Below are 55,740 nucleotides of genomic sequence, written 5' to 3' on the forward strand. Positions count from 1 at the left end.
AAGATATGATTTAGCTCCTGTTGGTCGTTACAAGATTAATAAGAAGCTATCTTTGAAGAACCGTTTATTAAAGCAAACTTTAGCTGAAACTTTAGCAGATCCAGATACTGGTGAAATTATTGCTAAAAAGGGTACTGTTGTTACTCACGAAGTAATGGAAAAATTAAGTCCATACTTAGATCGCGATGATTTTAAGATGGTAACTTATGAACCATCAGATGAAGCTGTTGTTCCTGAACCAATTACTGTTCAAGAAATTAAGGTTTACTCTAAGAATGATCCTGAAAAAGAAGTTAAGTTAATGTCAAATGGTCATATTGCTGATGACGTTAAGCACTTAACTCCAGCTGATGTATTGAGCTCAATTAACTACTTCTTTAACTTACAAGAAGGAATTGGTACTACTGATGATATCGATCACTTAGGTAACCGTCGTATTCGTCGTGTGGGTGAATTGCTTCAAAACCAATTTAGAATTGGTTTAGCACGTATGGAACGTGTTGTTCGTGAAAGAATGTCAACTCAAGATATTGATACTGTTACTCCGCAACAATTAATCAATATCCGTCCAGTTGTTGCCTCAGTTAAAGAATTCTTTGGTTCATCACAATTATCACAATTCATGGACCAAAACAACCCATTGGGCGAGTTAACTCACAAACGTCGTATGTCAGCCTTAGGACCTGGTGGTTTATCACGTGACCGTGCTGGTTATGAAGTTCGTGATGTGCACTATACTCACTATGGACGTCTTTGTCCGATTGAAACACCTGAAGGTCCTAACATTGGTTTGATTAACTCTTTGGCAACTTATGCTGTAGTTAATAAGTATGGTTTCATTGAAACTCCATACCGTCGTGTTTCATGGACTGACCATAAAGTTACAGATAAGATTGATTACTTAACTGCTGACGAAGAAGATAACTACATTATTGCCAGTGCCAACTCTCCAATTAATGAAGATGGCTCATTTAAAGATGATATTGTGTTGGCACGTCATAAGGAAGATAATGTCGAAGTTTCACCTGATAAAGTTGACTACATGGATGTTATTCCTAAACAAGTAGTTTCCGTAACTTCAGCATGTATCCCATTCCTTGAAAACGATGACTCTAACCGTGCTTTGATGGGTGCTAACCACCAACGTCAAGCCGTTCCTTTGATTAATCCACATGCACCACTTGTTGGTACTGGTATGGAATACCGTGCTGCTCACGATTCAGGGGATGCTCTATTAGCTAAGGCACCTGGTGTAGTTGAATATGTTGATGCAAATGAAATTAGAGTTAGACGCGACGATAAAACTTTAGATAAATACGTCCTTGAAAAATACCGTCGTTCAAACGCAACTAAGAACTATAACCAAACTCCTAATGTAAATAAGGGCGAAAGAGTTGTAGCTGGTGAAGTTATTGCCGATGGTCCGGCAATGGATAAGGGTGAATTATCTGTTGGTCAAAACCCAATTATAGCCTTTACTACTTGGGACATGTATAACTTCGAAGATGCCGTTATGATTTCAGAAAAATTAGTTAAAGATGATGTATATACTTCAATTCACATCGAAGACTATGAATCTGAAGCGCGTGATACTAAATTAGGACCTGAAGAAATTACTCGCGAAATTCCTAATGTAGGTGAAGATGCTCTTAAGGATCTTGACGAAGAAGGTATTGTACGTATCGGTGCTGAAGTAAAAGATGGTGACATTTTGGTTGGTAAAGTTACTCCTAAGGGTGTAACAGAGTTATCAGCAGAAGAACGTTTGCTTCACGCTATTTTCGGTGAAAAGGCTCGTGAAGTTCGTGATACTTCACTTCGTGTACCACATGGTGGTGGCGGTATTGTTCAAAATGTTCAAGTCTTTACGCGTGAAGCTGGTGATGAATTAGCACCAGGTGTAAACAAGATGGTTCGTGTTTACATTGTTCAAAAACGTAAGATCCAAGTTGGTGATAAGGTTTCAGGTCGTCACGGAAACAAGGGTACTATTGCCTTAGTTTGTCCTGAAGAAGATATGCCATACTTACCAGATGGTCGTCCAGTTGATATTTGTTTGAACCCAATGGGTGTGCCTTCACGTATGAATATTGGACAGGTTCTTGAATTGCACTTAGGTATGGCTGCAAAACACTTAGGTATTCACGTTGCAACTCCAGTATTCGATGGTGCTACTGAAGATGATATGTGGGACTTAGTTCGTGAAGCTGGTCTTGGCAAAGATGGTAAGACAGTTCTTTACGATGGTCGTACCGGTGAACCATTCCATAACAGAGTTTCTGTTGGGGTTATGTACTACTTGAAGTTAACTCACATGGTAGACGACAAGATCCACGCACGTTCAATTGGGCCTTACTCATTGGTTACTCAACAACCACTTGGTGGTAAAGCACAATTTGGTGGACAGCGTTTTGGTGAAATGGAAGTTTGGGCTCTTGAAGCTTACGGTGCCGCTTATACTTTACAAGAAATTTTAACTTACAAATCTGACGATGTTGTAGGTCGTGTAAAGGCATATGAAGCAATTGTTAAGGGTGAAAAGATTCCAAAACCTGGTGTACCAGAATCATTTAGAGTTTTAGTAAAAGAACTCCAATCTCTTGGCTTAGATATTAATGTTTTAGATCTAAACCATCATGAAGTTGATCTTCGTGATATGGAAGATGCAAATGAACATCTTAATATCGATACCTTATCTAAGATGGCTGAACAACAAGAGAAAAAGAAGTTAGCCGAAGAAGCTGCTAAAAATGAAGATCAAGCTCATTCCGTAGTAGACTCTTCATCAGATGATAAGCTTTCTAAGTAGTAAAGAGGAGGTTAAACTTTGATTGACGTAAATAAGTTTGAAAGTATGCAAATTGGTTTAGCTTCTCCTAATAAGATCAGAAGTTGGTCTTATGGTGAAGTTAAAAAACCTGAAACAATTAACTATCGTACTTTGAAACCAGAAAAAGATGGTCTTTTTGACGAAAGAATTTTTGGACCAACAAAAGACTATGCTTGTGCCTGTGGTAAATACAAAGGCGTTCGTTATCGTGGCATTGTCTGTGATCGTTGTGGTGTCGAAGTTACTTCTTCTAAAGTTAGAAGAGAAAGAATGGGTCATATTGAATTGGCCGCACCCGTATCACACATTTGGTACTTTAAAGGTATTCCATCTCGTATGGGACTTGTTTTAGATATATCACCTCGTTCACTTGAAGAAGTAATTTATTTTGCTGCATACATTGTTATTGATGCTGGTGATACTGATTTAGAAAATAAGCAACTTTTAACTGAAGTTGAATACCGTGATTATAAGGCAAAATATGGTGATCGCTTCGAAGCCAAAATGGGTGCTGAAGCTATCAAAGAACTCTTAGAAAGAGTGGATATTGATAAAGAAGTTGCGACACTAAAAGAAGAACTAAAAAGTGCTACTGGTCAAAAGAGAACTAGAGCCATTAGACGTCTTGACATTTTAGATGCATTTAAGACTTCAGGTAACAAGCCAGAATGGATGATCATGGATTGTATTCCAGTTATTCCACCTGATCTTCGTCCAATGGTCCAACTTGATGGGGGACGCTTTGCTACTTCAGATTTGAATGATTTATATAGACGTGTAATTAATAGAAATAATCGATTAAAGAGATTATTAGACTTAAACGCACCTCGTATTATTGTTCAAAATGAAAAGAGAATGCTCCAAGAAGCAGTTGATGCTTTAATTGACAACGGTCGTCGTGGTCGTCCAGTTGTAGGACCAGGTAACCGTCCACTTAAATCACTTTCACATATGTTGAAAGGTAAGCAAGGTCGTTTCCGTCAAAACTTACTTGGTAAACGTGTTGACTACTCAGGTCGTTCAGTTATTGATGTTTCACCTAAATTGAAGTTCTATCAATGTGGTGTTCCACGTCCAATGGCTCTTGAATTATTCAAGCCATTTGTAATTAACGAATTAGTTAAACGTGGTTTAGCATCAAATATTAAGAACGCTACTCGTAAAATTGATCGTGAAGATGACGATGTCTGGGATGTCCTAGAAGATGTAATCAAGGAAAGACCAGTTCTTTTGAACCGTGCACCTACTCTTCACCGTTTAGGTATTCAAGCATTTGAACCAGTTCTTGTACCAGGTAAATCTATTAGACTTCACCCATTAGCATGTGAAGCTTACAATGCCGACTTTGATGGTGACCAGATGGCCATTCACGTACCATTGTCAGATGAAGCTGTAGCTGAATCTCGTCTTTTGATGCTTGCAGCTCACCACATTTTGGCACCTAGAGATGGTAAACCAGTTGTAACACCATCACAGGATATTGTTTTAGGTAATTATTGGTTAACTCAATCAGAACGAGGACGTGAAGGTGAAGGTATGATTTTTGATTCACCTGAAGAAGCAGCTATTGCTTATGCAAATGGTGATATTCATTACCACACTCGTATTGGTTTAGCAGCTGACTCAATGCCTGAAAAGCCATGGCCAAAAGGTCACGAACACGATATCTTTGTAACTACTTATGGTAAGTTGGTCTTTAATCAAATCTTGCCAAAAGATTTCTTCTACATTAATGACCCAACTCAAGAAAACTTAACTCACCCAATTGATGAACGTTACTTCTTACAACCTGGAGAAGATATTCATGAAAAATTGGATAATATGAAGTTAGGTGATGCCTTTAAGAAGGGCTTCTTATCTGACATCATTGCTCAAATTTATAAGATTTACAAAGTGCAAAGAACTTCAGATTTACTTGATGATATTAAGGAATTAGGTTTCACCGTATGTACTTACTCAGGTTTGACTATTGGTGTTGAAGATATTCCTACTATTACTGATAAAGATGATATCGTAGCTGAAGCACGTAAGAAGGTTGATGTTGTTTCTAAGCAATACCGTCGTGGTTTGATTACCGATGAAGAAAGACACGATCGTGTAATTAGTATTTGGAATAGCTGTAAAGATACTGTTCAAGCAGAAATTGCTGATATTCACGCTCCACGTAATCCAATTACAGTCATGGCTGATTCTGGAGCTCGTGGTAACATTTCAAACTTTACTCAGTTAGCTGGTATGCGTGGACTTATGGCCGCTCCTAACGGAGGAATGATGGAAATTCCTGTTACTTCAAACTTCCGTGAAGGTTTATCAGTGCTAGAAATGTTCATGTCAACTCACGGTGCTCGTAAAGGAATGACTGATACTGCTTTGAAGACTGCCAACTCAGGTTACTTAACTCGTCGTTTGGTTGATGTTGCTCAAGACGTAATTATTCGTGAAGAAGATTGTGGTACTGATCGTGGTATTACAGTTAAGGCAATTACTGAAGGCGATGAAATGATCGAACCACTCTTTGATCGTTTAGTTGGTCGTTACACTTTGAAGAGCGTTGTAAATCCACAAACAGGAGAAGTTATTTGCCCTGCTGACGTAATGATGGATGAAGACATGGCTCACAAGATTGTAGATGCCGGTGTAACTGAAGTTACTATCCGTTCTGTCTTCACTTGTAACACTCCACACGGTGTATGTAAGAAGTGTTATGGTATGAACCTTGCTACTGGTGAAGATGTTGAAGTTGGTGAAGCAGTAGGTACTGTTGCCGCTCAATCAATTGGTGAACCAGGTACCCAGCTTACTATGCGTAACTTCCACAACGGTGGGGTTGCCGGTGGTGCAGATATTACTCAAGGTCTTCCTCGTGTTCAAGAATTGTTCGAAGCACGTAACCCTAAAGGTCGCGCTACAATTTCTGAAGTTAGTGGTGAAGTTACTTCTATTGAAGAAGATCCAGCAGAACACTCACGTCAAATTACTGTTCAAGGTCAAACTGATACTCGTACTTATGATGTACCTTATACTGCATCTGTAGCAGTTAGTGAAGGTGATCATGTTGAACGTGGTGACCGTTTGACAATTGGTTCAGTTGATCCTAAGGAATTAATTCGTGTCTGTGATTCATTAACTACTGAAAAATACATTTTGAATGAAATTCAAAAAGCCTACAGAATGCAGGGTGTAGAAGTTGCTGATAAGCATGCCGAAGTAATTACTCGTCAAATGTTACAAAAAGTTCGTATCCTTGATCCTGGTGAAACTGATCTCTTACCAGGCGAATTAATGGATATTGGTGACTTTAAGGAACGTAATAAGGAAGTTATTATTTCTGGTGGTATTCCAGCAACTGCCCAAAGTGTAATTCTTGGTATTACTAAGGCTGCCCTTGAAACTAACAGTTTCTTATCAGCTGCTTCATTCCAAGAAACAACTCGTATCCTTACGGATGCCTCAATTAGAGGTAAGGAGGATCCACTTCTTGGACTTAAGGAAAATGTTATTATTGGTAAGATTATTCCTGCAGGTACTGGTATGGCAGTATATCGTGAAATGGAACCAAAAGTTGATGTTCCTGAAGAAAATTTAAAGGATGCTAAGAAAGATTCAGTATATTCAATTGCTGATATTGAAAAGAAATTAGCAGCTGAAAGCAACGACAGCAAAGATTAATTGATCTAGCTTAAATTACTTTATGTTAAAAAACCGTCTCGTATGAGACGGTTTTTTTGTTTGGCTTAGTAGAGGAGAACGTAACTTGTGAGCATAAAGGGCAAGAATGGAAGGGGATCTTTTTGTCGATTGAAAAAATAAAATATTAAAAAAAGAATTGATGATAACAATAAGGTATGCAGTCCAAAAATCTGTCCCTTATATAAAGAAATTAAAATAAAAAATAATGTATCACCAGTACCAAATTTTCCTTTTAGATTCATGTAAAACATTAATAAAACTAAGATTAATAAAAGTAACCAGTTGGCAGCAGAATAAAAATGAATACTGCTCTCTGAAGCAGTAAGAGAAATAGTAAAAGGAACAAGTAACAAAATAGTTTCAAATTCTAAAAAGTAATAATCAAAGAGTGCACATACTAAAAAGAAAAATAGAAACGTACCGGACGAAAAACCTGTTTGAGAAAATAAAAAGATTTTGGAAAAGTATAAACCACTGAGTAATTCAATGAAAAAAATAAAAGGAGAAATTGGTTCTTTACAATGTGAACATTTACCTCGCTTTAACAAGTAGGAAAAGATAGGAATTTGGTCTAATAAAGTTAAAGGATAGTGACATGTATCACAACGAGAAAAAGAATTTACGAAGGATTTGTTATAATTACGTTCTACAACGACAAGAGCATGAGATCCCAAAATTGTACCCATAAAAAAATTAAAAAATATCATCATATAATACCTCCAAAATTTATTACGAAAAAAATAATAATTTTGTTTACTTAATATTGACGCTTATGTTTATTCGCGGTAAACTAACATTCGTGCATATAAATATGATATCCGTGAGGTCAAAAAGAAACTCCCGGATGTGTGAACAAAATTAGGAGGAAAATTTAATGCCAACTATTAACCAATTGGTTAGAAAAGGCCGTCACTCAAAGACGACTAAATCAAAGTCACCAGCTTTGAACTATGCTTACAACAGCATGAAGAAAGAAATGAATTATAACCCAGCTCCTCAAATGCGTGGAGTAGCTACTCGTGTAGGTACTATGACACCTAAGAAGCCTAACTCGGCTTTACGTAAGTACGCTCGTGTACGTCTTTCAAATATGGTTGAAGTTACTGCTTATATTCCAGGTATTGGACACAATTTACAAGAACACTCTGTTGTATTAATTCGTGGTGGTCGTGTAAAGGACCTTCCTGGTGTTCGTTACCACATTGTTCGTGGTGCTTTGGATACTGCAGGTGTAGATGGCAGAAAGCAATCTCGTTCTAAATACGGTGCAAAGAAGGACTAAGAGGAGGAATAACGAATGCCTAGAAAAGGTAAAGTTGCTAAAAGAGAAGTTTTAGCAGATCCAGTATATAACTCTAAGTTGGTTACTAAGTTAATTAACCACTTAATGATTGATGGTAAGAAGGCAAAGGCTTCATCAATTCTTTACGATTCATTTGATATTATTAAGGACAAAACTGGCAAAGATCCAGTTGAAGTTTTTGAAGAAGCTATGAATAATGTAATGCCAGTTTTGGAAGTTAAAGCCCGCCGTATTGGTGGTTCTAACTACCAAATTCCAGTAGAAGTTCGTCCAGAAAGAAGAACTACTCTTGGTTTAAGATGGATCGTTTCATACGCTCGTTTACGTAATGAACACACTATGGACGAACGTCTTGCAAACGAAATTATGGACGCAGCAAATAACACCGGTTCTGCAGTTAAGAGACGTGAAGATGTCCACAAGATGGCAGAAGCCAACCGTGCATTTGCTCACTACCGCTTCTAATCGTTAGTTTACAAAAGGAGAAATAATCTTATGGCTAACAAACGTGAATTCTCTTTAGATAAGACACGTAACATTGGTATCATGGCCCACATCGATGCTGGTAAGACTACAACTACTGAACGTATTTTGTACTATACTGGTAAAATCCACAAGATTGGTGAAACTCACGAAGGTGATTCACAAATGGACTGGATGGACGAAGAAAAGGAACGTGGTATCACTATTACTTCAGCAGCTACTACTGCTCAATGGAAAGACTACCGTATCAACATTATTGATACCCCGGGACACGTTGACTTTACTATCGAAGTAGAACGTTCACTTCGTGTCTTAGATGGTGCCGTAGCTGTTCTTGATGCTCAAGCTGGTGTTGAACCACAAACTGAAAATGTTTGGCGTCAAGCTGAAACTTACGATGTTCCTCGTATCGTTTTCGTAAACAAGATGGATAAGATTGGTGCTGATTTTGATAAATCAGTTAAGTCTTTACATGAACGTTTAAATGCTAACGCTCATGCAGTTCAAATGCCTATTGGTTCTGCTGATACCTTTGAAGGTGTTATCGACTTAATCGAAATGGTTGCCGACGTTTATGATGAAGATAAGATGGGATCAGAATGGGAAACTATTCCAGTTCCTGATGAATACAAGGAAGAAGCAACTAAACGTCGTAATGAATTAATCGAAGCCGTTGCTGATGTCGATGACAGTATCATGGACAAGTACCTTGGTGGAGAAGAAATTTCTAATGAAGAATTAAAGGCAGCTATTCGTAAGGCTACTTTGAACTTAGAATTCTTCCCAGTATATGCTGGTTCAGCATTTAAGAACAAGGGTGTTCAAATGATGCTTGATGGTGTTGTAGATTACTTACCATCACCACTTGACGTTAAACCTTATGTTGCTCACGATCCTAAGACTGGTGACGAAGTTGAACTTATGGCTGATGACAACAAACCATTTGCTGCTTTAGCATTTAAGATTGCCAGTGACCCATTTGTTGGTCGTTTAACTTACATTCGTGTTTACACTGGTTCATTAATGTCTGGTTCATACGTATTAAACGCATCCAAGAATAACCGTGAACGTGTTGGTCGTTTGCTTCAAATGCACGCTAACTCAAGAAGTGAAATTCCTGAAGTCTTCTCAGGTGATATCGCTGGTGCGATCGGTTTGAAGAACACCACTACTGGTGATTCATTAACTGATCCAGATCACCCACTTATTTTGGAAAGTCTTCAAATTCCAGATCCAGTTATCCAAGTATCTATTGAACCTAAATCAAAGGCTGACCGTGATAAGATGGATGTTGCTTTACAAAAACTTACTGAAGAAGATCCAACTTTCCGTGCAGAAACTAACCCAGAAACTGGTCAAACTTTAGTTGCTGGTATGGGTGAATTACACTTAGATATCATGGTTGAACGTATGAAGCGTGAATTTAACGTTGAAGCAACTATTGGTGAACCACAAGTTGCTTACCGTGAAACCTTCACTAAGCCTGCAAAGGCACAAGGTAAATTTGTTCGTCAATCTGGTGGTAAAGGTCAATATGGTGATGTTTGGGTTGAATTTACTCCAAACGAAGAAGGTAAAGGTTACGAATTCGAAGATGCTATCGTTGGTGGTGTTGTTCCTCGTGAATTTATCCCTTCAGTTGACCAAGGTTTACAAGAAGCTATGAAGAATGGTGTTCTTGCAGGCTACCCATTAATCGATGTTAAGGCTAAGCTTTACGATGGTAGTTACCACGAAGTCGACTCATCAGAAGCTGCCTTCAAGGTTGCTGCTTCACTTGCATTAAAGAATGCTGCAGGTAAGGCTGGTGCCGTTGTTCTTGAACCTATTATGAAAGTTCAAGTAACTACTCCAGAAGAATACCTTGGTGATGTTATGGGTTCAATCACTGCTCGTCGTGGTACTATGGAAGGTATGGAAGACAGAGCTGGTGCTAAGATTATCAATGCCTTTGTTCCACTTTCAGAAATGTTTGGTTACGCAACTACTTTGCGTTCATCAACTCAAGGACGTGGTACATTTACTATGGTATTTGATCACTACAGCCCAACACCTAAATCAATTCAAGAAGAAATTATTAAAAAACGTGGCGGAAACGCTGAAGATTAATAATTAAAAAGAAAGTAGAATTTTTTCTACTTTCTTTTTTTCTTTAAAAATATTTTTTATTGCCGAAAGCCCTTGATAAATAAGGAAAGTAGAAGTACAATAATAAACGTGCATTTTGATGGGATTAGTCTGTCCAATGCACGAAATTGTTAAGCTTTGACGCAAAAGGTTGCGGCACACCAGGCTGCATTGCCACAGAGGTGAGTCGGTAATTTTTGCTGAGCTAGTCATCTTTTAAAGAAGACGAAGGAGGTTATTAGATGGCAAGTCAACAAATTCGTATAAGATTAAAATCTTACGAACATGGTATTCTCGATGAATCAGCTGCAAAAATCGTAGCTACTGCGCAAAGAACTGGTGCAGAAATTTCTGGTCCAGTTCCATTGCCTACAGAAAGAACTTTGTTCACTGTTTTACGTTCACCACACAAGAACAAGGATTCACGTGAACAATTTGAAATTCGTACGCACAAGCGTTTAATCGACATTTTGAATCCAACACCAAAAACTGTTGATTCATTAATGAAGCTTGATTTACCAAGCGGCGTTGATATCGAGATTAAATTATAATTTTATAAACATATTATGGAGGTGTAATCATGACCAAAGGAATCTTAGGAAGAAAGGTCGGCATGACTCAAATCTTCACTGAAAATGGTGTTTTGGTTCCTGTAACTGTTGTTGAAGCAACCCCTAACGTAGTTTTACAAGTTAAAACTAACGAATCAGATGGTTACGAAGCAATTCAAGTAGGTTACCAAGATATGCGTGAAGTATTGAGTAACAAGCCAGCCAAAGGTCATGCTGCAAAAGCAAAGACTTCACCTAAGCGCTTCATTCGAGAAATCCGCAATGTAGAGCTTAAGGACTATGAAGTCGGCTCAGAAATCACTGTGGACACATTTAGTGAAGGTGACGTTGTTGACGTAACTGGAACTACTAAGGGTCATGGTACTCAAGGTAACATTAAGCGTTGGGGCCAATCAAGAGGTCCTGAAACCCACGGTTCAAGATATCACAGAATCCCAGGTTCAATGGGTTCAATTATTAACCGTGTACCTAAGGGTAAAAAGTTACCTGGTCACATGGGTGGCAAGACAGTAACTGTTCAAAATTTAGTAATCGAAAAAGTAGTACCAGAAAAGAATGTTCTTTTAATTAAGGGTAATGTTCCTGGCGCTAAGAATTCATTAATTGAAGTTAAGTCTGCTGTAAAGGCAGCTAAATAGGAAGGAGGACTATAATGGCTAATTTGCAAGTTATCGATCAAAAGGGTAAATCTGCAGGTAATGTAGATTTAAACGAAGAAGTCTTCGCTGTTGAACCTAATGAAAGTGTTGTATTTGATGCAATCATTAGACAAAGAGCAGGCAAACGTCAAGGTACTTCTGCTGTAAAGAATAGATCTGCTGTTCGTGGTGGTGGTAAGAAGCCTTGGAGACAAAAGGGTACTGGTCGTGCTCGTCAAGGTTCCATTAGAGCCCCACAATGGCGTGGTGGTGGTACTGTATTCGGACCAACTCCTCGCTCATACAAGAAGGACATGCCTCGTAAGGCTCGTCGTTTAGCTATGAAGTCAGTTCTTTCCCAAAAAGTTGCTGACAACGATTTAATTGTTCTTGATCAACTTACTTTATCAGCACCTAAGACCAAAGATCTTAAGGCTATCTTAGATAATGCTAAAGTTGATGGTAAAGTTTTAATCGTTTCTGATGATAAGAATGTTCAATTATCTGGTAAGAATCTACCTAAGGTTAAGGTTGTTCCAGTTAACGGTTTAAACATTGTTGATGCAGTTGACTACGATAAACTTTTACTAACTCAAGACGCTATCAAGAGAATTGAGGAGGTTTTGGCATAATGGATGCACGTGATATTATTTTACGTCCCGTAGTTACTGAAAAGTCCATGGATTTAATGGATAACAAGAAGTACACTTTTGATGTTCTTGTTTCAGCTACCAAGACTCAAGTTCGTGATGCTATTGAAGAAATTTTTGACGTTAAAGTTAAAAAAGTAAACATTATGAACGTTCGTGGAAAAGAAAAGAGAGTCGGCCGTTACACTGGTAAGACTGCTCGTCGTAGAAAAGCAATCGTAACATTAACTGAAGATTCTAATGATATTAAGATCTTCAATAATGAAGAAGAATAAATTATAGGAGGTCAGTCAAGTGGCAATTATTAAATATAAGCCAACCACAAACGGCAGACGTAATATGACTTCTTCTGACTTTAGTGAAATCACTAAGAGTAAGCCTGAAAAGACTTTACTTGAATCACAAAGCCATAAAGCAGGTCGTAACTCATACGGTCATATTACTGTTAGACACCGTGGTGGTGGTCATAAACAAAAGTACCGTATTATTGACTTCAAGCGTAATAAAGATGATGTAAAAGCAGTTGTAAAGGCAATCGAATACGATCCAAATAGAACTGCTAATATTGCACTTCTTCACTACACTGATGGTATTAAAGCTTACATCTTAGCGCCAAAGGGCTTAAAAGTAGGTGATGTTGTTGAATCTGGTTCTGATGCAGATATTAAACCTGGTAATGCATTACCATTAGCAGATATTCCTGCAGGTACTGAAATTCACAACATTGAACTTAAACCTGGAAAAGGTGGACAATTAGTAAGAAGTGCAGGAACTGTTGCTCAAGTTCTTGGTCAAGATGGTAAATACACTTTAGTAAGATTACAAAGTGGTGAAGTTCGCCGTATTTTATCAACTTGCCGTGCAACCATTGGTTCAGTTGGTAATGAACAACACTCATTAATTCAACTTGGTAAAGCTGGTCGTAGTCGTTGGTTGGGCAAGCGTCCACAATCTCGTGGTTCCGTAATGAACCCTAACGATCACCCACATGGTGGTGGTGAAGGTAAGGCACCAGTTGGGCGTCCACAACCTATGACTCCATGGGGTAAGAAGTCTCGTGGTATTAAGACTAGAAACTCTAAGGCAAGAAGCGAAAAACTTATTATTCGTCACCGTAAGGGTAAATAAAAATAGTTAAACAAAAGGAGGTTTATTAATGAGCCGTAGTATTAAAAAAGGTCCATTTGCTGATGCAAGCCTTTTAAAGAAAATCGAAGCCCAAGAAGATTCTGAAAAGAAACAAGTAATTAAAACCTGGTCTCGTCGTTCAACTATTTTCCCTTCATTTGTTGGTTTTACAATAGCTGTTTACGATGGTAGAAAACATGTGCCAGTTTACATTACTGAAGACATGGTTGGTCACAAGTTAGGTGAATTTGTACCAACTAGAACTTTCCATGGCCACAAAGTTGCTGATAAGGCAACTACTACCAAATAGAGAGGAGAAACATATAAATGGCAGAACAAATTAATTCAGCAAAAGCTGAAGCTAGAACTGTTCGTATCGCTCCTAGAAAAGCCCGTTTGGTTGTTGACCTTATTCGTGGTAAGAGCGTGGCTGAAGCATTAGCTATTTTGGAGTTCACTCCAAGAGCTGCTTCCCCAATCGTTGAAAAAGTTTTGAAGTCAGCAATTGCTAACGCAGAACATAACTACGATCTTGAAAGCGCAAATCTCTATGTCTCTGAAGCATACGTTAATGAAGGTGCTACTTTAAAGAGATTCCGTCCACGTGCTAAGGGTATGGCTTCTCCAATTAATAAGAGAACCAGCCATGTGGTCGTTGTAGTTTCTGAAATGAACGATTAAGGGAGGTAAATTTAATGGGTCAAAAGATCAACCCAAATGGTTTCCGTCTCGGAGTTAACCGCGATTGGGAAGCTAAGTGGTACGCTGATAAAGATTATGCTGATACTTTAAATGAAGATTTACGTATTAGAAAGTTTATCTCAGATAAATTAGCAGATGCATCAGTATCTACTGTTGAAATTGAACGTGCCGCAAATAGAATTAATATTTCAATCCACACTGCTAAGCCTGGTATGGTTATTGGTAAAGGTGGTAAAGAAGTTGAAGCTTTAAGAAAACAATTAAATGCTTTAACTAAGAAGAATGTTCACATTAATATTGTTGAAATCAAGAAACCTGACTTAGATGCTAAATTAGTTGGTGAAAGTATTGCTCGTCAATTAGAAGCACGTATTGCTTTTAGACGTGCAACTCGTCAAGCAACTTCAAGATCTATGCGTTCAGGTGCTAAAGGTATTAAGGTTCAAACTGCAGGACGTTTAAACGGTGCAGATATGGCCAGAAGAGAATGGCACACTGAAGGTAGTGTACCTCTTCATACTTTAAGAGCTGATATTGATTATGCATGGGTAGAAGCAAACACTACTTACGGACAAATTGGTGTTAAGGTTTGGATTAACCGTGGTGAAATTTTACCAGGTAAAAAGAACAAGCCCGCTTCTTCTAAGAAAGCGAAGGGAGGAAACTAATTGTGTTAGTACCTAAGCGTGTAAAACACCGTCGTGAATTCCGCGGTAAGATGCGTGGTGAAGCCAAGGGTGGCAAGACTATTGCATTTGGTGAATATGGTTTAGAAGCTGTTGAATCTCACTGGATTACCAACAGACAAATCGAAGCTGCTCGTATTGCAATGACACGTTACATGAAGCGTGGCGGTAAGGTTTGGATTAGAATCTTCCCACAAAAGTCCTACACTGCAAAAGGTGTTGGTGTACGTATGGGTTCCGGTAAAGGTGCTCCAGCAGGTTGGGTAGCTGTTGTTAAGAGAGGCAAGATTATGTTTGAAATTGGTGGCGTTCCAGAAAACGTTGCTCGTGAAGCATTAAGACTTGCATCTAACAAGCTTCCAATTAAGACTAAGTTTGTTAAGAAGAGTTCGGAAGTAGGTGGCGAATCTAATGAAGGCTAAAGATATCAGAGCATTAACCACTGATCAAATGTTAGAAAAAGAAAAGCAATATAAAGAAGAATTATTTAACTTGCGTTTCCAACAAGCAACTGGTCAATTAGAAAACACCGCTCGCTTGAAGAAAGTCCGCAAAAACATTGCTAAAATTAAGACAATTCTTAGTGAAAAAGAATTGAGTAACGATTAATAGTGGAAGGGAGTAATAAACTTGAGCGAAACTAACGAAAGAAATCGTCGTCACACATACCAAGGTCGCGTTGTTTCAGACAAGATGGACAAGACTATCACAGTTGTTGTTGATACTTACAAGAACCACCCTGTTTACAAGAAGCGTATTAAATATTCAAAGAAATACTACGCTCATGATGAAAACAATGAAGCTAAACTTGGCGATACTGTTCGTATCATGGAAACCCGTCCATTATCACATGCGAAGCGTTACCGTCTTACTGAAATCGTTAAGAAGTCAATTTAATAACGCGGATTTTATTGAGGGGAGGATATACTAGTGATCCAACACGAAAGCCGTTTAAAGGTTGCTGACAACTCTGGTGCAAGAGAACTACTAGTTATCAAAGTTTTAGGTGGTTCTAAGCGTAAAACTGGTAATATTGGTGATATTATCGTAGCTACTGTTAAACAAGCAACACCAGGTGGCGTTGTCAAAAAAGGTGACGTTGTAAAGGCAGTTATTGTTAGAACAAAATCAGGTGCACGTCGTGAAGATGGTTCATACATTAAGTTTGATGAGAACGCAGCAGTAATTATTAATGCTGACAAGAGTCCTCGTGGAACTCGTATTTTTGGGCCAGTTGCTCGTGAACTGCGTGAGAACGATTTTATGAAGATCGTTTCTCTTGCTCCTGAAGTATTGTAAAAAGTTTAGGGAGGTGCACTGATGTTTGTTAAAACAGGTGACAAAGTAAAAGTTATCGCCGGCAAAGACAAAGGTAAGGAAGGCACTGTTCTTTCTGTAAATACCAAGAAAAATCGTGTCGTTGTAAAAGGTGTTAACACTATTAAAAAGCATGAAAAACCTTCACAAACTAACGCTAATGGTGGCGTAGTAGAAAAAGAAGGTTCAATTCACGCTTCAAATGTAAAAGTTATTTCTAAAGCAAGTTATAAAAAAGAAGATAAGAAGTAGGAGGGAGGATAACAAATGGCAAACTCATTAGCTGAAAAATATTCAAAAGAAATTGCTCCAGCATTAAGCGAAAAATTCGATTACAAGTCTGTAATGGAAATTCCTAAGATTGATAAGATTGTTTTAAACATGGGTGTTGGTGATGCTGTTTCAAATGCCAAGAATCTTGATGAAGCAGTTGAAGAATTAACCCTTATCTCAGGTCAAAAGCCATTGATTACTAAGGCTAAGAAATCAATCGCTAACTTCCGTTTACGTGAAGGTATGTCTATCGGTGCTAAGGTTACTCTTAGAGGAGATAGAATGTATGACTTCTTAGATAAATTGATCAACGTTTCTCTTCCTCGAGTACGTGACTTCCGTGGTATTAGTTCAAGATCATTCGATGGTCGTGGAAACTACACTTTAGGTATCAAAGAACAATTAATTTTCCCAGAAATTGATTATGATAAAGTTAACCGCGTTAGAGGTTTGGACGTTGTTATTGTAACTACTGCCAATACTGATGAAGAAGCTCGTGAACTTCTTACAGATTTTGGTATGCCTTTTACTAAATAATTATTGGAGGACAATTAATGGCTAAAACATCACAAATCGTCAGAAATCATCGTCCTGCTAAGTTCTCATCACGTGAATACACTCGTTGTGAAAGATGTGGACGTCCACACTCTGTATATCGCAAGTTTAAGTTATGTCGTATTTGCTTAAAAGACTTAGCACACAAGGGTCAAATTCCTGGTCTTAAAAAGGCAAGTTGGTAATTAACGATAAGGAGGCAAATAAATGGTCATGACAGATCCGATCGCAGATTACTTAACTAGAATCAGAAATGCTAATATGGCAAAACATGATTCAGTTGAAATTCCTGCATCATCAATGAAAAAAGCTCTTAGTGAAATCTTAAAACAAGAAGGTTTTATTCGTGATTACCAAGTTGAAGAAGATAATAAACAAGGTATGATCAAGATCTTCTTGAAATATGGACCAAATAATGAACGTGTAATTTCAGGCTTAAAACGTATTTCTAAACCTGGTTTAAGAAATTATGTAAATGCAGAAAACTTACCAAAAGTTCTTAATGGTCTTGGCATTGCTATTATTTCTACTTCAGCAGGTGTTATTACTGACAAAGAAGCTAGAGAAAAGAATGTTGGCGGCGAAGTTATCGCTTACGTTTGGTAATATTGAAGGAAAGGAGAACTATTAAATGAGCCGTATTGGTTTAAAAGTCATCGAAGTTCCTGATAATGTTACTGTTACTAAAAATGGTAATGACATTACTGTAAAGGGACCTAAGGGTGAACTTACTAGATATTTTGATCCACGTATTACCTTTAATCAAAAAGACGGTGAAATTCAATTCACTCGTTCAGATGAAAATGATAAGGCTTTACATGGAACTGAAAGAGCTAACCTTGCAGCTATGATTGAAGGTGTAGAAAAAGGCTACATTAAGAAATTAACATTAGTTGGTGTTGGTTACCGTGCTCAAGCACAAGGTAATAAATTAACTTTAAATGTTGGTTACTCACACCCAGTTGTTTTCGATGTACCTGAAGGTATTACTGTTAAAACCCCTTCCGCAACTGCTATTGAAGTTGAAGGTATTTCTAAACAAAAAGTAGGTCAATTTGCTGCTGAAATCCGCGATGTACGTCCACCAGAACCTTATAAGGGTAAAGGTATTCGTTATGAAGATGAATATGTACGTCGTAAGGAAGGTAAGACAGGTAAATAATAAATAGAAATTTTGAGGTGAAATTGTGATTTCTAAACCAGATAAAAACAAGTTACGCTTAAAGCGTCATAAACGTATTCGTGGTAAAATTTCTGGTACTGCTGAGCGCCCACGCTTAAGTATTTTCCGTTCTAACAAAAACATCTACGCTCAATTAATTGATGATGTAGAGGGTGTAACGCTTGCAAGTGCCTCATCAAATGATAAAGCTATTTCAGCAGAAGGTTCTAAGATGGAACAAGCTGCTGAAGTTGGTAAGGCTTTAGCTGAAGCAGCTGCTAAGAAGAACATCAAGAGTGTTGTCTTTGACAGAAGTGGTTATTTATACCACGGAAGAGTAGAAGCTCTTGCTGATGCTGCTCGTGAAAACGGATTAGAATTCTAGGAAAGGAGAATTAACTAATGGCAAACCGCAACGATTCTCGTAGAGATTCTCGCAAAGATCGTAAAAAAGACGATATTGAAGATCAATTAGTCGCAATCAACCGTATTACCAAGGTTGTTAAGGGTGGCCGTCGCATGAGATTTGCAGCAGTTGTTGTAGTCGGCGATAGAAAAGGTCATGTTGGTTTTGGTACTGGTAAAGCTCAAGAAGTTCCAGAAGCAATCCGCAAAGCTGTAGAAGCTGGTAAGAAGAATATGATTAAGGTTCCTACTGTTGGAACTACTATTCCTCACGAAGTTATCGGTCACTATGGTTCAGGTAACATTATGTTAAAACCTGCTGAAGCAGGTTCTGGAGTAGCAGCTGGTGGTGCAGTTCGTATCGTTATGGACTTAGCAGGTATCGCTGATGTTACTTCTAAGTCATTGGGTTCTAATACTCCAATTAACGTTATCCGTGCAACTATGGATGGTTTGAAGAAGTTGAAGACTCGTGAAGATGTTTTGAAGCTTCGTGAATCTGCAAAGAGCTTAGAAGATTAAGGAGAAAAATAAATGAACTTAAAAGTTACCTTAATTAGAAGTGCCGCTCACCGTCTACCAAAACAAAGAACTATTGTTAAGAATCTTGGTCTTGGTAAGGTAAATAGCTCTGTTGTTCTTCCAGACAACGCTGCAACTCGTGGCGCTTTACTAAAAATTGCACATTTAATCTCTGTTGAAGAGGTTAAAGATTAATTATCTAAGGAGGTGCCCGAATTATGAAGCTTAATGAATTAAAACCAAATGAAGGTTCTCGTCGTAACAGAAAACGTGTAGGACGTGGGACTTCTAGTGGTTACGGTAAAACTGCTGGTCGTGGACAAAAGGGTCAATTAGCTCGTTCTGGTGGTAAAACTCGTTTAGGTTTTGAAGGTGGTCAAATGCCATTATTCAGAAGAATGCCAAAACGTGGATTTAACAACGTTAACCGTAAAGAATATGCAATCATTAATTTAGAAGATCTTAATGGATTTAAAGACGGTAGTGAAGTAACTATCGATTCATTAAAATCTGCTGGCCTTGTCAAGAAAGAACTTGATGGCGTTAAATTATTAGCCAATGGTGAACTTAAGGCTAAATTGACTATTAAAGTTAACAAAGTTTCTGAAGCTGCTAAAAAAGCAGTTGAAGCTGCTGGTGGAACTGTAGAGGTGATCTAATGTTCACGACCTTGAAGAACGCCTTTAAGGATAAAGAAATTAGAAGTAAAATATTTTTCACATTATTTATCCTTTTGCTTTATCGCATCGGTGCTAATATTACTGTACCTGGTGTTAATGCAAAAGCTGTCACTCAGGTCGCTCAAACTGGACTTGTTCCCATGTTGGATACAGTTAGTGGTGGTGGATTAGATACTTATTCTATCTTTTCATTAGGTGTCTCACCTTATATTACCGCCCAAATTGTTATTCAGTTACTTCAGATGGATATTGTTCCTACCTTGGTTGAATGGGGAAAACAAGGAGAAGTTGGTCGAAGAAAAACTAATCAAGTAACAAGATATTTAGCTCTTGTAATTGCTTTTGTTCAAAGTATTGGTATTACGCTTGGTTTTAATGTTCTTACACAAATGGGGTTAGTCAAAAATCAAACTCCTCAAACCTATGTCGAGATTGCAATAATCATGACAGCTGGTACAATGCTTTTAACTTGGTTAGGTGATGAGATAACTGATAAAGGATTAGGTAACGGGGTATCTGTAATAATTTTTGCAGGTATTATTGCACGATTACCAAATGGCTTATATCAAATCTTCAAAGAAAATATTATCAACGCTAATCAAAGCGATCGTTGGCAAGGAATTTTGTTCTTCATCGCGATCATTATTGCCATTTTAGTGGTAACTCAATTTGTTACCTGGTTTCAACAAGCTACTCTACGCATTCCAATTCAATATACACGTAGAGCAGCAACAAGTGGCTCCGAAAGTTTCCTACCATTAAAAGTAAACGTTTCTGGTGTTATTCCAGTTATCTTTGCTAGTTCCTTCATTATTACTCCAGCTACAGTTTTGATGGCATTCCAAAGAACTCATGGAGAAGAAGAATGGTTTAAGATTTGTAATCAAATATTTAGTTTACAAACAACGCCGGGTTCACTAATATATACACTTTTAATTATTTTATTTACTTTCTTCTATGCATTTGTACAAGTAAATCCTGAAAAATTATCAGAAAACTTACAAAAGCAAGGTGCTTATATTCCAAGTGTTTGGCCTGGTAAGGATACGCAACAATATGTTTCAAAAATCTTGATGAGATTATCCACAGTTGGAGCTGTGTTCTTAGGTTTAGTGGCATTAATTCCACAACTAGCAACTAATATTTGGGGATTACCTAGTTCAATCGGACTTGGTGGTACCAGTTTGTTAATTGTAATTGGTGTCGTTCTAGAGTTAGGGCAACAAATTGATGGACTATTAATGAAACAAGAATATGTTGGTTTTATAAGATAGGAAAAAATATGATTAATTTAATTCTTTTAGGATTACCTGGTGCAGGAAAAGGAACTGCTTCAGAAAGAATTGTGGATAAATATCATATTGCCCACATTTCAACTGGAGATATGTTCAGAGAAGCAATGGCTAAGGAAACTCCTGTTGGTCTTGAAGCGAAAAGTTACATTGACAAAGGAAATTTAGTACCAGATGAAGTTACTGCTAAATTAGTAGAAGAAAGACTTCAACAAGACGATACTAAAAATGGTTATATATTAGATGGTTTTCCAAGAACAACAGTACAAGCTGAGCTCTTAGAGAAAATTACTAAAAAACTTGATAAGCCATTGACTAATGTAATTTCAATTGATGTTGATGAAGACGTTTTAGTAAAACGCTTATCAGCAAGATATATGTGTAAAAATTGCGGTGCAACTTATAATAAGATTTCCAACCCTACAAAGGTTGAAGGAAAATGTGATCGTTGTGGAGGAACCGAGTTCTACCAACGTGAAGATGATAAACCTGAAGTTGTTAAAAACCGCTTAGAAGTAAATAAAAAAATGAATACCCCACTTCGTGACTTTTACGAAGAAAAGGGACTTCTTGAAACTGTTGATGGTGAACAATCACCAGAAAAGGTTTTTGAAGATATCGATAAGATTTTAAGTAAAGACTAATACTAAGAATTGTAATTTTTACATTCCGTGTTATAATTCCTAAGTGTACATTTCTCATTGGAGGAAATATTTTGGCAAAAGATGATGTCATAGAGGTAGAGGGTAAAGTAGTTGATACTTTACCTAATGCTATGTTTAAAGTTGAATTAGAAAATGGGGCAACTATTTTAGCTCATGTTTCAGGAAAGATTAGAATGCATTATATTCGAATTTTACCTGGTGACAGAGTTACTGTAGAATTGTCTCCATATGATTTGACTAAAGGTAGGATTACTTATCGTTTTATTAAATAATTACGGAACGGAGGCAAACAATGAAAGTTAGACCATCAGTTAAACCAATGTGTGAACATTGTAGAATTATTAAGAGAAACGGTCGAGTTATGGTTATTTGCTCTGCAAATCCAAAACATAAACAACGTCAAGGTTAATTATAAAAATTAAATAGGAGGTGCAATTAATGGCACGTATTGCTGGTGTTGACTTGCCAAAAGATAAGCGAGTTGTTGTTGCTTTAACTTACATTTATGGTATTGGTGAACCAACTGCAAAAAAGATCTGTAAAGATGCAGGCGTATCAGAAGATGTTCGTACAAACGACTTAACTCCAGAACAACAAGAAAAGCTTCGTAGTGAAGTTGATAAATACCGTGTTGAAGGTGACTTACGTCGTGAAGTTAACTTAAACATTAAGCGTTTAGTTGAAATTGGTTCTTACCGTGGTATGCGTCACCGTCGTGGCTTACCAGTTCGTGGTCAAAATACCAAGAATAACGCAAGAACTCGTAAAGGTTCAAAAAAGTAATATAGGAGGTTAAGTTAATGGCTGCAAAGAAAACAGCACGTAAACGTCGTGTAAAGAAGCATGTCGAAAACGGCGTTGCTCACATTCATTCTACGTTTAACAACACATTAGTTATGATTACTGATGTACAAGGTAACGCAGTTGCATGGTCTTCAGCTGGTGCTTTAGGTTTTAAAGGTAGTCGTAAGTCTACTCCATTTGCCGCACAAATGGCTGCTGAAGCAGCTGCAAAATCTGCAATGGATCAAGGCATGAAGCATGTAGAAGTTTCAGTTAAAGGACCAGGTGCTGGTCGTGAAGCTGCTATTAGAGCACTTCAAGCTGCTGGACTTGAAATCACTGCTATTCGTGACGTTACTCCAGTACCGCACAACGGTTCCAGACCACCAAAACGTCGTCGTGTCTAGTTTATTCCTGCATGCAGGATTTTACGTTTTGAAAGGGGCCCATTAAGTAATGATTGAATTTCAAAAACCAAATATTACCGTTGTTGATCAAGAAGAATCATACGGTAAAATTGTTGTCGAACCATTGGAACGCGGTTTTGGGACTACTTTAGGTAACTCACTCCGTCGTGTATTATTAACTTCTATTCCAGGAACGGCACTTTCTTACGTCCAAATCGATGGCGTATTACATGAATTTTCTACAATTCCTGGCGTAAAAGAAGACGTCACTAAAATTATTCTTAATTTGAAGAAACTAGAGTTAAAGTCACTCTCAGATGAAGAAAAGATTGCAGAAATCGATGTAACAGGCCCTGCTATTGTTACAGCTGCTGATTTGAAAGTTGATTCTGACGTTGAAGTTTTAAATCCTGATCAATATATTTGTACTATTGCTGAAGGTGGACACTTGCAAATGAATATTGCCATCAAGAATGGTCGAGGATATGTTCCAGCAAGTGAAAACAAGACAGAAGATATGCCTATTGGTGTTATTCCTGTTGATTCGCTCTTTTCACCAATTAAAAAAGTTAACTACCAAGTCGAAAATACTCGTGTTGGTAAAAGAGACGATTATGACAAATTAACTTTGGAAATTTGGACTAATAGTTCAATCACACCAAATGATGCCCTTAGTTTTGCTTCTAAGATTTTACAAGAACACTTTAAAGTATTTATGTCTACTGATATGGATGCACAACTTGAAGATGTTATGGTTGAAAAAGAAGACAATAAGAATGAAAAGAAACTTGAGATGACTATTGAAGAGTTAGATCTTTCTGTTCGTTCTTATAACAGTCTTAAGAGAGCAGGTATTAATACTGTCCAAGAATTAACTGATAAATCTGAAGCAGACATGATGCGTGTTAGAAACTTAGGACGTAAATCATTAGAAGAAGTAAAGAATAAACTTAACGATCTTGGTCTTTCACTTCGTCAAGAAGATTAAGATTCTGAATCAAGGAGGGAAAATCCATGGCTTACCGCAAATTAGGTCGTGACAGTGCTCACAGAAAAGCAATGCTTAGAGAATTGACTACCCAGTTAATTATGAACGAACGTATTGTTACTACTGAAACACGTGCGAAAGAATTACGTAAAACCGCCGAAAAAATGATTACCTTAGGTAAACGTGGCGATTTAAACGCAAGAAGAAAAGCTGCAACATTTGTTCGTAATGAAGTTGCTGACATTCATGAAGAAGGAGATGCAGTAGTAGTTAAATCAGCTTTACAAAAGTTATTTAGCGATATTGCTCCTCGTTACAAAGACCGTAATGGTGGATACACTAGAATGTATAAGCTTGCTAACCCACGTAAGGGTGATGCTGCACCAATGGTTATTATTGAATTAGTTTAATAATTAATATAAATCTTTCACGAAAGCGAGAATAAGCGCGATGATGGTGGCAATTTGCCTAGTCTAGCTTAGATGTTAATTCATCCCTCTTCGTGGATGATTTTTTTTTGCTCTTTTTTCTGATAAGATTTGTTACAATTGTCTTATATAAAATAAGTGAAGTGAAAAATATGTCAAAAGAAATTATTAGTGTAAAAAATGTTAGTTTTACTTATCGAGATAGTAAGAAAAAGGTATTAAACAATATTTCTTTTACAGTGAATAAGGGAGAATGGGTATCCATTGTGGGACATAATGGTTCTGGAAAGTCTACCTTAACAAAATTATTGAATGGTCTCCTTATTGCAGATGATCCTAAGAATTCGGCTATTTATATTGATCAACTTTTAATGAGTGAAAATAATGTTTGGAAGATAAGAGATAAAATTGGAATAGTTTTCCAGAATCCGGATAATCAATTTGTAGGCGCCACTGTTGAAGATGATGTAGCCTTTGGATTAGAAAATAGAAATGTGACTAGGTCACAAATGCTTAAAATAGTTCCTGAGGTTTTAAAAGAAGTCGATATGCTCCCTTATAAAAAGACGGAACCCCAAAATCTTTCTGGTGGACAAAAACAAAGAGTTGCAATTGCAGGTATATTGGTAGTTAATCCAGAAATTATTATTTTAGATGAAGCAACAAGTATGTTAGATCCAGAGGGTAGAAACGAAATCTTATCTATTATTAGACAATTACAAAAAGAAAAAGATATTACAGTTTTATCAATAACGCACAATATTGAAGAAATTAACAAATCTGATCGAGTTCTAGTATTAAATAGGGGTAATCTGCTAAAAATTGGAACACCAGATGAAATATTTGCAGAGAAAACATTAATTGAAGAAGCAGGTTTAGAATTACCCTTCGTTTATCAGTTAAAAGAAGAATTAAAAAGAAGAGGACTCCAAATACCAGGGAGTATTAAAACAGAAGAGGAGTTAGTTGATTATTTATGCCAATAACTTTAAAAAATGTAAATTATACTTATAATTCTAATACTCCTCTTGCTCACATTGCCTTAACTGACGTTAATTTAACGATTAAAGACAATAAAGTAACAGCTTTAATTGGACATACGGGGAGTGGAAAGTCTACTTTATTACAGCTCTTTGATGGTCTTTTAAAACCTACAACTGGTGAAGTCAGAGTTAATAATTATGTTTTAACTAGCCAAACGAAAAACAAGGGATTAAAAAGTTTAAGAAAAGAAGTTGGAATAGTTTTTCAATCACCAGAAAATCAATTATTTGCTGAAACTGTATTGAAAGATGTCATGTTTGGACCACAAAATTTTGGATATTCGGATGAAGAAGCTGAAAGTGCAGCTAAAAAATGGTTAAAAAAAGTTGGAATTAGTGAAGAACTATTTAACCGGTCGCCTTTTGATCTTTCAGGTGGACAAATGAGAAGGGTCGCAATTGCAGGTGTACTTGCATATGAGCCTAAAATCTTATGTCTAGATGAACCAGCAGCTGGCTTAGATCCTTCAGGTAAAGAAGAAATACTTTCAATATTTAGAGATTATCAACAACAAGGTCACGGCGTAATCTTAGTGAGTCACGATATGAATGATGTGGCAAATTTTGCAGATGAAGTTGTAGTAATGGATAAGGGAAAAGTGGCTAAGCAAGATAATATCCACAATATTTTTTCAGATCCTAGCTGGTTGCAAAAACATCATTTAAATGAACCAGAAAGTATCTCTTTTTCTCTTAAACTTCGACAAAGAGGCTTAAACATTTCTCCAGCAATTAATGTTAAAAATTTAGCGGACGAAATTATAAAAAATAGAGGAGCAATAAATGAGTAAAATAATTATTGGACGCTATATTCCAGGTAACTCAATCATTTATAAAATGGATCCTCGCGGAAAAATTTTGGCATCTTTTTTGTTTATTGCAATTATTTTCCTGGCTAATAACTGGATCACTTATAGTATTCTTACTATTTTTACTTTGTTGGCAGTTATTGCTACTGGATTGAAGCCAAAAAACTTTTGGGATGGGGTCAAACCTTTTATTTGGATAATCTTTTTTACGGCTCTCTTACAATTATTCTTTTCCTCAGGCGGCAAAATTTATTGGCATTGGGGTATATTTACCTTAAGTTCTTATGGATTAATTACGTCAATATATTTATTTATTCGCTTTGTAGTGATTATTTTGATTTCAACTGTTCTGACAGTAACAACTACCTCATTACAAATTGCGGATGGGTTAGAATGGATTTTAACCCCATTAAAATATCTCAAAGTACCAGTGGCAGAAATTGCTTTGGTGATGTCAATTGCACTACGTTTTGTACCTACCTTGATGGATGAAACAGTAAAAATAGCGAATGCTCAGCGAGCTCGGGGAGCTGATTTTAATGATGGGAGCTTGATTCAACGTGCCAAAGCAGTTATTCCAATTTTAATTCCATTATTTACTAATTCACTAACCGTTGCCCTAGATTTGGCTACGGCAATGGAGTCACGTGGATATCAGGAAAACCACGTAAGAAGTCGATATCGCGTTTTAAAGTGGTCAAAGTATGATTGGCTTAATTTAGGTTATTTTCTTCTCTTGACGCTTTTATTAATGGTATTTAGGACTAAATAAATTATGACAAGATATAAAATGACAATGGCTTATGATGGTCATTTATTTCATGGATTTCAAAAGCAACCTAATCAAAGAACCGTTCAGGGGACGATTGAAGAAGCTTTAGAAAAAATGACCAAGGGTAAGCGGGTAGTTGTACATGGCTCAGGTAGAACTGATGCAGGAGTCCATGCTAAGGGCCAGGTAATCCATTTTGATTATCCAGATAAGGCAGGAAAAGTAATTCCGGCCCAAAACATGATGCTAGCAATTAATTCACAGATGCCAACCGATATTGTATTTTTTGAAAGTGAAATTGTAGATCAAAATTTTCATGTTCAATATTCAACAAAAGGAAAATGGTATCGTTACATTGTTGATCAACATCACTTTACTGATCCATTTAATCGCTTTTATACAGGACATTTTCCTTATCCTGTAAATGTAGAGTTAATGAGGGAAGCAAGTAAGGATTTACTCGGATATCATGACTTTTCAAGTTTTGCTGCCAGTGGTGGACAAATTGTTGATAAAAGAAGAACGATCTATTATGTTAACATTGACCAAGATCCAGATAGAAAAGAAATCATTATTGATTTTATTGGTAGTGGTTTTCTTTATAATATGGTGCGTATTATGGTAGCCGCACTTTTAGAGATTGGAAATGGAAAAAGACCAGTTCATGATCTGAAACGGGTAATTGAAGCAAAGAATCGCCAAGAAGTGCGGGGCACAGCTCCAGCAAGTGGACTTTATCTTTATCATGTTTTTTATGAAGAAATACCAGAAAAATATCGTTTAGACCACAAAATATATTGACAATTTCCTTAAAGGGACGTAAATTATATATGTATGTTTGTCCACGATAGGCCCCGGAAACTTATTGTATGTCAAACACAAGAAAACGGAGGAATTCAAATTGCGTACTACCCCATTAGCAAAAACTAGTGATATTAATCGTAAGTGGTATGTTATCGATGCAACTGATATTGCACTTGGTCGATTATCTGCTGCTGTAGCATCAATTTTAAGAGGTAAGAATAAGCCTCAATACACACCAAATGTTGATACTGGTGACAACGTTATCGTTATTAACGCTGGTAAATTGAAATTGACTGGTAAGAAAGCAACTGATAAGATTTATTACCACCACTCAGACTACCGTGGCGGTTTAAAGGCTACTCCAGCTGGTGAATTATTAGCCAACAATCCTGTAAGATTAGTTGAAATGTCTGTTAAAGGCATGTTACCAAAGAATACCCTTGGTCACCAACAATTTATGAAGTTACATGTTTACGCTGGTGAAGACCACGAACATGCAGCACAAAAGCCTGAAAAGTTAGACATTAACAAATAATTAATCTAGGAGGTTTTATATAAATGGCACAACAAGCAGCTTATGCTGGAACTGGTCGCCGCAAGGATTCTGTTGCGCGCGTACGCTTAGTACCAGGTAATGGTAAAATTACTGTAAACAAAAAAGATATTAACGACTACATTCCTTTCCCAATTTTAGTTAAGGATTTAAAGCAACCATTAGATATTACTGAAACTGAAGGTCAATACGACATTTTAGTTAACGTTAACGGTGGTGGTTACTCTGGTCAAGCTGGTGCAATTCGTCTTGGTATTGCACGTGCACTTTTAGAAGTTGACCCAGATTTCCGTGCTCCTTTAAAGAAGGCCGGTATGTTAACTCGTGACCCAAGAATGAAGGAAAGAAAGAAGCCAGGTTTGAAGAAAGCCCGCAAAGCTTCACAATTCTCAAAACGTTAATATTTATTATCGTTTCAAATATTTCAAAAAGAACTCAGCTTTTGCTGAGTTCTTTTTTGTATCGTTAAATTAAAAATATTGAATAAAAGCTTGACCCTATCGTAACGTAAAAGTCTAATCTAATAAATAATAGAAGGGAGAAAATAATGTCTAAAAAATTAAAACAATATAGTGTAAGTGAAGTAGCAAAAATGTTAAAGGTTTCTCCTAGAACCATTAGATTTTATGATGAAAAAAATTTAGTTTCACCTATGCGTGTTGAAGAAAATGGGTATCGTGTTTATTCTGAATAAAATATTGAAAAATTAAAAGTTATTCTTTATTTAAAAGAACTAGGTTTTTCATTATCAAACATTAAAAAGTTGTTGAATGACAAAAATGGAATATATTCCTTACAGTTATTAATTACTAATCAAATGGAATTAAATGAAAGTAAAATTTCACTTCTAAAAGAAAATCAAAATTTACTTAAAAACTTTGAAAGAGTTTTGAAAACACAAAAGTTAAAAATCAATAATGTTAGTGATGCAACTCAAATTATGATGAGGGACAAAAAGATGACAAAATTACGAAAACAAATATGGATATATACAGGTTGTTTATTTGTGATAGAATTATTAGGAATTTTTGGTCTAGTACAATTATGGAAACAAGGGACTAATATAATGATACTTGTTGTTCTTGGTTTACTATTAGCCATGAGCGTGGCAAGTTTTTTAACTTCGTATTATTATCACAAAGTTGTTTATATTTGCTCAAATTGTAAGAATGAATTTATTCCAAGTTTTAAAAATTTTTTCTTAGCTATGCATACTCCAAAATTTAGAAAATTATGTTGTCCAAGTTGTCATAAAAAATCTTACTGTTTAGAGGTAATACGTTAATTATCACAATATATATTAATATCATTAACTTTTCATCTAGGGTATAATTGTTATGCACGTTTGAAGAGGTGAAAAGAATGAAATATTTAATTACTGGAGCGACTGGTAATTTAGGACGCAGAGTAACTGAATGGCTAGCAACTTTTACAGCGCCCGAAAATATTAAAGCTGGTGTGCATAATCCGGCTCATGGAAAATTTTTAGATAAATTATCTGTGGAAAAAGTAAAAATCGATTATCAACAAGAAAACACTTTAAGGGATGCCTTTAAGGGAATCGATTTGATTATCTATATTCCAAGTAAGACTTATAAATTAAATGATCGTATTACTGAATTTGAAAATGTTTTAGCAGCTACTAAAGAAAATAATGCTTCTCTTATTTTTGTCAGCTTCTTTGCAGATCAAGAAAATAACCCATTTACTATGTCACCATTTTATGCTTATGTACCACGTCGCCTTGCTGGTTCAGGTGTAAAATATACAATCGTCAAAAACACTTTATATGCTGATCCATTAGTACCATACTTACCTGAATTAATTGAACGCCATCACATCATTTATCCTGTTGGTGCCCAACCACTATCTTTTATCACTCAAAATGATAGTGCTCATGCAATTGCAAAATTGGCTGTTGAACCGGAATTACGTGATCAAGGACAAAGTTATCTATTAAGTATGGAAAATAATTTTAATATGGTGGAATTAAGCTATATTATGCAAAATGTAACCGAACAAGATATTACTTATCAACCAGTTACTTTAAAAGAATTTGCTCATATTTATGCTGCAGAAGGCGATGGGTCAGAGCTAGCTTCAATGTATGCTGGTGGAGCAATGGGCCTCTTAAAAGCTACTTCTAATGATTTTCACCGTATTACTGGTCGTGAACCTGAAGATATGGAGCATTTTTTGCGTAATGGTTATCAAATATCGAAATTAAGTTCATTTGAGAAAGAACAACTTTAAAAGGAGTTAGCTCATTGAGTTAACTCCTTTTTCTTATAAACTATTTTGAATATTTTTAGCAAGGTAGTCATATAACATTGCTTTTTCCAATTGACTTGGATCAATACCAAGTGCTCTAGCGATCGCATAACTATATGCCCATGCAGTTGCAGGTCCACGACTTGTAATTACCTTGTGTTTTTCATCGGTAACAGTAATGTCTTCACTGAATTTAGCGCTTGGACAGTCTGCCTGAATTTCTTTTTGAAAACCTGGGTAGCAAGTATAATTCGTATCTTTTAAAATACCGTAACGACCAAAAGCAATTGGCGCAGCACACATTGCAGCATCCCATTTACCTTCTTGATTACGCTTGACCATAATATCCTTCAACTTTTCACTGTCACGTAAGTTTTCTGCACCTACACTACCACCTGGAAAAGCAACTAAATCGTAATCAAGTAAAGAATCATCCACAACTTTATCACAAGTGATTTTAATTTGATGGGCTCCCATAATATCTCTTTTATCAAGTCCAACCATATCGCAATCAACCTCTAAACGACGAATTACATCTACAACACTAAGACCTTCGACTTCTTCACAGCCATCTGCAAAAACTACAGCAACTTTAGTCATAATCAAGCTCCCTTCATATTTTAATTACTATGTTTCTATTTTAACGCAATGAATTAATTAACATAAAAAAGACAATCAGCAAACTTTTTCATATGTAAAGTAGGATGTGGTGTAATAGGAACTTTACGTCCTGTACTTATCCACATTGAATCCACATTTTCATCATTTGCTTCTTGTATTTCATCACTTAAATTGGTACCAATAACTAGCGTTTCATCCGCATCCCACTGCTTTTGTTTGATGATATCGGTAAATTTATCAAGTGAAACAGCTGAAAATATTGGTAAATCAAGGATTAAGTTAGTATTTTCAAGCCTAGCACTAATCACTTCTTTAGGTAAAAAACTATAGATAATTATCTTAGTTACCGAGGATAAGTTTGTTAAATCCGTTTGAATATTTTTAGTTAAACGTGTTTGGTGGATAAGTTGTTGATAAAAAAGTGATTTACTCTCATTTAAATCCACTTCAGGTAATAAGGCTGTTAGAAGTAATTCATATCTTTTTGTCCTTTTTTCGTTTATATAGCGGTCAAAAAGTTGATTAAAAAGTTCTTTTTTATCATTAAAATTGTTTACTCCAAATTTTTTCAAAGTATTTTTTATTGCGGCACGTTCAGTAATTTTTTCATTAAAGATTGTTCCTTCAGGAATGAGAATAATATTTTTATAGGGCATAATTAACCTCCAAATAAATTTTCTCATAAAATTAAAAAAATAGCGTAATTAGTATTGGATCTACTTTATAAAAGATATTGAAAATATAACTTATTTTGATATCATTTAGCTAATTGAACATCAGAAAGGAGAATTACTATGGCAACTGAAGTTTATTTAGTAAGACATGGAGAAACTATGTTTAATCAGTTAAATAAGGTGCAGGGATGGTCAGACTCTCCTTTAACGGTAAAAGGGATTAATGATTTAAAAGTAACGGCAAGAAATTTATCTCAAGTGCACTTTGATAAAATGTATAGTTCAGATTTAAAGCGCGCTATTGATACAGCTCACTTAATTCAGGATACTAATGAAGTCTCCGTTCCCAGTAAAATGAAAAAGTTGCCTGCATTTCGTGAGGTATTCTTTGGTTCATTTGAAGGTGATGATATTGATCAAACCTGGGAGAAAGTAGCTGTGGCTGGTGGAATGAAACCAGAGCGAAATGTGGATAAAATTATTGAAACTTTGGGTTTTGAAAAATTTAGAGATGCCACTAAAAAAGCTGACCCACGTCACCTAGCTGAAGATAGCAAGGACTTGGATGAACGAATGAATCAGGCGGTTGAACAGCTAACTAAAGAAACTAAAGGTTTAGGACGAATATTGATTGTTTCGCATGGAGATTTTATTAAAAGTTTAGGGCTACATTATTGGAAGGGAGCAAAAAATAAAGAAATTATTCCTTTTCCCGAAAATGGTAGTGTTGCTCGTGCTGTGATTCATGATAATGATAAATTTGAAATAGTTGATTACAACGTTAAAAGTAGTGAATTAAATAATTTGTAAAATATCTTCGTGGAAAAGCGAAGATATTTTTCTTTGTGACTATGGTAAACTACTAGTGGAAAAGGAGCCAAAGTATGCAAGATAGAACATCAGTTAAATTTATCTGGGTCATGATTTTAAATTTCATCATTACAATTGCTGAATTTTTGGGCGGAATCTTTTCTGGCTCATTAGCTTTATTATCTGATGCCTTACATAATTTAGGCGATACTGGTGCGATTGTTTTATCTTTTTTTGCTCATTTAATTAGTAAAAAAAATAAAGATCAGATAAAAACTTTTGGCTATGAACGTGCGGAAACCTTGGCTGCCTTTACAAATGGCGTGGCTTTAGTAATTATTTCTTTCTTTTTGATTATTGAAGCAATCGGACGTTTCTTTAAGCCAGAGCCAATCAAGGGCAATATTATGTTGGTAGTAGCTATAATAGGATTAATTGCCAACATAATTTCTATGGCCGCCATGCATAATGATTCTAAAGATAATTTGAATGTGAAATCTACATTTATTCATATGCTATCCGATGCATTATCTAGTATCGTCGTAGTAATTGGTGCAATCTTTATCAAAATTTGGCATTGGGAATGGCTGGATCCTACTTTAACTATCCTAGTTTCAATTTTTATCTTATATGAGGCTTTTAAAATAATAAAAAATGCTGCTGATGTTCTAATGGAATCTAATCCAAGTATTGATTTGGATCAGGTAAAAGAAATTATGTTAACAGTTCCTGAAATTACTAACGTTCACCATGTTCATTTATGGAAGTATTCGGATCAATTGACTATGCTAGATGCTCATGTAAATGTACAGTCAAATTTGGAAACAGCTGAGTTAGAAACTATTTATAATAAACTAGAGCAAAAATTAAGTTCTTTAGGCATCAATCATATTACTCTACAAGCAGAATGTACTCGAGGATTGAAGGAAGATATGATTGAAAACAATAAAAATGATTAATCTTACTAATTTTATCAAGAAAGGCTTTTAACAATGAAAACAAGCTTTTGGACAGCGCTTATTGTATTATTGGTTGGTTTATGGGATATCCAGTTAGCCGTAAAAAGATGGCCAAAAAAAGACCAAGAAAAAACCGATGGTTCAGCTAGTCGCGGTTATATTGCATTTTTAATTTTAGGGGTAATCTTTGTAATTACAGGTATCGTATTATTTTTTACTAAATAAGGAAAAAGGTAGTAGAGATGAATATTTGGACCTCAATTATTTTAATCATTGTTGGCTTGTATGATTTAGCGATTGTTTTCAACCGGCGTCAACAATTAAATAATGATTATGTTGGGCAATCAAAAACTTTGAAACATCAAAGATGGAACTTAATTGGATTTTTAGTAGTCGGACTGGTGTTGCTAATTGCAGGAATTGTAATGCTTTTTATCCGTAGGTAGGAGAGAATAATGGCCAAACTTGTACTTGTTCGTCATGGAGAATCAACTGCAAACCGAGATAATATTTATACTGGCTGGAATGATGTACCTTTGAGCAGTAAGGGGATAGAGCAAGCTAAATCCGCCGGTTTGAAAGTAGCTCATATTTCTGATTTTGTACCAACCCATATCCATACCTCAGTTTTATCACGTGCTATTTTAACGGCCTACATTATAGCCGATATTGGCAACTTTTTATATGTTCCTATTACTAAGACCTGGCGTTTAAATGAACGCCACTATGGTGCTTTAAGAGGGATGAATAAAGATGTATCACGCAAAGTATATGGCAAAGAGCAAGTACTTGAATGGCGAAGAGGGTTTGATAGTGTACCACCACTGCTGGATAAACCGGTTATTGATCGGCGCTATCAAACAACAGATATGCATTTAATGCCTTGTGGCGAAAGTTTGCATCAAACTCAACAGCGCCTGATGCCCTATATTGAAGATCATGTTTTTCCTGAATTACGTAAGGGGCATGATCAATTAATTGTGGCACATGGTTCAAGTTTAAGGGCGTTAATTAAAAAGATGGAACAAATTTCAGATAAGGAAATTGTTAAACTAGAAGTTCCTAATGCGCAGCCAATTGTTTATACTTTTGATCAAAACCTAAATATTCAAGGAAAAGAAATATTGCGCTAAGATCATGGTAATTTTTTTAGTTTCTTTAATACTTACTAACTCTATTTATTTTTAAAGTATTTTTATGGTAGAATTTTTACGAGTATATATAAATAGATAGATTTTAGTTTGGAGAAATAAATGCGTAAAATTTTCTTGCTTAGAGGAGCTCCAGGTTGCGGGAAATCCTCGTTTATTGCGCGTCATCACTTACAACCTTACGCTATTTCCCGTGATTCAGTGCGACTTTTATTAGCTGATTTAACTGTTTATTATGATAAAAAAACTAAGTCTCTTCATGAAGTTGTGCCACGCTATGTGACTGAACAAACTGAAAAAATGGTAGATGATTTAGTCGAACATAAGATGAAACATGGTGAAACTGTCATTGTTGATGGTACTCACATTACGCCTGAAAAAATTGAACACTTTAAGCCATGGGTTGATAAATACCGTTATGAACTATTTGTAGTTGATTTGATGCAAAATACTAGTTTAGATGGACTTTTAAAACGTAACCAAACTCGGATGCATTATGACTGGGTAAAACCAGCTGTAATTAAAAAAATGTATGAAGATTATGAAGCTAATCCGGAAGTGCCAGATTGGGCTTATCGGATTTTGCCTCATGAAATGGACCATGCTTTAAGTCAAAGGGAAAAGAATTTAGATCACTTTGCTCATGTGATTTGTGTCCCTGATAAAGTTAAGGCTGAGGATTTTCCCCATGTCCATATTTCTAATTTTTATTTTTCTTTCAACGATGAATTTAATCAAAAATATGGTTCATACCGTAATGTTATTTCATTGGGAAAAACTAGAGAAGAAGTAGTAAAAGATTTTCGTCTTCCCTTTTTCGTCTTTAAATTTCACCACAAACATTTTTTGATTTCGGCCTACCCCATTCGTAATGAAATGCTTGATCCGATTAAAAAGGTTAAAGGTGTTTGGCACTATTCAACTGGACTTTATAATGTGGGAGATTTTGTGCAAGAATTTCCAGAAAATGAGCATCCTCATGTACATCAATTTAATTTAAGTAAAATTGATGCTACTCGTTTATTACATATTTGGTAAATATAAAAAGCTTCTCTTTTTAAAAAGAGAAGCTTTTTATATTATCCGGAAAATCAATTAGTCATGAGCTAGAGCACCCATTGGGTCCCATGGTAATAATTCAATAGGATTATCTTTACCTTCTTCGTAGGCCTTCTTTAAATCTTCTGGAAGGTATTTTTTGTTAATAACTGCTTGGTAAACAAAGTTATCAAACCAAGAATCACTCATGACAAAGTAACCTTTAAATCCAGGTTTTACACCCCAAGAATTTTCAATCTTCCATTTAGTTGGTTTGCCATCGACAATATCCACGCCAGTGATAACCATGGCATGATCCATCATACTTTCACCAGAATCTAACATTTGGGCTTTAGTCATGGTAAAGTCAGTATCAAATAATTGATCACGACGGTAAAGGTTAGTATCAAGTAAACCAGCTTGACGATCAGAATCTTTAACTACATTAGAACCAAACCAGACAACTTCACCATCTTTAAGTTGCTTAATGATTAAGTCTTTCATTTCATCAACAGGAAGGTTTAAGTGACGAACTTGACGACCACCTTCAATATTACCTAAGTATTCAACTGAAAATACTTTATGAAACGGTTTGTCTTCAGTAGGAGCGTTAATAGTAGAAATGTGATTTTCTAAGTCAAGATCAACATATTTTTTGTAAAATTCCTTTGGAGTTAAATCCTTATCGATATGATAGTTTTTATCATCATCACGATATTCAAAGTTAAATTTCTTTGGTGGAACACCTAGTGAAATCGCTAAGATACGGTAGACATCATTAAGCATTTCATTTTTTCGTGCTTGAACTTCATCTTCAGATTTACCGTTGTTAACCATATCACGTAATTCTAAACCATCTTTACGAAGTAAAGCGTTTAAAGTATCGTTTAGAGCACTAGAATTGGTAGCATTAGCAGTTTCAGGATAAATACTCTTAGGCACAATACCGTACTTTTCAATAATGCCGCATAACATATCCCATTGACCACCATCTTGTTGAGGAGTAGCAAATAAGAAGGCAACCTTACGATCACCAAGTGGTTTGTCAGCACTAGAAATCACATTTTCAAAGAACCAATTAGATTTTTCAAATTTATCCCAGAAGTTAGTGTAATTTTGAGATAATTCAAAGTCTTTTAATTTATATTCTTTTTGAAGTGGATGACGCATGGTGTTTAATGCTGAGAACATCCAACAACGACCTGATTGTTTTTGATCTGCGGGCTTACCAGTTTCAATTTCAATTGAAAAAGTAGGATCTAAATCAATTTTTGTTTCTAAATTTTCACTAGCTTTGTAAATACCATTTGTTTGAGCTGCATGAGATGCAACATTAACTGCTGGGTGTTTTGCCAAATCTTTTTCATAATTAGCAATGTCAGCTTGAGAAATTTCTTTTGCCATCGAGAGATACCTCCTATAAGTTAAATTAAGAATATATTAAATTATTTATAATCCATTTTAACATAATAATAAAAAGAAAAATATTTAATCGTTAAATATTAAATCTGCGTAATAAATATATAGTTAGTAATTTTAAATTAAGTATTTAGAGTAAAATATACATTAGATTATTATTTAAGGAGAAAGCTATGCGTACTCGAGGATTTGAAGTAGTTACAAAATATAAAGATAAAAATATTAACTTACCGCAACGACAGACACTTGCGAGTGCAGGCTATGATTTTGAGGCAGCTGAAGATATTACAATTCCATCAATTTGGTGTTTAGATTTTGTCAGAATTTACCGTTTAATAAGAAATGGACATGAACTGAATGAATTAGATTTAGAAAGAGCTGAAAAAATATTAAAGCCAATTTTGGTTCCCACAGGAATAAAGGCTTACATGCCAGAAGATGAAGTTTTAATTTTGGCAAATCGTTCATCTAATACTTTTAAACGTAATACTGCTCTTCCAAATGGAATTGGCGTAATTGATAGTGACTACTACAACAATAAAAATAATGAAGGGGAAATTTATTTTCAATTTATTAATTATGGCGTACGTCCACGAAAAATAAAAAAGGGTGATCGGATTGGACAAGGAATATTTATGAAATATTTAAAAGCCGATGATGATCAACCAGTTTCACAACAACGAGCTGGAGGCTTTGGTTCTTCAGGAGTTTAATTAGAAAAGGATACTTATGGCAAAGGTTAAAACCCGTTACAAGTGTCGCAATTGTGGCTATATTTCGGCCTCATATTTGGGCCGTTGTCCTAATTGTGGTGCCTGGAATCAGTTTGAAAAAGAAACTGCAGAAGTCAAGACAGTTTCAACAAAGGCAACTGCATCACGTTTAATGACTAATACCGGAGTTAATGAACCGGTTAACTTAAAAGATATTAAAACGCATAAAGAAGAGAGAATTGTAACTCCCTTTGAAGAATTAAATCGAGTCTTGGGTGGAGGAATTGTACCAGGTTCTTTGGTATTGATTGGTGGCGATCCAGGAATTGGTAAGTCAACTCTAATGTTGCAAATTTCTAGTGCGCTTGCAAAAAAGCATAATGTTTTATATGTATCAGGAGAAGAATCTGCTAATCAAATAAAATTGCGAGCTGATCGCTTAAACGTAGGTAATAGTGGGATGCTATTATATCCGGAAACAAATATGGAAAATGTTCGGGAGCAAATTAATGACGTTAAGCCAGATTTCTTAGTAATTGATTCAATTCAAACGATGAATGAACCTTCACTTGATTCAATGGTCGGATCAGCTTCACAAGTGCGTGAAGTAACTAGTGAATTAATGAAAATCGCTAAAAATGATCAAATTACCGTTTTTGTAATTGGTCATGTAACTAAAGAGGGCTCAATTGCCGGTCCCAAAATTTTGGAACATATGGTTGATACCGTTCTTTATTTTGAAGGAGATGGTAATCATTCATACCGAATGTTGCGTTCAGTTAAAAATCGTTTTGGGGCTGCTAACGAAATCGGAATGTTTGAAATGCGAACTGAAGGATTAGCTGAAGTTACGAATCCCTCGGCCATTTTTCTGGATCAACGATTACCAAATTCAACTGGTTCAGCAGTTGTCGTTTCATTAGAAGGAACACGACCAATTTTAGCTGATATTCAGGCTTTAGTGACGCCAACAGCATTTGGCTATGCAAAAAGAACTACGTCTGGACTGGATTATAATCGAGTAGCTTTATTATTAGCCGTTTTAGAAAAGAGGGGCAATTTGATGTTGCAAAATCAGGATGCCTTTTTAACAGCAACTGGTGGAATTAAATTGAATGAACCAGCCGTTGATTTGGCAATTGCGATGGCTGTTGCCTCAAGTTATAAAAATCAAGAAATTTTGGCAACAGATTGTTTTGTTGGTGAAATTGGTTTAACTGGTGAAATTAGAAAAGTTAACCAGATTGAAGCTCGGGTAAATGAAGCTGCAAAAGTAGGCTTTAAGAGAATTTTTATTCCAAAACATAATATGACTAATAAGTTAAAAGCTAATAACAAGATTGAAGTAATTGGGGTAGCAAGTTTACCGCAAACTTTAAAGTTAGTTTTCGGATAGAATTGAACTTTTTACCAGTAAAAGTTAAACTTAAATAGGTAAATTATAGAATTTTGAAAGAGGCGCTTAATTTTGGCTAAACAAAAGATTCGCGTTCGTTACGCACCAAGTCCAACTGGACACTTACATATTGGTAACGCGCGTACAGCATTATTTAATTACTTATTTGCCCGTCATAATAAGGGTAAGATGATTCTTCGAATTGAAGATACTGACCAAAAACGTAATGTTGAAGGTGGTTCTAAGTCACAAATGGAAAACCTTCACTGGCTTGGCATTGACTGGGATGAAGGTCCAGATGTAGGTGGCGATTATGGTCCCTACCGCCAGTCAGAAAGAAAAGATATTTACAATAAATATATTCAACAATTAATTGATGAAGGTAAAGCTTATTATTCTTACAAGACTGAAGAAGAATTAGAAGCTCAACGTGAAGAACAACGTGCAATGGGTGTTGCTCCTCACTATACTTATGAATACGAAGGCATGACTGCCGATGAAATTAAAAAGGCACAAGCAGATGCCGAAGCAAAGGGACTTAAGCCAGTTGTTAGAATTCATATTCCAGAAATGAGAACCTATGCTTGGGATGATATGGTTAAAGGCAAAGTATCTTTTGAATCTGATACTATTGGTGGTGATTTCGTTATCCAAAAACGTGATGGCATGCCAACTTATAACTTTGCGGTAGTAGTTGATGATCACTTAATGGAAATCACGCATGTTTTACGTGGGGATGACCACGTTGCTAATACTCCTAAGCAATTAGTAGTATATGAAGCTTTAGGCTGGGAACCACCTAAGTTTGGTCACATGACTTTGATTATTAACTCAGAAACTGGTAAAAAGCTTTCAAAACGTGACGAATCAGTACTTCAATTTATTGAACAATATCGTGATCTTGGTTATTTACCTGATGCAATGTTCAACTTTATTACTTTACTTGGTTGGTCGCCTGTAGGAGAAAGTGAAATTTTCTCACAAAGAGAATTAATCAAGTCCTTTGATCCAGCTCGTTTATCAAAATCACCTGCTGCTTTTGACCAAAAGAAACTTGAATGGATCAATAACCAATATGTTAAAAAGGCTGATCGTGATCAACTATTAGATTTAGCTTTAAATAACTTACAAGAAGCAGGTTTAGTAGATGAAGATATTACACCTGAAAAGATGGAATGGATTCGTCAATTAGTAAATATTTATGCTGTTCAAATGTCTTATACTCAACAAATTGTTGATTTAGCTAAGATTTTCTTTGAAGACGAACCTGAACTTTCAGATGAAGAAGTTGAAGAACTTAAGAAAGACGATGCTCGTCCAGTAATTGAAGAATTTAAGAAGCAATTAGATAGTATTCCACGTTTTACTGCTGTTCAAGTTATGAATGCTATTCAAGCAACTAGACGCGAAACTGGAGTTAAGGGTAGAAAGTTGTTTATGCCAATTAGAATTGCATCAACTCGTTCAATGGTTGGACCAGGTGTTGGCGAAGCCATCGAATTATTGGGTAAAGAAAAGGCTATGAAGCATATTGACTTAACTTTAAAGCAATTAAGTGATCTTGGTCTTTAAAACAAATTTGATTTAAAAGTAAAGCTACGCGAAAGCGTAGCTTTTTTTTGTTAGAATAGAGCTAATGAGATATTTAGAAAAGAGGGATCTGTGTGAAAGTTTTTAACACTTTAACCCGCGAAAAAGAAGAATTCAAGCCACTTGAGGCTAAAAAAGTAAGTATGTATGTTTGTGGCCCCACTGTGTATAACTATATTCATATTGGAAATGCTAGAAGTGTCATTGCTTTTGATACTATTAGACGCTATTTTGAATATCGTGGCTATGAGGTAAAGTATATTTCTAATTTCACAGATGTCGATGACAAAATGATTAATGAAGCTAGAAAGGAAAAGATTACTGTTCCTGAACTAGCTGATAAATTTATTGCGGCTTATAACGAAGATACAGCTGCCTTAAATATTAAACCAGCAACTTTTCATCCTCGTGCAACACATGAAATAAAGGATATTATTGCCTTTGTAGAAGAATTAATTAATAAGGGTTATGCCTATGAAGTAAACGGCAATGTTTACTATCGTGCTAAAAAGTTTGCTAATTACGGTAAATTAAGTGATCAAAATATTGCTGAACTTGAAGAAGGTGCTTCAAGTCATATTGATAGTAAAGAACAAGAAGAAAAAGAAGACCCAATTGATTTTGCATTATGGAAAGCGCAAAAAGAAGATGATGAAATTGCTTGGGATTCACCTTGGGGTAAAGGACGGCCAGGTTGGCACATCGAATGTTCAGTAATGAGCACCAAATATTTGGGAGATACTTTCGATATCCATGGTGGTGGACAGGACTTAGAGTTCCCCCATCATGAAAATGAAATTGCCCAAAGTGAAGCTGAAACCGGGAAAAAATTTGTTAATTATTGGCTTCATAATGGTTTTGTGACTGTAGGTAAGAAGCAAGAAAAGATGTCCAAGTCTTTGCATAATTTTGTGACGGTTCATGATATTTTAAAAGTTGTTGATCCTCAAGTTCTACGTTTCTATATGTCGAGTGTTCAATATCGTCGTCCAATTAATTATTCTGAAGATGGCTTAAAACAGGCAGCTACTGTCTTAGAACGTTATAAAAACACATTACGTTTAACTAATGATCGTTTAGCTGAAGATAGTGTGACAGAGATGGATGAGGAATTTAGAGCTGATATAGAACAAGCTCAAGCTCAGTTCATTGAGGCTATGGATGATGATTTTAATGTGCAAAATGCATTAAGTGTTGTTTATGATTTAGTATCAAAGGCCAATACTCATTTGCAAAAAGAGCACATTGATCGGAGTGCGGTAACTAACTTTAAGGAATTATTAACTACTTGGTTAAGTATTTTTGGAGTAGATTTGGCTGATTCTCAAATCAATTCTGATGATGAACAAGAAATTGAAGTCCTAATAACTAAAAGAGACCAAGCTCGCCAAAATAAAGATTGGGCAACAAGTGATCAAATACGTGATCAATTAAAAGATATGGGAATTATTGTTGAAGATAGTCCTCAAGGAACGAGGTGGCATCGTGCTTAAGCCAAAAGTTTTAGTGGAAAAAAATCAAAATCCTAATGGCTTAGGTCCATTAACGTTAGCATACTTAGGTGATGGGGTTTATGAAGTGTATATTCGCCGCCACTTAGTCAAAGGTGGAATTGTCAAACCCCAAATGTTGCAACGATATGCTACGCATTACGTTTCTGCCAAGGCACAAGCAGCCTTAATAACGAAAATGAAAGACTTAGAAATGTTGAGTGAGGAAGAATTGGCAGCTTTTCAAAGAGGACGCAATGCTAAAAGCCATACTCATGCTAAGAATACTTCGATCAATACTTATAAATTATCTACTGGATTCGAAGCAATGTTTGGCTACCTTGATTTATTAGGCCAAACAAAGCGTATTGAGGAACTAGCACGTTGGTGTATTGAACAAGTAGAGAATGGAGGACTTGAAAATTATGAGTTCAAATAGTGATTTCGTTTTTGGGCGTCATGCTGGCCTAGATTTTTTGAAAACTCAAGATCCTGAAAAGGTAAATAAGGTTTTTTTGCAAAAGGGAGTACGTGAAGATTTTGCAAATCAAGTTTATCAATTAGCTCGTAAAAAGCACTTAATTGTTCAAAATGTTCCGAAGAATAAATTGGATCAGTTAACTGATAATGGTAATCACCAAGGTTTAGTTTTGGCGGTTTCTTCCTTTGAATATGCAGTCTTTGATGAGTTATTAGATAAGTTAGAGTCAGATGGTAAAGAGCCGTTTTTACTAATGCTAGACTCAATTGAAGATCCACATAATCTTGGCTCGATTTTACGTACTTGTGATGCTACTGGTGTTGATGGAGTAATCATTCCACAGAGAAGGGCAAGTGGGTTGACCTCGGTTGTGGCCAAAACTTCTACTGGAGCAATTGACTACGTGCCAGTTGCTCGTGTTAATAATTTGGTTCAAACCACAAAAATCCTTAAGGACAGAGGTTATTGGTTGTTCGGAACTGCAATGCAGGGACAAGATTATCGTCAATGGGATGCCAAGGGGAAAACTGTTTTGGTAATTGGAAATGAAGGTAAAGGAATTTCACCATTATTGCTAAAACAGATGGATCAAACTTTAACTATTCCAATGATTGGACACGTCCAATCATTAAACGCAAGTGTAGCAACTGGAGTATTACTTTATCAGATGTTTGCTAGCCGTCATCAAGGTAAATAATATTTCCCTGGTAATAAAGAAGGTACATGAAGCTAACCCCTAAAACTGGACGTTAGTTTTAAATATATTTTTCTAAGGCAAGATTCCAATATTCCATTGGAGTCTTGCCTTTTAATGTATGGCGAATTCTCTCAAAGTTGTAATATCTCAGGTATTTCTTTATTGCTTTGATTAACTTTTCTTTAGTTTGATAATGTTGATTAAAGTACATTTCAACTTTCATAGTATGGAAGAAGCTCTCCATAGCCGCATTGTCATGACAATTTCCTCTTCTAGACATACTCTGGAATATCTTTGCTCGTTTTAGCTTATTTCTATATTTATTTGATTGATATTGAATTCCCTGATCACTATGGATAGTCATTCGATAATTTAGGTTTGGTCGTTTATCAATTACTTGCTTAAGTCCTTCCATTACAAATTCAGTATTTGGATGATCACTAATACTAAAACCAATTATTGCACCACCACATAGATCCTTATAAGGGGAGATATAGATTCTTTCATTCATACTCATATTTCCATATCTGAACTCACTGACGTCAGTGACAATCTTTTGGTAAGGTCTATCTGTTTTAAATTTTCGATGAAATTTATTTTTAGCCTTTTTACCTTGTGGGCCCTTAGAAGAATCATATTTACCGGCCCTAAGATTATAAATTCTTCCCGAAATATGATTTTGATGCATAATACGTTGAACACGTTTATGATTTATTTTATGTCCCAGACGATGAAGCTGATCAGTTACTCTAAGATAGCCATAGCCCAGATTATGCTTCTTAATTTTTAAGATTATTGTTAATAATTTTTTGTCACTAATCTTTTGTTTACGTTCATGAGGCTGATAATAATATGTGCTCTTAGATAAAGAGGTTAATGGCAATAACTCTGTTAACTTAAATCCAAATTCTTGCCTTAATTCTTTAATTATTTGCCGTTCTTCTTGTTTTGTTCTCTGTTTTGAATTAAGGCGTCTAATTTTTTTAAGTATTCATTTTCAATGAAGAGACTACGATTTTCTTTTCTTAATCTTTCTAATTCTTCACGCTCTGATTTAGAAAGCGGACTAATTTTCTTTTGCTTTTTAAACAATGGAGGTCGACCTCGTTTTTTATTTGAAGCAACAAGATCTCCTTTATCTTTAGCTTTTTGCCATTGATAAATAGTGCCTGGATTTGAAATACCAAACTTAACTGCAGTTGCTTCATAAGTTTCATGATATTGTTTTTTCCAGTTTAAAACATTAAGTTTAAATTCACCACTATATTCTTCATGCTTTTTCTTAGGATTGAGAATATTAGGTCCATGTCTTTTATATTGTTTTACCCAAAAAAGAAGTTGAGCATGCTCTCCGATATTAAATTTTTTTATTATTTCTCCTGAACTTTGACCTTCAAGATATAATTTAACGGCTGCTAGTTTTTGTTCATAAGTAAATTTAGTCAAAATAAAAACCTCCAAAGCTGAACTTTTTGTCCAACTTTGGGGGTTAACTTCAACAGTCTAATAAAACTGTACCTTCTTTTGTTAGAAATAAGTTTGAATGTAAGCCTTAAACATTTGTTTGCTATTTCACAAAATATCCCTCCGCTATTCTAAAAACAAAAACGCGGAGGTCTGATATGATAGAAAAGTCAGAACGAGATTTAATTATAGGTGTAAAAAATAAGAATGACGATGATTTGAGAGAATTAATGCATCGTTACATGCCTCTGGTTAATAATGTAAAAAAACGTTATTACATTCGTCATTATGATAATGATGATTGGGATCAAGATGCAATGATGATATGTTATGAAACATGTTGTTTATTTGACTTTAGTCTGAATAAGTCTTTTGGAGCATTTTATAAAACAAAGCTTTGTAATCATGCACGTTCACTTTTACGTTATGAGCTTGCAAAGCGCCGTGAACCTTACCGTAAGGCAATTTCTTATGAAGTAGCAACAACTAATGGCTTGATAAATGAGGAGGGAAGAGAATTAAGCATAACTCCTGGCAAAGACATTTATCAAAATTATCTGAAAAACTTAAGTAAATTAGAATTGGTAGCTACTTTATTTCTACTAGGATTAATGACCCAAGAACGTGCCTGTCAATTAGCTCAATGCTCCTATATGCAATTATTACAGGCAAAAGGACGTTGTAAGAAAAAGCTATCTCAAGAAATGAAATAAGCATATAATTTAATAAAGAAAATAAAATCAAAAATTAGAGGAAAGAAAATGACAAAGATTGATAATTTAACTTGGTTAGATAGTTCAATGAAAGAAAATTTCGAATGGAGCGAAGGAGACGAGACTGTTCGCGAAGTATTATGGCATTATTTTTTAGAAATAGCGGGAAATGATGCAAGTAGGGCAGAAACATTGATGCTTGATCTATTAAATCAAGGAGATTCAGCAATTAAACAATTAATAGAACAAGATATTAAAAAATAGGGCTAATAATATGAAAGAAGTTATTGGAATAGATATTGGGACTACTGCCACTAAGGGTGTGCTTTATGATGAGCATGGGCAACAGTTAGCACAAGTTAGTCAAGGATATCCTTTATTACAAGAGCAAGTGAATCAAGCTGAAGAAGATCCCAAAGTTATTTTTGCTGCGGTTCAACATATTTTATTTGAATTGGCAAAAATCGCTAAAGAAAAAGGAGAACTAGCAGCTATTTCTTGGTCCGCACAAATGCATAGTTTAATTGGCTTAGATAATAAATTTGTTCCATTAACTAATAGTTTCACTTGGGCAGACAATCGAGCCGCAGATTATGTTGAAGAGGATAATAGTATTTATCTAAAAACTGGCTTGCCTAACCATCCTATGGGACCAATTTATAAATTGCGTTGGTTAAAACAACAAAATTTCCCACTTTTTAAGCAAGTCAAATATTGGGTCGGAATCAAAGAATATATTCTGGCACGCTTAACGGGACAACTAAAAGAAGATTTAACCATGGCGGCCGGAACGGGACTTTTGAATTTACATACTTTAACTTGGGATCAGGAATTGCTCAAAAGTCTGGCTATTCAACAAGAACAGTTGCCTAGCTTAACTATGCCAAGTGATCTTGCTGGTTATCTCACTCCCGAATTTAGTCAAAAGTTAGGAATTAGTTCATCAGTACCAATAATTATGGGTGCTAGTGATGGATACTTATCTACAATTGGTGTTGGGGTGCTTGATCAAAACGAGTTTGCTTTAAATGTGGGAACCTCAGGTGCCATTCGAACTTTAGTCTCAGAACCTTTAACAAATAGAGCAGGAAAATTTTTTAGTTATGCTGCGCCAAATCATCAATATCTAATTGGTGGACCGGTTAATAATGGTGGGATAGTTTTTGCTTGGGCAAAAAACACACTTTTTGGTCCTGATGCGACAGTAGATGATTATTTTTCAGCTGCTGAAACTGTTCCTGCAGGTAGCAATGGCTTATTTTTTCATCCCTATTTAGGTGGTGAACGTGCTCCAATCTGGAATTCAGCTGCTAGAGGTTCATTTGTTGGCCTTACAAGAAATCACACTCAACCACAAATGGCACGTAGTGTTTTAGAAGGAATAATTTATAATTTAGCTGGTGTTAGTAAGACCTTGAGTGAACAAGTTTCTCAGCCTAAATTTTTGAAAATTACTGGTGGCTTTGTTAAAAGTGATTTTATTAGACAAATGTTAGCAGACGTATTTAATTTACCAGTACAAGCCATGAAGCAACAACAAAGTGGTAGTATTGGTGCCTTTTTCTTGGCTGGATTAGCATTAGGTTGGTTCCATAAACTTGACGAAATTAAGCAATTTACTACTCCGGAAAAAACCTATTTTCCTAAGGCAGAAAATGTACAGGTGTATCAAGAGTTATTACCAATTTATCGTGAAATTGAACATAATCTTGATCATACATATGAGCATATTGCTAATTGGCAAAAAAATAATCCAAATAAATTTATTAATTAAAAAGACGACTTTCAATAATATGTCCTAATTTTAGGGTCATGTTATCTAGAGTCGTCTTTTTAATTGCAATTTTTAAATCTAATGATGATAAGATTTAAGCAAACGGGCAATATTTTCAGTTAATAGTTGAATATCAAGCTTACTGTCTTTCATGGCTTGTGATAAATCCTTGGCTCCTGATTCGGTAGCAAAAATCGCGTCAATCTTATCATCACCATATAATTCTTCGATTCCTTTACCAATATTTCCAGATAAACAAATAACAGAACATTGAGGTGCAATTTTTTTAGCTAATTGGGCTACGCCAAAAGGGGTTTTACCATATTGAGTTTGATAATCTGTTCCTCCTTCACCAGTGAAAACTAAGTCGGCATTTTTAACTTTAGCAGCAAAATTAGTTTCCTTTAAAACCAATTCAACACCAGATTGAAGTTTAGCCTGAGTGAAAGCAAGTAGTCCATAGGCTAAGCCGCCGGCTGCACCAGCACCGGGTGTATTTTCAAAATCTTGACCTAAGTCACGCTTTACTACTGCAGCAAAATGATGTAGATTTTGATCTAATTCTTTAACTATTTCTGGCTTGGCACCTTTTTGAGGGCCAAAAATGTAAGAAGCACCATTTTTTCCAGTGAGAGGATTTTTTACATCACTTGCTAAGATAACGTCTACATCTTTCAACCGTGGATCTAGACTAGTCACATCCAGATAGGCTAGTTTTCCTAATTGACCACCACCAAAGCCTAATTCATGTCCAAAACGATCCAGTAATTTCACACCTAGTGCTTGAAGCATTCCTGCTCCACCATCATTAGTAGCACTGCCACCTAGACCAATAATGATTTTTTTGACTTTTTGATCTAAAGCATGCTTAATTAATTGGCCGGTACCATATGTTGTGGCAATTAAGGGATTAGCTGTAGTTTGATCGATGAATTGAATTCCGCTAGCTTGTGCCATCTCAATTACTGCGGTTTCTTTATTTTTAATTAAGCCATACTTAGCAGTAACAGGTTTATCTAAAGGTGAACGTACAGGAACAGAAATAATTTCCCCATTATTAGCTTCAATAATTGTAGCCATTGTACCCTCGCCACCATCAGCCATCGGAATTAATTGATAGTCAGCATGAGAAAAAATAGGTTTTAGTCCCTGATAAATAGCAGCACTAACTTCTTTTGCAGTGAGTGATCCTTTAAAAGAATCAGGTGCAATAACAATTTTCATGATAAAACCTCTTTTCTTTACTAAAATTATTGTAAATCAAATATGAAAAAAGCGATATTCATTTCGAATATCGCTCAAATTTTATTTTTTATTAATGAAATCGTAAGATACTTTACCACCCTTAACAGTGAAAAGTTCACGATTTTTATTATCAGGGTTAACAATTGTAATAGAAACATCATCTAATGAATCAGAAATTGTTGTTAAATGTTCAGTTAATTCGTTCCAATCATCAGTGTCGCCATCCGCTGCTTCATGAATAATTTGGCGCATGCCACTATCAGAAGCAGATTGATCAGTATTAATTAAGATAGTTTTTTTAGATTTATCATAAGTAACTGGTGTGTCGTTTTTAATTGCAGTTTGGATATCGCTGGCCAATTCCTTATAGTCATCATCAGTTAGATCAAGATCAGAATCACTTGAAGATTTATCATCAGAGTCACTATCATCTGAATCATCATCTTTATCTAAGTCAGTGTAATATTTTGCAAGCTTTTTATTAACCTTAAAAGTGGTAGTCTTAATTTTTGCTTTAGTGACAGCTTTTCTTAAGGTTGCAGTCATGGTTTCTTGATTAAATTTTTCATCATAGCCAGTGACAGCAAAGGCTTTGAACTTCATTTTTGTCCCAGCGACGTTGAGATCTTTTGTCTCTTTCACTAGTGAAAATAAATCACCAATTTTAAAGTTGACCTTTTTATTTTCTACTCTGGCATAAGTATAACCATCACTGTCGTCGGAAGAGGCAATATTATTATTAAGTGAATAGTCTGAACCAGATTCAGGCTTAACCAAAACTTTTGCACCATCAGGGGCCTTAGTTTTTGCCTTTAAAAGTAGATCTCCTTCTTTTGATTTGATACTAGTGATAGTCACTGGGTAAACTTTTAAGCCTCTGTAAGCGGTATATGGTTTTGCTTGCTCCTTTTTTGCACCACAAGCAACTACTAAGAAGCAAGTTAATAACCCTAAAATACCTGCTAGAAATACTTTACTTTTTTTCATACATATCCTCGTTTCGTTTAAACTTAACTTTTTTAAGTTTATCGAAGATTGTTATCGAATACAAGATGATATTTGTATAAGAATGTTTAGACCTTGAAAACAAAGGAAAGCGAATTTATATCATATGTTATTTAAAACTTATAATTTATTAAACAATAATAAAAAAGAGGCTCATCATAATGAGTCTCTTTAATCAAATTATAGCTAACGTTTAATTAAGATTTTTCTTGATATCTTCAGTGATTTGGCCGACAGTAATGCGATTACGTTCCATAATATCTTTAACCGCTTCTTGATCAGTGTAAACACGATCTTGTCCATAGTTTAAAACTTTAACATCTTGATTACCTAAGTAAGATGCGACTTTTTGACCATAACCACCATCTAAAGTGTTGTCTTCGAGTGTTACGATTACATCACTGTCTTGAGCTAATTGATCAAGTGCTTTTTGATCTAAAATATTAGCTGAAAGTGGGTTAACTAAAGTTGCATCAAGTTCTTGTGCAACTTCACTGGCTAAACCATAAAAATCACCTAAACCAATAATGGTAATTTTAGTATTTTTACCGGGGATAATTTGATAGTTGATTTCATCATAATTTTTAACAGTTTGAGTTTCATCACCTTCTGGAACTGACTTAGTTGGCATTTTAATTGCAATAGGATGCTTGCGTTGACTTAAAGCCCATTCCATCATTGCTTTTTCTTCAGCTAGAGTAGTTGGAGCTAAGTAGTTCCAGTTTGGTAAGTTACCAATCATGACTTGGTCAAATACACCTAAGTGGGTCTTTGATTGGTTAGAAATACCACCACCAGCTACCATCATCACAACTGGTAAGTCGTTAGCAGCAACATCATGTGAAAGTTGGTCAAAGGCACGTTGTAAGAAAGTAGAATTTTCAAAAAGAATTGGCATGCCACCTTCTTTAGCACTACCAGCAGCAAAGGCAACGGATTCTTGTTCAGCAATGCCGACGTCTTTGTAATTAGCTGGATATTGTTTCTTGATTTCGTCAAGACCAAATACGCCAGGGATAGCGGCATTAATTGCTAAAGTAGTTTTATCTTTTTCAATTTGTTTCTTGGTTACTTCTAAAGCGACGCTATTAGCATTTGGTAATTTAGGAGCAGGAACTGTAGTTTTATCAGTCTTAAGATCAAATGGTAAAACCCAGTGGTGAGCTTCTTCATCATCAATTGCAGGTTGGTAACCTTTACCTTTAAGAGTATTGATGTGGAGAACTACAGGATGATCAATATCTTTGACCTTTTCAAAAGCAGCAATCATTTTTTCGATATCATTACCATTTGCCTCATAGAAATATTCAAAGCCCATAGCAGTAAATGGATTCTCTGGAGTTGTACCATTGCTATCACGTAATTTCTTTAAGGCAGTAACGACACCACCAACATTTTCATCAATTGACATTTGGTTATCGTTAATAATAGTTAAAAGATTATGCTTTTCAATTGCAGCATTGTTTAAACCTTCAAATGCAAGGCCCCCAGTCAAGGAACCATCACCAATCAAAGCAGCGATTCTTTCATGACCACCCTTTAAATCACGAGCCTTGGCTAATCCAGTAGCTAGTGCAATTGAAGTAGAAGTGTGCCCAATTGCGAAATAATCATAAGGACTTTCATCTGGATTGGTATAAGGGGTGACATCCTCATAATGTTCAGGATCAAGCCAGCCAATAGCGCGACCAGTTAACATCTTATGAGGATAAGTTTGGTGCGAAACATCCCAGACGATTTTGTCTTTTGGTGCATCAAAGACATAGTGATAAGCAATTGTAGTTTCAACAATTCCCAGATCAGGACCTAAGTGACCACCTTCAACAGAGTCTTTTTCAAGAATTAAAGTTCTAATTTCGGAAGCTAGTTGTTTCATCTGGTCAAGATTTAATTTTTTTAAGTCTTTTGGACTATGAATTTCATTTAATAAAAAATCAGGATGTTGATTCATAATATACCTCCTAAAATACAAAAAAGCTTACTTTTTAATTGTAAGTCAAAAAGTAAGCTTTAGGTAAGTAATTAAACTTATTTAAATTGAATCAGGATTTGATACTTGATGCTTATTAGTCTTTAAAGTTAAAAATAGGGCAATAAAACTAATGATAAAGGCGATGGCATTAATCCACCAACCGATATTGTAAGAGCCAGTCTTATCAAATAAAAGGCCGTCAACATAAACTGAAATTGACATGGCAAAAGCACCAAGCATATTAATAATTGAAAGAATATTACTATAGTCTTTAGCACCAAATTCTTCTCGAATTAAATAAGGAAGGGCAACTAAACAGATACCTTGACCAAGACCTAAAATAAAGGCTGAACCAATTAAAAGATTGCCATTATTTAAAAAGATTTGGCCAAACCACCCAATTGCACCAAATAAGGAATAAAAGAAGAGCACAATCCGTGCGTTAAATCGATCAAGTAAGTAACCAATAGAAATTTTCCCAGCAGCAGCCCCTAACATTAAACCTGAAACTACCGTTGCACCAGTAGTTAAAGGTAAGCCGATGTTTACAATATGACCAGAAATATGTTGAACAGAACCAGAAACATATTGTAAAACGAGCATTGCTAAGGCAATGGCATAAAAAACTGGCATTTTAAAGGCTTGACCTAAAGTGAAGCCAGAATGTTCAATATTTTCTTGCTTATTAACTGTTTTTTCACCATAAGCTAAGTGTTTGTTATTAGGCTTAGCTTGCAAGAAAAGTGCTGTTGGAACTAAAATTAGCAAAATTAATAAGCCTTCAGCTAAGTAGCCCATGCGCCAGCCGTGATGAGTAATTATACCGGCAATAATTGGATTAAAGAGGGTTCCACCCACAGCAGATAAACCAAGCGCAATTCCCATTACCGTTCCTAATTTTTGATTAAACCAATTACCTAAAAGAACAGGAATGGACAAAGTAATGGCGATGGGTTGACAAATACCAATTATAATCCAAGCTACGTAAAAATGAATTAAAGAGTGGGCCTGAGTTAGTGAAAGCATGCTAATAGCGATGATGCCAAAACAGATTGTTAGGAGCCAACGTAAGTTGACCTTACTCATGATCTTACCAGCAAAGAGCAAGGTAATAGCGGCAGCTGCATTTTGAAAAGTGCCCATTAAAGAAACACTAGCCCGACCAACACCAAAACTTTTGCTGACCGGTTCAAAAAATAAACCGATAGTATTGACTAACAAACCAAAGCCAATAATAGATATTAAACATGTAGCAATAAAAACCCACCAGGGATAAATACTTTTTTTATTTTTCAATTTTTTATTTCTCACTTTCTAAAAATTAGCCTTGCTAATTATATTTAAAATTAATTGGAAAAAGTAAAAAATCTTTTAAGCTTTAAATTTTCTTTAAAATCTAAAAAGAGCAAGGCTCTAAAGCCTTGCTCAATATATTGTTTATTAATATTTACGATCTAATAGCTGATGAGTTAAAGATTCTATTTGTTGGCGAGTCTTATTTTCTGGCCAATGCTTTTGCAAATAGCTAAGGGCCTTTTCAGTATACTGATCTGCTAATTGACTTGCTTGCTTAACGCCACCGTATTCTTTAACTAATTGATCAATTTCATGTAATTGACTATTAGTGAGTTTTTTGCCATATGACACTAGCTTATGTAATTTTTGCTGGGGGTCATTTTGTAAGGCAAAGATTAAAGGAGCCGAATAAACACCATCTTTGACATCTAATAAGACTGGTTTTTTAAGATTTTGTGCACTAGTAGTGTAGTCCAAAATATCATCGCGAATTTGAAAGACCTGCCCTAAATATTCCCCAAATTTTTGGGCCTTCAAAGCTTGCCTAATTCCAGCACCACTTTCAAAACTACCTAATAGGCATGCCAGTCCAAATAAAACACTAGTTTTACCTTTAATATGTTCTAAGTATTGATCAATAGTGATACTAGTATCATAAACAAAATTGTATTGTTCGGTTTCACCTAGCAGAATAGCTTCCATGGTTTGACTATCGCGTTGCAAGGTAGAAATGTTTTTGGTGTTTGCACTTAAAATACTTAGAGAAACAGCAAAAAGATAATCACCAGCATAAACGGCGATATGTTTGCCATATTTTGCTTGAATTGATGGCTGACCATGACGTAGATCTGATTCATCGATAATATCATCATGAATTAAGGTAGCATTGTGGAGCATTTCAATTGAAGCAGCGATATTTAGTAATTGTTTATGTTTAAATTTTGCTTTTTTGCTAAATTGACTAAAGAGCATTACAAAAGCAGGTCTCAACATCTTGCCTGGTACAGAAAAAGTATCATATAAGGCTTGCCCCATAATGCCATTAACATGACTAATATGGTTGAAGATGATCTCGTTCACAGCAATCATATCTTTTTGAATGAGAGGATAATCGTCCCAAAAGGCAAATTGTTTTTTATCAGGGAGTTTTTCTTGATTAAGTTTATTTTTAAATGATGAAATTTTGATCATTATATTTTCCTAGTTTATTTTTGAATTCTCTACTTTAAAGTTTACACTAGAATTTGTTTGAACTATAATTATTTATCGTTTTTTGGGTGAAATAATTTAAAGAGATTGATATTATTACCTATTTTTGGTAGTATTATTGACAGTTTAGGAGTGATTTTATGGCAGTCAAAAAAGCAGCACTTGCTTGCACTGAATGTGGATCACGCAATTATTCTATTACCGCAAGTAAGAATAGAACATCAAGATTAGAATTAAAAAAATTTTGTAAGCATTGTGGCAAGCAAACATTGCATAAGGAAACGAGGTAAGCTTAATGATTAAGTTCTTTAAGAGCGTTGGACATACCATGAAGGAAGTAACATGGCCAACTTGGAAACAAAATAGAAGAGATACAGGAATGGTTATTACTGCATCAATTTTATTTGGTTTATATTTGGGCTTATTAGATTTATTATTCTCTTACCTTGTGCAAACATTCTTTTAATCAAAAGAGTCTATGGTATAATACTAGTAACAGAAAAGACCTCCGGTGGAGGTTTTTTTATTTGCAAAAATCAGTAAGGAGTTAAGACAAATGGTAGAAACCAGCAAAAAACAATGGTACGTTTTACACACTTATTCAGGTTATGAAGATAAAGTAAAAAAGGATCTTTTATCAAGAGCACAATCTTTAGGGATGCAAGATTATATCTTTCGGGTAATTGTTCCTGAAGAAGAAAAGACTGAAACAGTTCGTGGCAAAAAACAAGAAGTGGAAGAAAAAGTTTTCCCAGGTTATGTTTTAGTTGAAATGGTTATGACTGATGAAAGCTGGTTTGTGGTAAGAAATACGCCAAACGTAACTGGTTTTGTTGGTAGTCATGGTGGTGGATCAAAACCTTCCCCATTGTATGAAGATGAAATTAATCGTATCTTACGCTCACAAGGTCAACCAGCTAAACGCCCAGATGTGACTTATGAAGTGGGTGAAACTGTAACTATTACTGATGGTCCATTTAAGGGGATGTCAGGTAAAGTCACTGATGTTCAAGATGACAAGTACAAGCTAATTGTTTCAATTGATATGTTTGGTCGTGAAACTAATGCGGAATTAGACTACGATCAAGTCAAGAAATTTGAAGCTTAATTTAAAATTGATATTGTAAAAAACTTAGGTTGATGGTACTATATCAGAGTATCTTTATTATTGTGGGAGGAGAAGAAGGAAAATTCTCCATTATAACCGCATCACGGAATCAAGGAGGTATTGACCGTGGCAAAGAAAGTTATTAACGTAGTTAAATTGCAAATCCCTGCTGGTGCAGCAACTCCTGCACCTCCAGTTGGTCCTGCATTAGGTCAAGCTGGAATCAACATCGTTGGTTTTACTAAGGACTTCAATGCACGTACTGCTGATCAAAAGGGTATGCTTATTCCTGTAGTTATTACTGTATATGAAGATCGTTCATTCGAATTCATTACTAAGACTCCACCAGCAGCAGTTCTTTTAAAGAAGGCTGCTAA

General features: G+C 35.6%; 74 protein-coding genes (2 of these 74 only partly in view). 63 read left to right on the plus strand and 11 right to left on the minus strand.

Annotated elements, in window-relative coordinates; translation table 11 throughout:
• Together rpoB and rpoC are read left to right on the plus strand one after the other, a co-directional pair.
• Positions 1-2,809 carry the 3' portion of a DNA-directed RNA polymerase subunit beta gene (gene rpoB / locus LrDSM24759_RS00555; protein WP_117117692.1) on the plus strand. The gene continues 812 nt to the left of window position 1, outside the view, so 2,809 of the gene's 3,621 nt are visible here — the last part of the coding sequence; its start codon lies off the left edge, out of view; it ends in the stop codon at positions 2,807-2,809.
• Positions 2,810-2,827: 18 nt separating this feature from the next.
• Entirely contained in the window at positions 2,828-6,499 is a 3,672-nt protein-coding gene (gene rpoC, locus LrDSM24759_RS00560; RefSeq protein ID WP_117117413.1) for a DNA-directed RNA polymerase subunit beta', read from the plus strand.
• A gap of 65 nt (positions 6,500-6,564) precedes the next feature.
• Here rpoC and LrDSM24759_RS00565 read toward each other — a convergent pair whose 3' ends face one another.
• Positions 6,565-7,230 (minus strand): prepilin peptidase, encoded by a 666-nt coding sequence (locus LrDSM24759_RS00565; protein ID WP_117117415.1) that lies wholly within the window; start codon positions 7,228-7,230, stop codon positions 6,565-6,567.
• A 164-nt stretch (positions 7,231-7,394) separates the two neighbouring features.
• On the opposite strand from LrDSM24759_RS00565, the gene rpsL reads away from it, so the two are divergent.
• The 42 genes from rpsL (at position 7,395) to LrDSM24759_RS00770 (ending at position 30,520) form a co-directional block, all read left to right on the plus strand.
• Positions 7,395-7,802 carry a 30S ribosomal protein S12 gene (gene rpsL / locus LrDSM24759_RS00570; RefSeq protein ID WP_117117417.1) on the plus strand — a complete coding sequence of 136 codons (408 nt, stop codon included), beginning with the start codon at positions 7,395-7,397 and terminating at the stop codon, positions 7,800-7,802.
• A gap of 15 nt (positions 7,803-7,817) precedes the next feature.
• Complete coding sequence (gene rpsG / locus LrDSM24759_RS00575) at positions 7,818-8,288, plus strand: 30S ribosomal protein S7 (RefSeq protein ID WP_117117419.1); 471 nt, start codon at positions 7,818-7,820, stop codon at positions 8,286-8,288.
• A 30-nt stretch (positions 8,289-8,318) separates the two neighbouring features.
• Positions 8,319-10,415, plus strand: coding sequence for an elongation factor G (gene fusA / locus LrDSM24759_RS00580; RefSeq protein ID WP_117117420.1), 2,097 nt, complete (start codon positions 8,319-8,321; stop codon positions 10,413-10,415).
• A 260-nt stretch (positions 10,416-10,675) separates the two neighbouring features.
• A complete protein-coding gene (gene rpsJ / locus LrDSM24759_RS00585) occupies positions 10,676-10,984 on the plus strand; it encodes a 30S ribosomal protein S10 (protein ID WP_008469934.1) in 309 nt (102 codons plus the stop codon).
• 29 nt (positions 10,985-11,013) lie between these two features.
• Positions 11,014-11,643 carry a 50S ribosomal protein L3 gene (gene rplC / locus LrDSM24759_RS00590; protein ID WP_117117422.1) on the plus strand — a complete coding sequence of 210 codons (630 nt, stop codon included), beginning with the start codon at positions 11,014-11,016 and terminating at the stop codon, positions 11,641-11,643.
• 14 nt (positions 11,644-11,657) lie between these two features.
• Positions 11,658-12,275 (plus strand): 50S ribosomal protein L4, encoded by a 618-nt coding sequence (gene rplD / locus LrDSM24759_RS00595; protein ID WP_117117425.1) that lies wholly within the window; start codon positions 11,658-11,660, stop codon positions 12,273-12,275.
• Positions 12,275-12,568 carry a 50S ribosomal protein L23 gene (gene rplW / locus LrDSM24759_RS00600; RefSeq protein ID WP_117117427.1) on the plus strand — a complete coding sequence of 98 codons (294 nt, stop codon included), beginning with the start codon at positions 12,275-12,277 and terminating at the stop codon, positions 12,566-12,568. Before rplD ends, rplW begins: the two co-directional genes overlap by 1 nt.
• A gap of 19 nt (positions 12,569-12,587) precedes the next feature.
• Entirely contained in the window at positions 12,588-13,421 is an 834-nt protein-coding gene (gene rplB, locus LrDSM24759_RS00605; protein WP_117117429.1) for a 50S ribosomal protein L2, read from the plus strand.
• A gap of 28 nt (positions 13,422-13,449) precedes the next feature.
• Positions 13,450-13,731, plus strand: coding sequence for a 30S ribosomal protein S19 (rpsS, locus tag LrDSM24759_RS00610; RefSeq protein WP_117117431.1), 282 nt, complete (start codon positions 13,450-13,452; stop codon positions 13,729-13,731).
• Positions 13,732-13,748: 17 nt separating this feature from the next.
• On the plus strand, positions 13,749-14,102 hold the full coding sequence (rplV, locus tag LrDSM24759_RS00615; RefSeq protein ID WP_117117433.1) for a 50S ribosomal protein L22: 354 nt from the start codon (positions 13,749-13,751) through the stop codon (positions 14,100-14,102).
• 14 nt (positions 14,103-14,116) lie between these two features.
• Entirely contained in the window at positions 14,117-14,791 is a 675-nt protein-coding gene (gene rpsC / locus LrDSM24759_RS00620) for a 30S ribosomal protein S3 (RefSeq protein ID WP_117117435.1), read from the plus strand.
• A 2-nt stretch (positions 14,792-14,793) separates the two neighbouring features.
• Positions 14,794-15,231, plus strand: a complete 438-nt coding sequence (gene rplP / locus LrDSM24759_RS00625) for a 50S ribosomal protein L16 (protein WP_117117436.1) — start codon at positions 14,794-14,796, stop codon at positions 15,229-15,231.
• Entirely contained in the window at positions 15,221-15,418 is a 198-nt protein-coding gene (gene rpmC, locus LrDSM24759_RS00630; RefSeq protein ID WP_117117438.1) for a 50S ribosomal protein L29, read from the plus strand. Before rplP ends, rpmC begins: the two co-directional genes overlap by 11 nt.
• A gap of 21 nt (positions 15,419-15,439) precedes the next feature.
• Positions 15,440-15,706 (plus strand): 30S ribosomal protein S17, encoded by a 267-nt coding sequence (gene rpsQ / locus LrDSM24759_RS00635; RefSeq protein ID WP_117117440.1) that lies wholly within the window; start codon positions 15,440-15,442, stop codon positions 15,704-15,706.
• A 33-nt stretch (positions 15,707-15,739) separates the two neighbouring features.
• Positions 15,740-16,108, plus strand: coding sequence for a 50S ribosomal protein L14 (gene rplN, locus LrDSM24759_RS00640; protein ID WP_117117442.1), 369 nt, complete (start codon positions 15,740-15,742; stop codon positions 16,106-16,108).
• Positions 16,109-16,129: 21 nt separating this feature from the next.
• Complete coding sequence (gene rplX, locus LrDSM24759_RS00645) at positions 16,130-16,378, plus strand: 50S ribosomal protein L24 (protein ID WP_117117444.1); 249 nt, start codon at positions 16,130-16,132, stop codon at positions 16,376-16,378.
• Between the two features lie 15 nt (positions 16,379-16,393).
• Positions 16,394-16,936: a 50S ribosomal protein L5 gene (gene rplE / locus LrDSM24759_RS00650; protein WP_117117446.1), complete on the plus strand. Its 543-nt coding sequence runs from the start codon at positions 16,394-16,396 to the stop codon at positions 16,934-16,936.
• Between the two features lie 17 nt (positions 16,937-16,953).
• A complete protein-coding gene (locus LrDSM24759_RS00655; protein ID WP_006729422.1) occupies positions 16,954-17,139 on the plus strand; it encodes a type Z 30S ribosomal protein S14 in 186 nt (61 codons plus the stop codon).
• 22 nt (positions 17,140-17,161) lie between these two features.
• The gene (gene rpsH / locus LrDSM24759_RS00660; protein WP_117117447.1) at positions 17,162-17,560 is read left to right on the plus strand and encodes a 30S ribosomal protein S8; all 399 of its coding nucleotides are present in this window, start codon (positions 17,162-17,164) and stop codon (positions 17,558-17,560) included.
• A gap of 25 nt (positions 17,561-17,585) precedes the next feature.
• The gene (gene rplF, locus LrDSM24759_RS00665; protein WP_117117449.1) at positions 17,586-18,116 is read left to right on the plus strand and encodes a 50S ribosomal protein L6; all 531 of its coding nucleotides are present in this window, start codon (positions 17,586-17,588) and stop codon (positions 18,114-18,116) included.
• A gap of 25 nt (positions 18,117-18,141) precedes the next feature.
• Complete coding sequence (gene rplR / locus LrDSM24759_RS00670) at positions 18,142-18,501, plus strand: 50S ribosomal protein L18 (RefSeq protein ID WP_117117450.1); 360 nt, start codon at positions 18,142-18,144, stop codon at positions 18,499-18,501.
• A 17-nt stretch (positions 18,502-18,518) separates the two neighbouring features.
• The gene (rpsE, locus tag LrDSM24759_RS00675; protein WP_117117452.1) at positions 18,519-19,043 is read left to right on the plus strand and encodes a 30S ribosomal protein S5; all 525 of its coding nucleotides are present in this window, start codon (positions 18,519-18,521) and stop codon (positions 19,041-19,043) included.
• The gene (locus tag LrDSM24759_RS07830) at positions 19,019-19,081 is read left to right on the plus strand and encodes a hypothetical protein (RefSeq protein WP_371824301.1); all 63 of its coding nucleotides are present in this window, start codon (positions 19,019-19,021) and stop codon (positions 19,079-19,081) included. The genes rpsE and LrDSM24759_RS07830 overlap by 25 nt, the downstream gene beginning before the upstream one ends.
• Entirely contained in the window at positions 19,056-19,238 is a 183-nt protein-coding gene (gene rpmD / locus LrDSM24759_RS00680) for a 50S ribosomal protein L30 (RefSeq protein WP_117117454.1), read from the plus strand. Before LrDSM24759_RS07830 ends, rpmD begins: the two co-directional genes overlap by 26 nt.
• Before the next feature lie 23 nt (positions 19,239-19,261).
• On the plus strand, positions 19,262-19,702 hold the full coding sequence (gene rplO, locus LrDSM24759_RS00685; protein WP_117117456.1) for a 50S ribosomal protein L15: 441 nt from the start codon (positions 19,262-19,264) through the stop codon (positions 19,700-19,702).
• Positions 19,702-20,997 (plus strand): preprotein translocase subunit SecY, encoded by a 1,296-nt coding sequence (gene secY, locus LrDSM24759_RS00690; protein ID WP_117117458.1) that lies wholly within the window; start codon positions 19,702-19,704, stop codon positions 20,995-20,997. Before rplO ends, secY begins: the two co-directional genes overlap by 1 nt.
• Before the next feature lie 8 nt (positions 20,998-21,005).
• Entirely contained in the window at positions 21,006-21,659 is a 654-nt protein-coding gene (locus tag LrDSM24759_RS00695; RefSeq protein ID WP_117117460.1) for an adenylate kinase, read from the plus strand.
• Positions 21,660-21,730: 71 nt separating this feature from the next.
• Complete coding sequence (gene infA / locus LrDSM24759_RS00700) at positions 21,731-21,952, plus strand: translation initiation factor IF-1 (protein WP_002878178.1); 222 nt, start codon at positions 21,731-21,733, stop codon at positions 21,950-21,952.
• Positions 21,953-21,972: 20 nt separating this feature from the next.
• On the plus strand, positions 21,973-22,089 hold the full coding sequence (gene rpmJ, locus LrDSM24759_RS00705; protein ID WP_117117461.1) for a 50S ribosomal protein L36: 117 nt from the start codon (positions 21,973-21,975) through the stop codon (positions 22,087-22,089).
• Between the two features lie 29 nt (positions 22,090-22,118).
• A complete protein-coding gene (gene rpsM, locus LrDSM24759_RS00710) occupies positions 22,119-22,463 on the plus strand; it encodes a 30S ribosomal protein S13 (RefSeq protein ID WP_117117463.1) in 345 nt (114 codons plus the stop codon).
• A 17-nt stretch (positions 22,464-22,480) separates the two neighbouring features.
• Positions 22,481-22,870, plus strand: a complete 390-nt coding sequence (gene rpsK, locus LrDSM24759_RS00715) for a 30S ribosomal protein S11 (RefSeq protein WP_117117465.1) — start codon at positions 22,481-22,483, stop codon at positions 22,868-22,870.
• Positions 22,871-22,919: 49 nt separating this feature from the next.
• Complete coding sequence (locus LrDSM24759_RS00720; RefSeq protein ID WP_117117467.1) at positions 22,920-23,858, plus strand: DNA-directed RNA polymerase subunit alpha; 939 nt, start codon at positions 22,920-22,922, stop codon at positions 23,856-23,858.
• 26 nt (positions 23,859-23,884) lie between these two features.
• Positions 23,885-24,268 carry a 50S ribosomal protein L17 gene (gene rplQ, locus LrDSM24759_RS00725; RefSeq protein ID WP_117117469.1) on the plus strand — a complete coding sequence of 128 codons (384 nt, stop codon included), beginning with the start codon at positions 23,885-23,887 and terminating at the stop codon, positions 24,266-24,268.
• A gap of 170 nt (positions 24,269-24,438) precedes the next feature.
• Positions 24,439-25,272: an energy-coupling factor transporter ATPase gene (locus LrDSM24759_RS00730; RefSeq protein WP_117117471.1), complete on the plus strand. Its 834-nt coding sequence runs from the start codon at positions 24,439-24,441 to the stop codon at positions 25,270-25,272.
• A complete protein-coding gene (locus tag LrDSM24759_RS00735) occupies positions 25,263-26,120 on the plus strand; it encodes an energy-coupling factor transporter ATPase (RefSeq protein ID WP_117117473.1) in 858 nt (285 codons plus the stop codon). Before LrDSM24759_RS00730 ends, LrDSM24759_RS00735 begins: the two co-directional genes overlap by 10 nt.
• Entirely contained in the window at positions 26,113-26,910 is a 798-nt protein-coding gene (locus LrDSM24759_RS00740; RefSeq protein ID WP_117117475.1) for an energy-coupling factor transporter transmembrane component T family protein, read from the plus strand. Before LrDSM24759_RS00735 ends, LrDSM24759_RS00740 begins: the two co-directional genes overlap by 8 nt.
• A complete protein-coding gene (truA, locus tag LrDSM24759_RS00745; RefSeq protein WP_117117477.1) occupies positions 26,911-27,711 on the plus strand; it encodes a tRNA pseudouridine(38-40) synthase TruA in 801 nt (266 codons plus the stop codon). It abuts the gene before it with no gap.
• A gap of 100 nt (positions 27,712-27,811) precedes the next feature.
• Complete coding sequence (gene rplM, locus LrDSM24759_RS00750) at positions 27,812-28,249, plus strand: 50S ribosomal protein L13 (RefSeq protein WP_117117479.1); 438 nt, start codon at positions 27,812-27,814, stop codon at positions 28,247-28,249.
• A gap of 23 nt (positions 28,250-28,272) precedes the next feature.
• Positions 28,273-28,668 carry a 30S ribosomal protein S9 gene (gene rpsI, locus LrDSM24759_RS00755; protein WP_117117481.1) on the plus strand — a complete coding sequence of 132 codons (396 nt, stop codon included), beginning with the start codon at positions 28,273-28,275 and terminating at the stop codon, positions 28,666-28,668.
• A gap of 146 nt (positions 28,669-28,814) precedes the next feature.
• Complete coding sequence (locus LrDSM24759_RS00760) at positions 28,815-28,961, plus strand: MerR family DNA-binding transcriptional regulator (protein WP_117117483.1); 147 nt, start codon at positions 28,815-28,817, stop codon at positions 28,959-28,961.
• A gap of 123 nt (positions 28,962-29,084) precedes the next feature.
• Complete coding sequence (locus LrDSM24759_RS00765; RefSeq protein ID WP_117117485.1) at positions 29,085-29,552, plus strand: hypothetical protein; 468 nt, start codon at positions 29,085-29,087, stop codon at positions 29,550-29,552.
• A gap of 77 nt (positions 29,553-29,629) precedes the next feature.
• On the plus strand, positions 29,630-30,520 hold the full coding sequence (locus tag LrDSM24759_RS00770; RefSeq protein ID WP_117117486.1) for an NmrA family NAD(P)-binding protein: 891 nt from the start codon (positions 29,630-29,632) through the stop codon (positions 30,518-30,520).
• Positions 30,521-30,553: 33 nt separating this feature from the next.
• Here LrDSM24759_RS00770 and LrDSM24759_RS00775 read toward each other — a convergent pair whose 3' ends face one another.
• Together LrDSM24759_RS00775 and LrDSM24759_RS00780 are read right to left on the minus strand one after the other, a co-directional pair.
• On the minus strand, positions 30,554-31,138 hold the full coding sequence (locus LrDSM24759_RS00775) for a DJ-1 family glyoxalase III (protein ID WP_117117488.1): 585 nt from the start codon (positions 31,136-31,138) through the stop codon (positions 30,554-30,556).
• Positions 31,139-31,191: 53 nt separating this feature from the next.
• Positions 31,192-31,815: a hypothetical protein gene (locus LrDSM24759_RS00780; protein ID WP_117117490.1), complete on the minus strand. Its 624-nt coding sequence runs from the start codon at positions 31,813-31,815 to the stop codon at positions 31,192-31,194.
• A 138-nt stretch (positions 31,816-31,953) separates the two neighbouring features.
• On the opposite strand from LrDSM24759_RS00780, the gene LrDSM24759_RS00785 reads away from it, so the two are divergent.
• The 6 genes from LrDSM24759_RS00785 (at position 31,954) to LrDSM24759_RS00810 (ending at position 35,791) form a co-directional block, all read left to right on the plus strand.
• Positions 31,954-32,643, plus strand: coding sequence for a histidine phosphatase family protein (locus LrDSM24759_RS00785; RefSeq protein ID WP_117117492.1), 690 nt, complete (start codon positions 31,954-31,956; stop codon positions 32,641-32,643).
• Between the two features lie 74 nt (positions 32,644-32,717).
• Positions 32,718-33,602, plus strand: a complete 885-nt coding sequence (locus tag LrDSM24759_RS00790; protein WP_117117494.1) for a cation diffusion facilitator family transporter — start codon at positions 32,718-32,720, stop codon at positions 33,600-33,602.
• 33 nt (positions 33,603-33,635) lie between these two features.
• A complete protein-coding gene (locus LrDSM24759_RS00795; RefSeq protein WP_117117496.1) occupies positions 33,636-33,827 on the plus strand; it encodes a hypothetical protein in 192 nt (63 codons plus the stop codon).
• Between the two features lie 17 nt (positions 33,828-33,844).
• Entirely contained in the window at positions 33,845-34,048 is a 204-nt protein-coding gene (locus LrDSM24759_RS00800; protein WP_117117498.1) for a hypothetical protein, read from the plus strand.
• A 9-nt stretch (positions 34,049-34,057) separates the two neighbouring features.
• The gene (locus LrDSM24759_RS00805; protein WP_117117501.1) at positions 34,058-34,735 is read left to right on the plus strand and encodes a 2,3-bisphosphoglycerate-dependent phosphoglycerate mutase; all 678 of its coding nucleotides are present in this window, start codon (positions 34,058-34,060) and stop codon (positions 34,733-34,735) included.
• Positions 34,736-34,855: 120 nt separating this feature from the next.
• Complete coding sequence (locus LrDSM24759_RS00810) at positions 34,856-35,791, plus strand: AAA family ATPase (protein ID WP_117117502.1); 936 nt, start codon at positions 34,856-34,858, stop codon at positions 35,789-35,791.
• A gap of 57 nt (positions 35,792-35,848) precedes the next feature.
• On the opposite strand, the gene pepC is transcribed toward LrDSM24759_RS00810, so the two are convergent.
• A complete protein-coding gene (gene pepC, locus LrDSM24759_RS00815; RefSeq protein ID WP_117117504.1) occupies positions 35,849-37,195 on the minus strand; it encodes an aminopeptidase C in 1,347 nt (448 codons plus the stop codon).
• A 188-nt stretch (positions 37,196-37,383) separates the two neighbouring features.
• Here pepC and LrDSM24759_RS00820 point away from each other — a divergent pair, with 188 nt between their 5' ends.
• From LrDSM24759_RS00820 to rlmB, 6 genes are all read left to right on the plus strand, one after another.
• Complete coding sequence (locus tag LrDSM24759_RS00820) at positions 37,384-37,923, plus strand: dCTP deaminase/dUTPase family protein (protein ID WP_117117506.1); 540 nt, start codon at positions 37,384-37,386, stop codon at positions 37,921-37,923.
• A 16-nt stretch (positions 37,924-37,939) separates the two neighbouring features.
• Complete coding sequence (gene radA / locus LrDSM24759_RS00825; protein ID WP_117117508.1) at positions 37,940-39,319, plus strand: DNA repair protein RadA; 1,380 nt, start codon at positions 37,940-37,942, stop codon at positions 39,317-39,319.
• 72 nt (positions 39,320-39,391) lie between these two features.
• Positions 39,392-40,891, plus strand: a complete 1,500-nt coding sequence (gltX, locus tag LrDSM24759_RS00830; protein WP_117117510.1) for a glutamate--tRNA ligase — start codon at positions 39,392-39,394, stop codon at positions 40,889-40,891.
• A 92-nt stretch (positions 40,892-40,983) separates the two neighbouring features.
• Positions 40,984-42,402 (plus strand): cysteine--tRNA ligase, encoded by a 1,419-nt coding sequence (cysS, locus tag LrDSM24759_RS00835; protein ID WP_170133344.1) that lies wholly within the window; start codon positions 40,984-40,986, stop codon positions 42,400-42,402.
• Entirely contained in the window at positions 42,395-42,838 is a 444-nt protein-coding gene (locus LrDSM24759_RS00840) for a Mini-ribonuclease 3 (protein WP_117117514.1), read from the plus strand. Before cysS ends, LrDSM24759_RS00840 begins: the two co-directional genes overlap by 8 nt.
• Positions 42,825-43,577 carry a 23S rRNA (guanosine(2251)-2'-O)-methyltransferase RlmB gene (gene rlmB / locus LrDSM24759_RS00845; RefSeq protein WP_117117516.1) on the plus strand — a complete coding sequence of 251 codons (753 nt, stop codon included), beginning with the start codon at positions 42,825-42,827 and terminating at the stop codon, positions 43,575-43,577. The genes LrDSM24759_RS00840 and rlmB overlap by 14 nt, the downstream gene beginning before the upstream one ends.
• A 58-nt stretch (positions 43,578-43,635) precedes the next feature.
• On the opposite strand, the gene LrDSM24759_RS00850 is transcribed toward rlmB, so the two are convergent.
• Both LrDSM24759_RS00850 and LrDSM24759_RS00855 read right to left on the minus strand, forming a co-directional pair.
• A complete protein-coding gene (locus LrDSM24759_RS00850) occupies positions 43,636-44,568 on the minus strand; it encodes an IS3 family transposase (RefSeq protein ID WP_117117518.1) in 933 nt (310 codons plus the stop codon).
• Positions 44,505-45,023, minus strand: a complete 519-nt coding sequence (locus LrDSM24759_RS00855) for a helix-turn-helix domain-containing protein (RefSeq protein ID WP_117117520.1) — start codon at positions 45,021-45,023, stop codon at positions 44,505-44,507. Before LrDSM24759_RS00855 ends, LrDSM24759_RS00850 begins: the two co-directional genes overlap by 64 nt.
• A 176-nt stretch (positions 45,024-45,199) precedes the next feature.
• Between LrDSM24759_RS00855 and LrDSM24759_RS00860 the strand changes: the two genes are divergently transcribed.
• Genes LrDSM24759_RS00860 through LrDSM24759_RS00870 form a run of 3 tightly spaced genes read left to right on the plus strand, consistent with a single transcriptional unit; the run spans position 45,200 to position 47,528 of the window.
• Positions 45,200-45,754 (plus strand): sigma-70 RNA polymerase sigma factor region 4 domain-containing protein, encoded by a 555-nt coding sequence (locus LrDSM24759_RS00860; RefSeq protein WP_117117522.1) that lies wholly within the window; start codon positions 45,200-45,202, stop codon positions 45,752-45,754.
• 48 nt (positions 45,755-45,802) lie between these two features.
• Positions 45,803-46,018 carry a P8 family protein gene (locus LrDSM24759_RS00865; protein ID WP_117117524.1) on the plus strand — a complete coding sequence of 72 codons (216 nt, stop codon included), beginning with the start codon at positions 45,803-45,805 and terminating at the stop codon, positions 46,016-46,018.
• A 10-nt stretch (positions 46,019-46,028) separates the two neighbouring features.
• A complete protein-coding gene (locus LrDSM24759_RS00870; protein ID WP_117117526.1) occupies positions 46,029-47,528 on the plus strand; it encodes a gluconokinase in 1,500 nt (499 codons plus the stop codon).
• 78 nt (positions 47,529-47,606) lie between these two features.
• Here the strand turns inward: LrDSM24759_RS00870 and LrDSM24759_RS00875 are convergent, their stop codons facing one another.
• The 5 genes from LrDSM24759_RS00875 to LrDSM24759_RS00895 all read right to left on the minus strand — a co-directional run bounded on the left by LrDSM24759_RS00875 (position 47,607) and on the right by LrDSM24759_RS00895 (position 54,237).
• Positions 47,607-48,752, minus strand: coding sequence for a glycerate kinase family protein (locus LrDSM24759_RS00875; protein WP_117117528.1), 1,146 nt, complete (start codon positions 48,750-48,752; stop codon positions 47,607-47,609).
• Positions 48,753-48,833: 81 nt separating this feature from the next.
• On the minus strand, positions 48,834-49,760 hold the full coding sequence (locus LrDSM24759_RS00880; RefSeq protein ID WP_117117530.1) for a hypothetical protein: 927 nt from the start codon (positions 49,758-49,760) through the stop codon (positions 48,834-48,836).
• Positions 49,761-49,971: 211 nt separating this feature from the next.
• Positions 49,972-51,729, minus strand: a complete 1,758-nt coding sequence (locus tag LrDSM24759_RS00885; protein WP_117117532.1) for a 1-deoxy-D-xylulose-5-phosphate synthase — start codon at positions 51,727-51,729, stop codon at positions 49,972-49,974.
• 81 nt (positions 51,730-51,810) lie between these two features.
• Positions 51,811-53,046 carry an MFS transporter gene (locus tag LrDSM24759_RS00890; protein ID WP_117117534.1) on the minus strand — a complete coding sequence of 412 codons (1,236 nt, stop codon included), beginning with the start codon at positions 53,044-53,046 and terminating at the stop codon, positions 51,811-51,813.
• Between the two features lie 144 nt (positions 53,047-53,190).
• Positions 53,191-54,237 (minus strand): polyprenyl synthetase family protein, encoded by a 1,047-nt coding sequence (locus tag LrDSM24759_RS00895; protein ID WP_117117535.1) that lies wholly within the window; start codon positions 54,235-54,237, stop codon positions 53,191-53,193.
• A 158-nt stretch (positions 54,238-54,395) separates the two neighbouring features.
• Here LrDSM24759_RS00895 and rpmG point away from each other — a divergent pair, with 158 nt between their 5' ends.
• From rpmG to rplK, 4 genes are all read left to right on the plus strand, one after another.
• Entirely contained in the window at positions 54,396-54,545 is a 150-nt protein-coding gene (gene rpmG / locus LrDSM24759_RS00900; protein WP_117117537.1) for a 50S ribosomal protein L33, read from the plus strand.
• 5 nt (positions 54,546-54,550) lie between these two features.
• Entirely contained in the window at positions 54,551-54,721 is a 171-nt protein-coding gene (gene secE / locus LrDSM24759_RS00905; protein ID WP_117117539.1) for a preprotein translocase subunit SecE, read from the plus strand.
• 90 nt (positions 54,722-54,811) lie between these two features.
• Positions 54,812-55,363, plus strand: coding sequence for a transcription termination/antitermination protein NusG (gene nusG / locus LrDSM24759_RS00910; protein WP_117117540.1), 552 nt, complete (start codon positions 54,812-54,814; stop codon positions 55,361-55,363).
• Between the two features lie 126 nt (positions 55,364-55,489).
• A protein-coding gene (rplK, locus tag LrDSM24759_RS00915; protein WP_117117543.1) for a 50S ribosomal protein L11 crosses the window boundary here: on the plus strand, positions 55,490-55,740 show its 5' portion. 175 nt of this gene lie beyond the right edge of the window; only the first 251 of its 426 coding nucleotides appear in the window; it begins with the start codon at positions 55,490-55,492; its stop codon lies off the right edge, out of view.

Source organism: Lactobacillus rodentium (assembly GCF_003423665.1).
Lineage (GTDB): Bacteria > Bacillota > Bacilli > Lactobacillales > Lactobacillaceae > Lactobacillus > Lactobacillus rodentium.

Bases quoted from the DNA above. Each gene is read 5' to 3' on its own strand.
- LrDSM24759_RS00565 (WP_117117415.1), bottom strand. From the start codon at position 7,230: ATGATGATATTTTTTAATTTTTTTATGGGTACAATTTTGGGATCTCAT.
- rpsL (WP_117117417.1), top strand. From the start codon at position 7,395: ATGCCAACTATTAACCAATTGGTTAGAAAAGGCCGTCACTCAAAGACG.
- rpsG (WP_117117419.1), top strand. From the start codon at position 7,818: ATGCCTAGAAAAGGTAAAGTTGCTAAAAGAGAAGTTTTAGCAGATCCA.
- fusA (WP_117117420.1), top strand. From the start codon at position 8,319: ATGGCTAACAAACGTGAATTCTCTTTAGATAAGACACGTAACATTGGT.
- rpsJ (WP_008469934.1), top strand. From the start codon at position 10,676: ATGGCAAGTCAACAAATTCGTATAAGATTAAAATCTTACGAACATGGT.
- rplC (WP_117117422.1), top strand. From the start codon at position 11,014: ATGACCAAAGGAATCTTAGGAAGAAAGGTCGGCATGACTCAAATCTTC.
- rplD (WP_117117425.1), top strand. From the start codon at position 11,658: ATGGCTAATTTGCAAGTTATCGATCAAAAGGGTAAATCTGCAGGTAAT.
- rplW (WP_117117427.1), top strand. From the start codon at position 12,275: ATGGATGCACGTGATATTATTTTACGTCCCGTAGTTACTGAAAAGTCC.
- rpsS (WP_117117431.1), top strand. From the start codon at position 13,450: ATGAGCCGTAGTATTAAAAAAGGTCCATTTGCTGATGCAAGCCTTTTA.
- rplV (WP_117117433.1), top strand. From the start codon at position 13,749: ATGGCAGAACAAATTAATTCAGCAAAAGCTGAAGCTAGAACTGTTCGT.
- rpsC (WP_117117435.1), top strand. From the start codon at position 14,117: ATGGGTCAAAAGATCAACCCAAATGGTTTCCGTCTCGGAGTTAACCGC.
- rpmC (WP_117117438.1), top strand. From the start codon at position 15,221: ATGAAGGCTAAAGATATCAGAGCATTAACCACTGATCAAATGTTAGAA.
- rplX (WP_117117444.1), top strand. From the start codon at position 16,130: ATGTTTGTTAAAACAGGTGACAAAGTAAAAGTTATCGCCGGCAAAGAC.
- rplE (WP_117117446.1), top strand. From the start codon at position 16,394: ATGGCAAACTCATTAGCTGAAAAATATTCAAAAGAAATTGCTCCAGCA.
- LrDSM24759_RS00655 (WP_006729422.1), top strand. From the start codon at position 16,954: ATGGCTAAAACATCACAAATCGTCAGAAATCATCGTCCTGCTAAGTTC.
- rpsH (WP_117117447.1), top strand. From the start codon at position 17,162: ATGGTCATGACAGATCCGATCGCAGATTACTTAACTAGAATCAGAAAT.
- rplF (WP_117117449.1), top strand. From the start codon at position 17,586: ATGAGCCGTATTGGTTTAAAAGTCATCGAAGTTCCTGATAATGTTACT.
- rpsE (WP_117117452.1), top strand. From the start codon at position 18,519: ATGGCAAACCGCAACGATTCTCGTAGAGATTCTCGCAAAGATCGTAAA.
- rpmD (WP_117117454.1), top strand. From the start codon at position 19,056: ATGAACTTAAAAGTTACCTTAATTAGAAGTGCCGCTCACCGTCTACCA.
- rplO (WP_117117456.1), top strand. From the start codon at position 19,262: ATGAAGCTTAATGAATTAAAACCAAATGAAGGTTCTCGTCGTAACAGA.
- secY (WP_117117458.1), top strand. From the start codon at position 19,702: ATGTTCACGACCTTGAAGAACGCCTTTAAGGATAAAGAAATTAGAAGT.
- LrDSM24759_RS00695 (WP_117117460.1), top strand. From the start codon at position 21,006: ATGATTAATTTAATTCTTTTAGGATTACCTGGTGCAGGAAAAGGAACT.
- rpmJ (WP_117117461.1), top strand. From the start codon at position 21,973: ATGAAAGTTAGACCATCAGTTAAACCAATGTGTGAACATTGTAGAATT.
- rpsM (WP_117117463.1), top strand. From the start codon at position 22,119: ATGGCACGTATTGCTGGTGTTGACTTGCCAAAAGATAAGCGAGTTGTT.
- rpsK (WP_117117465.1), top strand. From the start codon at position 22,481: ATGGCTGCAAAGAAAACAGCACGTAAACGTCGTGTAAAGAAGCATGTC.
- LrDSM24759_RS00720 (WP_117117467.1), top strand. From the start codon at position 22,920: ATGATTGAATTTCAAAAACCAAATATTACCGTTGTTGATCAAGAAGAA.
- rplQ (WP_117117469.1), top strand. From the start codon at position 23,885: ATGGCTTACCGCAAATTAGGTCGTGACAGTGCTCACAGAAAAGCAATG.
- LrDSM24759_RS00730 (WP_117117471.1), top strand. From the start codon at position 24,439: ATGTCAAAAGAAATTATTAGTGTAAAAAATGTTAGTTTTACTTATCGA.
- LrDSM24759_RS00735 (WP_117117473.1), top strand. From the start codon at position 25,263: ATGCCAATAACTTTAAAAAATGTAAATTATACTTATAATTCTAATACT.
- LrDSM24759_RS00740 (WP_117117475.1), top strand. From the start codon at position 26,113: ATGAGTAAAATAATTATTGGACGCTATATTCCAGGTAACTCAATCATT.
- rpsI (WP_117117481.1), top strand. From the start codon at position 28,273: ATGGCACAACAAGCAGCTTATGCTGGAACTGGTCGCCGCAAGGATTCT.
- LrDSM24759_RS00760 (WP_117117483.1), top strand. From the start codon at position 28,815: ATGTCTAAAAAATTAAAACAATATAGTGTAAGTGAAGTAGCAAAAATG.
- LrDSM24759_RS00765 (WP_117117485.1), top strand. From the start codon at position 29,085: ATGGAATTAAATGAAAGTAAAATTTCACTTCTAAAAGAAAATCAAAAT.
- LrDSM24759_RS00770 (WP_117117486.1), top strand. From the start codon at position 29,630: ATGAAATATTTAATTACTGGAGCGACTGGTAATTTAGGACGCAGAGTA.
- LrDSM24759_RS00775 (WP_117117488.1), bottom strand. From the start codon at position 31,138: ATGACTAAAGTTGCTGTAGTTTTTGCAGATGGCTGTGAAGAAGTCGAA.
- LrDSM24759_RS00780 (WP_117117490.1), bottom strand. From the start codon at position 31,815: ATGCCCTATAAAAATATTATTCTCATTCCTGAAGGAACAATCTTTAAT.
- LrDSM24759_RS00785 (WP_117117492.1), top strand. From the start codon at position 31,954: ATGGCAACTGAAGTTTATTTAGTAAGACATGGAGAAACTATGTTTAAT.
- LrDSM24759_RS00790 (WP_117117494.1), top strand. From the start codon at position 32,718: ATGCAAGATAGAACATCAGTTAAATTTATCTGGGTCATGATTTTAAAT.
- LrDSM24759_RS00795 (WP_117117496.1), top strand. From the start codon at position 33,636: ATGAAAACAAGCTTTTGGACAGCGCTTATTGTATTATTGGTTGGTTTA.
- LrDSM24759_RS00800 (WP_117117498.1), top strand. From the start codon at position 33,845: ATGAATATTTGGACCTCAATTATTTTAATCATTGTTGGCTTGTATGAT.
- LrDSM24759_RS00805 (WP_117117501.1), top strand. From the start codon at position 34,058: ATGGCCAAACTTGTACTTGTTCGTCATGGAGAATCAACTGCAAACCGA.
- LrDSM24759_RS00810 (WP_117117502.1), top strand. From the start codon at position 34,856: ATGCGTAAAATTTTCTTGCTTAGAGGAGCTCCAGGTTGCGGGAAATCC.
- pepC (WP_117117504.1), bottom strand. From the start codon at position 37,195: ATGGCAAAAGAAATTTCTCAAGCTGACATTGCTAATTATGAAAAAGAT.
- LrDSM24759_RS00820 (WP_117117506.1), top strand. From the start codon at position 37,384: ATGCGTACTCGAGGATTTGAAGTAGTTACAAAATATAAAGATAAAAAT.
- radA (WP_117117508.1), top strand. From the start codon at position 37,940: ATGGCAAAGGTTAAAACCCGTTACAAGTGTCGCAATTGTGGCTATATT.
- rlmB (WP_117117516.1), top strand. From the start codon at position 42,825: ATGAGTTCAAATAGTGATTTCGTTTTTGGGCGTCATGCTGGCCTAGAT.
- LrDSM24759_RS00860 (WP_117117522.1), top strand. From the start codon at position 45,200: ATGATAGAAAAGTCAGAACGAGATTTAATTATAGGTGTAAAAAATAAG.
- LrDSM24759_RS00865 (WP_117117524.1), top strand. From the start codon at position 45,803: ATGACAAAGATTGATAATTTAACTTGGTTAGATAGTTCAATGAAAGAA.
- LrDSM24759_RS00870 (WP_117117526.1), top strand. From the start codon at position 46,029: ATGAAAGAAGTTATTGGAATAGATATTGGGACTACTGCCACTAAGGGT.
- LrDSM24759_RS00875 (WP_117117528.1), bottom strand. From the start codon at position 48,752: ATGAAAATTGTTATTGCACCTGATTCTTTTAAAGGATCACTCACTGCA.
- LrDSM24759_RS00880 (WP_117117530.1), bottom strand. From the start codon at position 49,760: ATGAAAAAAAGTAAAGTATTTCTAGCAGGTATTTTAGGGTTATTAACT.
- LrDSM24759_RS00885 (WP_117117532.1), bottom strand. From the start codon at position 51,729: ATGAATCAACATCCTGATTTTTTATTAAATGAAATTCATAGTCCAAAA.
- LrDSM24759_RS00895 (WP_117117535.1), bottom strand. From the start codon at position 54,237: ATGATCAAAATTTCATCATTTAAAAATAAACTTAATCAAGAAAAACTC.
- rpmG (WP_117117537.1), top strand. From the start codon at position 54,396: ATGGCAGTCAAAAAAGCAGCACTTGCTTGCACTGAATGTGGATCACGC.
- secE (WP_117117539.1), top strand. From the start codon at position 54,551: ATGATTAAGTTCTTTAAGAGCGTTGGACATACCATGAAGGAAGTAACA.
- nusG (WP_117117540.1), top strand. From the start codon at position 54,812: ATGGTAGAAACCAGCAAAAAACAATGGTACGTTTTACACACTTATTCA.